The organism is Pseudomonas sp. B10(2017), from assembly GCF_002113295.1.
Classification (GTDB): domain Bacteria; phylum Pseudomonadota; class Gammaproteobacteria; order Pseudomonadales; family Pseudomonadaceae; genus Aquipseudomonas; species Aquipseudomonas pudica.
Genome location: NZ_NEJU01000021.1, coordinates 55,171 through 105,448 on the forward strand (window position 1 = coordinate 55,171; position 50,278 = coordinate 105,448).

Genomic DNA, 50,278 nt, shown 5'->3' on the forward strand with positions numbered 1-50,278 from the left:
GGTGGGTGAAGTGCGGGGTGACGGCATGCTTTGCGCAGTCGAGTTCATGGCCGATCGCGATGCGCGCACGGCGTTCGACCCGGCGTTGAAAGTCGGGCCACAGGTGTCGGCAGCGTGCCTTGAGCGTGGGATGATCGCCCGGGCCATGCCGCATGGTGACATTCTCGGCTTTGCACCGCCGTTGGTGCTGAACCAGGAGGATGCCGAAAAGATCGTCGCCATCACCAAGGCGGCGGTCGATGAGGTGGCTGGCAAGGTGCTCGGCTGAGTATTGCAGGGGCCGCCATGCGGCCCCATCGCCGGCCTCGGCAGGCGAACCGACTGACGGTCCCATCCACCTTTCATCCTTGCCTACGCTGATATTCCCAACCCGCTAAAGCAAGGAAACCCGTCATGGCCTTCCAATACAAGCGTCTGGACAAGAACAACGCCGCCGTGCTGCTGGTCGATCACCAGACCGGCCTGCTCTCGCTGGTAAGGGACATAGACCCCGACCGCTTCAAGAACAATGTCCTGGCCCTGTCGGACCTGGCCAAGTACTTCAAGCTGCCGACCATTCTCACCACCAGTTTCGAGACGGGCCCCAACGGCCCGCTGGTGCCCGAACTGAAAGAGCAGTTCCCCGACGCCCCGTACATCGCCCGGCCTGGCAACATCAACGCATGGGACAACGAGGACTTCGTCAAGGCCGTCAAGGCCACCGGCAAGAAGCAGTTGCTGATCGCCGGCGTGGTGACCGAAGTGTGCGTGGCCTTCCCGGCACTGTCGGCGCTGGAGGAGGGCTTCGAGGTATTCGTCGTCACCGATGCCTCCGGCACCTTCAACGAACTGACTCGTGACTCGGCCTGGCGGCGCATGGAGGCCGCCGGGGCGCAACTGATGACCTGGTTCGGCGTGGCCTGCGAGCTGCATCGTGACTGGCGCAACGATATCGAAGGGCTGGGAACCCTTTTCTCCAACCATATTCCGGACTACCGCAACCTGATGACCAGCTACAACAAACTGGCCAAGTAATCTGGCCACGAAGGCATCGCATACCCTGTGGGAGCGGGTTCACCCGCGAATGCGTCGGTAGCTTCAATGACGCATTCGCGGGTAAACCCGCTCCCACACCCTCCCTGGAACACCCATAAGCACCCGCAGAATCAATGAGATAGAAGCAAGCCAGCGAAATCCACAAGCGAAGCGGCAAACTGCCATGGATCGACCATACTGACTCTTCATTCGCCCTCAGGAGAGTGCCATGTCGAAGTCGTCCAGGAAGAAAGACCCCAAGGACCAGCCGGAGAAACTGGGCGGCAAGGCGTACGAGAAGGAACTCAAGCAGCTGCATGTGGAACTGGTGAAGCTGCAGGAGTGGGTGGTGGCCAAGGGCCTGAAGGTGTGCATTGTCTTCGAGGGCCGCGATGGCGCCGGCAAGGGCGGTACCATAAAGGCCATTACCGAGCGCGTCAGCCCGCGAGTATTCCGCGTGGTGGCGCTGCCGGCACCGACCGAGCGGGAAAAGACCCAGATGTATGTGCAACGCTACCTGGGCCACCTGCCTGCCGCAGGCGAGGTAGTGATCTTCGACCGCAGCTGGTACAACCGCGCCGGTGTCGAGCGGGTGATGGGCTTCTGCAGCGAAGAACAGAGCAGCAAGTTTCTCACCGTGGTGCCGCTGTTCGAAAAGATGATGGTCGAGTCGGGGATCATCCTCATCAAGTACTGGCTGGAGGTCAGCGCCGAAGAGCAGACCCGCCGCCTGCAGGACCGCATCAACGATGGCCGCAAGCTGTGGAAGCTGTCGCCGATGGACCTCAAGTCGTACACCCGCTGGGATGAATACACCCGGGCCCGCGACGACATGTTCGCCGCCTCCGATTCGTCCTGGGCGCCGTGGTTCATGGCCCATTCCAACGACAAGCGCCGTGCCCGGCTGAACATCATCAGCCATCTGCTGACGCGCATCCCCTACAAGGACATCACCCGCGACGGGCAGGTGAAATTGCCCAAGCGCGGCAAGATCGGCAAATACAAGGCGGTCAACTACCCATTCAAAGTCGTCGAAGAGCGTTTCTGATCTTTCCCCGCGGGGATCAGCGAGGGTGCGAGCCTATGCCACATGACGGCAGCCTGTTGCAGGCGACGGTGGTGTTCCTGCTGGCCGTGGTGCTTCTTGTACCGCTGGCGCAGCGTTTGAAAATGGGGGCGGTGCCCGGCTATCTGCTGGCGGGCATCCTGATAGGGCCATCGGTATTTGGCTTGCTGAACAACCCGGATAACGTGGCACGCCTGTCGGAGATGGGTGTGGTGATGCTGCTGTTCGTCATCGGCCTGGAGCTGTCGCCACGGCGTTTGTGGAGCATGCGCCGGGCGCTGTTTGGCGTCGGCTCGCTACAAGTGGGCCTGAGCGCTGTGGTGCTTGGCCTGCTGGCGTACTGGCTGTTCGGCCAGTCGAAGCCGGCTGCCATCGTGCTGGGCCTGGGCCTCGCGCTGTCGTCCACCGCGTTTGGCCTGCAGGTACTGGCCGAGCGCAAGGACCTGGGCAAGCCACACGGCCGCCTGGCCGTGGCGATCCTGCTGTTCCAGGACATTGCCGCGATCCCGTTGATTGCCGTGGTGCCGCTGCTCGGCGGTGATGTCAGCACCGCCGACGAAGGTGCCTGGCCGGTGCTGGCGGTGGTGGTTGGCATAGGTGTGCTGATCATCTTTGGCCGCTACCTGTTGACTCCTGTCTTCAAGTGGACAGTCGGTTCGGGCCTGCCCGAGCTGTCGACCGCTACCGCCTTGCTGGTGGTGCTGGGCACCGCCTGGGTGATGGAGCACGTGGGTGTGTCGATGGCGCTGGGGGCATTTCTGGCGGGTGTATTGATGGCCGAGTCGCCTTTCCGCCACGAACTGGAAACCCAGATCGAGCCCATCAAGGGTTTGCTGCTGGGGCTCTTCTTCGTTGGCGTGGGGATGAGCGCCGACCTGCGCCTGCTGTTCGGTATGCCGTTGGTGGTGCTGGGGCTGACCCTGCTGCTGGTGGTCATCAAGTTGCCGCTGCTATATGGCCTGGGCCGCATGGCGGGTGGGCTCAACCAGGCCCAGGCGTTGTGCCTGGGTGTGGTGCTGGCGTCTGGTGGCGAGTTTGCCTTCGTGGTGTTCAAGCTGGCGCTGGACCATCAGGTGCTGGCGCAGCAGGTGCATGACCTGCTGGTGCTGGCCATCACCTTGTCGATGGCGGTAGTGCCATTGGTAATGATGGCGCTGGCGCGGCAGTTGCGTGACGACAGCCCCTCGCAGGCAACCCCTGAAGCGGGCCACTGAATCGCGCCACATGGCGCACCTGGAGTTCGGAGGTGAAGCATGCAACCGGGTATCAAGCTGGACAGCCGCCTGTCGCGGGGCTTGCTCGATGTGCTCATCAAAGCCGGCCTGGTGGCTGCGCTGGTGGTTTTCGCCTTCCAGACGTTCCAGCCGTTTCTGGAGCTGATGCTGTGGTCGGTGATCCTGGCGGTGACCTTGTACCCGTTATATTGCCGCATCCAGCGCCGCACAGGGCTCAAGGACGGGCTTTCGGCGACGCTGGTCGTTCTGCTGGTACTGGTCGTGCTGCTGGTGCCGATCTACCTGGTTGTGATGTCCATCGGCGAGTCGGTAGACAGCCTGGTGACGCTGCTCAAGAGCGGAGCCTGGACCGTGCCGGCCCCCCCCGATTCGGTGGCTGCCTGGCCGCTGATCGGGCCGAAGGTGCATGCCCTGTGGCTGGCAGCCTCGGAAAACATGGCCGGCGTGCTGAACCAGTGGATGCCCCAGCTCAAGGGTGCCGGGCGCACGGTGCTGGGGGCGGCGGCCAGCGCGGGCGGCGCGTTCCTGTTGTTCATTGCGGCGATCATCGTCTCGGGCATCATCATGGCGTTCGGTGACCGCGGCGAAATCGCGGCGCAGCGTATAGCCATGCGGGTGTCGGGCGAGGAGCGCGGCAAGCCACTGGCCAAACTGTGCACCGCCACCATTCGCGCGGTGGCTCAGGGTGTGATCGGCATCGCATTCATCCAGATGCTGCTGATCGGTGTCGGCTTTGTCATCAAAGGGGTGCCGGGGGCCGGGATGCTGGCCATCGTCATCCTCATGCTGGGGATTGCCCAGGCACCGGCCACGTTGATCACGGTGCCGGTGATAATCTACGTATTCAATGTCGAAGGTTTTACCGTGGCGACCATCATCTTCGCCATCTATACCTTCGTCGCCGGGCTTGCCGACAACGTGCTCAAGCCGCTGCTGCTGGGGCGCGGGGTGGACGTGCCGATGCCGGTGGTGCTGATCGGGGCGCTGGGCGGCATGGTGGTCAAAGGCATCATCGGCCTGTTCCTCGGCCCGGTTATCCTTGGCGTTACCTATGTGCTGTTCTGGCAATGGGTGGCGCTGCAGGTGCCGGAAAACCCCGTCGAGCCGTCGGCGTGAGCCAGGGCCTGCCATGCCCGGACGCCTCTGTGGTTGTGCACTGAGCCTGGCTGCCACGTTGGTGGGCTGTACCCAGGTCGGTCCCGATTTCCAGCCGCCCCAAGACCCGTGGCTGAGCACCTGGAACACCCCGCTGCTGGAGCAGGCCGGGCAGCAGGCCACGGCGCCCGACCTGCGCCAGTGGTGGGCCGTGTTCGCCGACCCGGCCCTGGACGCCTTGATCACCGAGGCCGATGCCAACAACAGCAACCTGCGCGTGGCCGGCTTGCGCATTGCCGAAGCCCGCGCCCAGTTGGCCATCGTGCAGACCGGGCGTTATCCACAGCTGCAGCAGCTGCGCGCCCAGAGCCTGTACCTGAAACAGGACCAGTCCGGCACTTCCACCGCCCGCGATTCGGTGTTCTGGCAATCCAGCGCGGGCTTCGACATCGGCTGGGAAATCGACTTCTGGGGGCGCTTCAGCCGCGCCATCGAAAGCGCCGACGCCGCCTACTTCGCCTCACAGGCCAATTACGCCGATGCAATGCTGCTGTTGCGTGCGCAGGTGGCTGACACCTACTTTGCCCTGCGCACCGCCGAGGCGCGGCTGGATATCGCCGAAGAAAACGCCCGCCGCCAGGCGCGTAGCCTGGAGATAACCGAGCGGCTGTTCCGTCATGGCGAAAACGACGAACTCGACTGGCAACAGGCGCGCACCCAGTACCTGGCTACTCAGGCCACCATCCCCGAGTTCCAGAACCAGCTCAATGCCCTGCGCAATGTGCTGTGCTCGCTATTGGGCCGGCCGCCCGGGCCGCTGCCACAGCTGGATGCCGGCCACGGCCAGTTGCCGTTGCCGGACCGTGCCGTGCTGCAGGGCGTGCCCGCCAGCCTGCTGCAGCGTCGCCCGGACATCCGCGCCGCCGAGCAGGCGGTGGCGGCGCAGTCGGCGCTGGTCGGGGTGGCCGAGGCCGACCTTTATCCACAGCTGAGCCTGCTGGGCAGCATCGGCTGGAGCTTCGTCACGGCCAATCACCTGCCCGACACATTCGACATCGCCGCCGGGCCCAGCCTGATCTGGAACCCGTTCGACTACGGCCGGCGCAAGAACGCCGTGCGCGTGGAAGATGCCCGCTTGCAGCAGCTGATCGAGCTGTATCACCAGGGCGTGCGCGAAGCCGCCCGCGAGGCCGACGATGCCGCCAGCGGGCTGGTGCGTTCGTTGCAGAGCGCAAGCATCCGCGACCAGGCCTCGCAGGCCGCGCAGCGCTCGCTGAACCTGGCCCGCTCGCAGTACCGCGAAGGCTTTGCCGACTTCCAGCGCGTGCTCGACGCCCAGCAACTGCTGTTGCAGCAACAGGACGGCTACCTGGTCAGCCGGGGCAATGCCGTCAGCAGCCTGGTGACGTTGTACAAGGCGCTCGGCGGCGGCTGGGACGCCAGTCGCGCACCGATCGACCCGGCCACCCGCAAGCAGATGCAGCAACGCACCGACTGGGGCGAACTGCTCGACGAGCCACCCCCCAGCGCACATGCACAAGGTGAAACGAAATGAGCGACGCCATGCCGACGCCCCCCCCGCCAGCCGCCGATCGCGGCATGCGCTGGGTGCTGCTGCTGATTGCCGTGAGCCTGCTGTGGTACCTGCTGGCCGACCGTTTCACGCCTTATACCCAGCAGGCCCGCCTGCAGGCTTACGTGGTGCCGGTGAGTGCCGAGGTGGCCGGGCAGGTGAAGCGTGTGGCGGTAGGCAACAACCAGGAAGTACGCAAGGGCGATGTGCTGTTCGAACTGGACCAGGAACAGTACCGCATCGCCCTGGCCCGCGCCGAAGCCGACCTGGACGCGGTACGCCGGCAGATCGGCGCCCACACCGCTGGCATCGACTCGGCCCAGGCGGCGCTGGTGGCGGCCCAGGCCAACGAGCGCAAGGCGCGGCAGGACGCCGAGCGGCTCAAGCGCCTGATCGATGAGGACCCGGGCACGGTTTCGGTGCGCCGCCTTGAGGGCGCCCAGGCCAGCCGCGACCAGGCCATCAGCCAGGTGGCGGCAGCCCGTGCCGAAGTGGAGCGGGCCCGTGAGCAGCAGGGCGGGGCGCAGGACGACAACGCCCAACTGCGCAGTGCGGCGGCCAATGTGGAAAAAGCCCGGCTGGACCTGGCGCGCACCGTTGTACGCGCCGATGCAAACGGGCTGATCACGGACCTGCGCACTGACGTTGGCCACTACGTCGGCGCCGGCAGCCCGATGATGACCCTGATCGCCATCCATGACGTGTGGATAAGTGCCGACATGACCGAGAACAACCTCGGTCGGCTGCGCCCTGAAACCCCGGTGCTGGTAGTGCTCGATGCGCTGCCCGGCACGGTGTTGAAGGGGCGCATTCGCAGCATCGGCTACGGCGTGAGCGTGGGCCAGAGTACCCCGCCGGGCACGTTGCCGACAGTGCAGAACAGCCGCGAGTGGCTGCGCTCTGCGCAGCGCTTCCCGGTGATCGTCGAACTGGAGCGTGACCAGTTGCAGGACAAGAGCGGATTGCGGGTCGGCGGCCAGGCCGAAGTCATGGCCCTGCCAAGCGAGGGCAACCCATTGAACCTGCTGGGCCGGCTGTTCATGTGGCTGATGAGCTGGCTGTCGTATGCCTATTGAGCTGCGCCGCCTGCGCGCCCTGCGCCTGGCCTGGGGCGTGGCGCTGTGCGTGGCGGTGAGTTTCGGCATCGGCCTGCCGGTGCCGATTCTGGCGCCGGTGTTCGCGGTGCTGTTGCTGGCCATGCGCAGCCAGCCTTTGCCCCTGCGTGCGGCACCGGCTCTGGCGGTGCTGGTGCTGCTTGCTTGCGGCAGCGGGCTGCTGCTGATTCCGCTGCTGCGCCATGCCCCGGTGAGTGGAGTGTTGCTGGTAGGGGTAGGGGTCTTCCTGACCTTGCGTTATGCGCTGAAAGGGGGCAACGGCCTGCTGGCCAATTTGCTGGTGATCGGCCTGACCATGATCGCTGCCGCCGGCACCAGCGACTTCAGCCTGGCACTATCTGTGGTCGAAGCGCTGGCCAAAGGCATGCTGCTGGCGGTGCTGGGTACCGCGGCAGCGCATGTGCTGTTTCCAGAGCCGGCTGATGCGCTGGCGCAACCGGCACCGCCTCTGCTCGACAGTGATCAGGTGAGCTGGGTCGCCTTGCGTGCCACGCTGATCGTCATGCCGGCCTTTTTGCTAGCGCTGATTGCCCCGGACCAGTACATGCCGCTGATCATGAAGGCAGTGAGCCTGGGGCAGCAGGCCGGCGAGACCCGCGCGCGGCATGCCAGCCGCGAGCTGATCGGCTCGACCTTGCTGGCCGGGTTGCTGGCGATACTGACGTGGGGCGCGTTGAGCCTGTTCGTGCACCTGTGGATGTTTTTCCTGTGGGTGCTGCTTTTCGTCCTTTGGCAGGGGCGCAGGCTCTACCGTGCGGTTGATACCAGGCAAAGCCCGGCTTATTGGGTGAGTTGCCTGACGACCATGCTGATCTTGCTGGGGCAGTCGGTGCAGGACAGCGCGGGCGGGCAGGATGTGTACCGCGCCTTTGCCGTGCGCATGGCGCTGTTTCTGGCGGTGTCGGTGTACGCTAGCGCCATGCTCATATGGATTGATCGGCGGCGGGTTCGGACTGTTTAGCTCTTCTGTACTGGCCTCTTCGCGGGCACGCCCGCTCCCACAGGGATCGCACAAACTTCAAGGTTGTCGTTGTACCTGTGGGAGCGGGCGTGCCCGCGAAGAGGCCAGCAGGGAAAACCTAGGGCTTCCAGTCAACCCCACTCTCTTCCAGGTAGGCATCCACCGCTGCCCCAACAGTGGGATGAAACGCCGACTCTCCCATATGCTCGAACAACTCGAACTGCCGCATCTTGTCCTTTACCGGGTCCTTCATTTCGGCAAACTGCAACTCCACCCCCCGGGCCTCCAGTGCCCGGTCCAGTTCGGCGAGCATGTCCGCCGAGGTGATATCGATGCTGGTCACCGGCTCTGCCGCGATCACCAGCCGTTGTACCGGGGTAGGCGATGCATCTACCGCCGCCATCACCGTGCCCTGGAACTGCTCGGCATTGGCAAAGAACAGCGGCGCATCCCAACGCAGCAGCACCAGCCCCGGAATGCGTCGGGCCTGTGGATAACGCTGCACATCATGGTAACCGCGGGTGCCATCCACCCGTCCCAGCACTGCATGATGCGGCCGCCAGCCGTCCCACAGGAACTCGATCACCGATATCGCCACGGCAATGCAGATACCGGGAATGGCCCCGAATACCGCTACACCGACGAAGCAGGTGAACGACAGCCAGAACTCCCATTGCTGCATGCGGAAGATGCGCTTGAGGTCGGCGAACTCGAACAGGCCCAACGCTGCGGCAATCACCACCGCCGCCAGGGCGCTGTTGGGCAGGTGTTGCATCAGGTTGGGCGCCACCAGCAGCAACACCGTCACCGCCAGCGCGCCGATGATGCCGGTGAGCTGGGTCTGCGAGCCGGCCGCTTCGGCCACGGGGGTGCGTGACGAGCTGCTGCTGATGGGGATGCCCTGGAACAGCCCCGAGGCCAGGTTGGCCACGCCCAGGCCGAACATTTCCTGGTTGGGGTTGACCGGGGTCTTCATGCGCGCGGCGTAGGAACGTGACAGCACGCTGGTATCGGCGAACGACACCAGTGCCACCGCGATGCCGCCGAGCAGCACCTCCACCAGGTCGATATCGCTGACCCAGGGGAACACGAAGCTGGGCAGCCCCTGGGGCAGTTCGCCGAGTACTTTAACGCCTTGCTGGTCGAGCCCCAGCAGGCTCACCGCCAGCGTGGCCAGCACCACAGCAATGAGAATGCCCGGCAGGCGCTTGAACGGCTTGAGCAGCAGGATCAGCGCCAGGCTACCGCCGCCGACCACGAAGCTTGGCCAATGGCCCTGGCCAGCGAGCAAGGCCTGGATCAGGTTCCAGGTATCTCGCAGCGGGCCCTGGCTGTCGACCGACAGGCCGAACAGTTTGCGCAACTGGCTGATCAGCACCGTGAGGGCGATGCCGTTCATGTAGCCATAGCGGATCGGCTTGGACAGCAACTCTGTGATGAAGCCCAGGCGCAGCAAACCGGCGATCACGCAGAACGCCCCGGCCACCAGGGCCATCATGCTGGCGATGGCGATTGCCCGTTGCGGGTCGCTGGCGGCGTACTGCACCACCACCGCCAGGATCGGCGCGGCCAGCGCCGAATCCGGGCCTAGCACCAGGATGCGGCTGGGGCCGAACAGTGCATAGGCCAGCAGCGGGATGATGGTGGCGTACAGGCCGTAGATGCCGGGTACGCCAGACGCTTCGGCATAGGCGATGCCCACCGGCACCAGCATGGTGGTGAGCACCAGGCCTGCGGCGATGTCTTTGGGCAGCCAGGCGGGTTGGTAATGAAGCAGGGTGACCAGGCCGGGTAACCAGCGTTGCCAGTCGAGGCGAGGTTTTTCAGGCATGGGCGTGCGTCCAGGGGAGGGTGCTGAATCACAGCTTAGATGCTGAATTTCGGGGCCGCTTTGCGGCCCTATCGCGACACAAGGCCGCTCCTGCAGGTTTGATGCGATGTCCAGAAAATGCGCGGTACCTGTAGGAGCGGGCATGCCCGCGAGCACCGGCGCAGCCGGTGCCATCCACTGCGTTGGATTCTTCGCGGCTAAAGCCGCTCCCACAGGGGGCGCGTGCCGCTTGCCAGATGCCAGAAAAAACAAAACCCCTTGAGGCGTTGGCCTCAAGGGGTTTGCGGGTACTGCAGTCTGGCGCTTAGACGTTGAAGCGGAAGTGCATCACGTCACCGTCCTTGACGATGTAGTCCTTGCCTTCCAAACGCCATTTACCGGCTTCCTTGGCACCGCTCTCACCCTTGAACTGGATGAAGTCGTCATAGGCCACCACTTCAGCGCGGATGAAGCCTTTTTCGAAGTCGGTGTGGATCACGCCAGCGGCTTGTGGTGCAGTGGCACCGACGCGCACGGTCCAGGCGCGTACTTCCTGCACGCCGGCAGTGAAGTAGGTCTGCAGGTTCAGCAGCTCGTAACCAGCGCGGATAACGCGGTTCAGGCCAGGCTCTTCCAGGCCCAGGGCCTCGAGGAACATGTCCTTCTCTTCGCCATCTTCCAGCTCGGCGATTTCCGCTTCGATCTTGTTGCACACCGGCACAACCACCGCGCCTTCTTCCTCGGCGATGGCCTTGACCACGTCCAGGTGCGGGTTGTTGTCGAAGCCGTCTTCGGCCACGTTGGCGATGTACATGACCGGCTTGCTGGTCAGCAGGTGGAAGCCGCGGATGACCGCCTTGTCTTCGGCGCTCATGTTCTTCATCAGGCTGCGCGCAGGCTTGCCTTCGGTGAAATGCGGGATCAATTGCTCGAGGATGGCCTTCTGCGCCAGGGCTTCCTTGTCGCCGCCCTTGGCGTTGCGGGCAACCTTCTGCAGCTGCTTCTCGCAGCTGTCGAGGTCAGCGAAGATCAGTTCGAGGTCGATGATCTCGATGTCACGCTTGGGGTCGACGCTGTTGGAAACGTGGATCACGTTCTCGTCTTCGAAGCAGCGCACCACGTGGGCAATGGCGTCGGTCTCGCGGATGTTGGCGAGGAACTTGTTGCCCAGGCCTTCGCCTTTCGAGGCACCAGCCACCAGGCCGGCGATGTCGACGAACTCCATGGTGGTCGGCAGGATGCGGTTTGGCTTGACGATCTCAGCCAAGGCATTCAAGCGCGCATCGGGCATCGGCACGATGCCGCTGTTTGGCTCGATGGTGCAGAAGGGAAAGTTCTCCGCCGCGATGCCAGACTTGGTCAGGGCGTTGAACAGGGTGGACTTGCCGACGTTGGGCAGGCCGACGATGCCGCAATTGAAACCCATGGGTATTCCCCTCTCTAAAGGAAATCAGGCCTTCTGGCTGTGCAGCTCGCGCATCGCCTTGGCGAAGTCGCCGGCAAGCACGTCCGGCAGCACGCCGAGGGCAAAATCGATGCTGGCGTCGAGCTTCTCCTGCTCGGCGCGCGGCGCGCGGCCCAGGACGAAGTTGGAGACCAGTTTGGCGTCGCCCGGGTGGCCGATGCCAAGCCGCAGGCGGTGGAAGTCGTTCTGGTTGCCGAGCTGCGCGATGATGTCGCGCAGGCCGTTGTGCCCACCATGGCCACCGCCGCGCTTGAGCTTGGCGACGCCTGGGGGCAGGTCGAGTTCGTCATGCGCCACCAGGATCGCTTCCGGCTTGATGCGGAAGAAATTGGCCAAGGCCGCCACGGACTGGCCGCTACGGTTCATGTAGGTGGTGGGGATGAGCAGACGAACGTCGTTGCCCTGATGGCTGAACTTAGCCGTCAGGCCGAAATACTTGCGGTCAGCGGTCAACGAGACGCGCTGGGCGCTGGCAATGCGTTCAACGAAAAGAGCCCCTGCGTTATGCCGGGTCTGTTCGTATTCGGGGCCGGGGTTACCCAGGCCGACGATCAACTGGATGGCGGTCACGTCAGGGGCTCTTCCTTGGAGTTGGTGGGTTACAGGGCGCGCGGCACTGTAACCCGATCAACGCCGGCGTGCGAGTGGATTACTCGGCAGCGCCTTCTGCTTCTGGAGCAACGCGTGGAGCGTGAACGTTGGCAACAGCTTTGTCATCACCGTGGGCCAGAGCTACGAACTCTACGCCTTTCGGAGCTTTCAGGTCCGACAGGTGGATGATGGTGCCGATTTCAGCGTTGGCCAGGTCGACTTCGATGAACTCAGGCAGGTCTTTGGCTTCGCAGGAAACTTCGATCTCGGCTTCTACGTGGGAGATCTCGCCGCCTTTCTTGACCGGGGCTTCTTCGTTGATGAAGTGAACCGGTACCTTGGCGGTCAGTTTCTGGCCAGCAACGACGCGAACGAAGTCGGCGTGCATGATGAAACCTTTTGCCGGGTGGCGCTGCAGAGCCTTGACCACGACGTTTTGCTTGGCGCCGTCGACGTTCAGTTCCAGAACGTGGCTGAAGGCAGCCTCGTTTTCGAACAGTTTGGTGATTTCCTTGGCCAGGATGGTCAGGGACTGGGCGTCCTGGTTACCACCGTAGACAACGGCTGGGATGTTCGCGGAGTGACGCAGGCGGCGGCTCGCACCTTTCCCCAGGTCAGTACGCGCTTGGGCGTTCAGAGTGAATTCGGTCATTTTGTTTCTCCAAAATAGCCCCCCGAGGGCGTTTGCGACCAGCGCCAACGGGGATGGCAAAAAAGCCCCGCCCCAACAACCAGTGTTGGGGCGGGGCGCTTTTCGTCAGCGTGTGTTCCGCTTAGCGGAACATCGCGCTGATCGATTCTTCGTTGCTGATGCGGCGGACCGCTTCAGCGACAACCGGTGCGATATCCAGCTGGCGGATACGGTCACAGGCTTGAGCAGCGGCGGACAGCGGAACGGTGTTGGTCACCACCAGCTCGTCCAGTACCGACTTCTCGATGTTCTCGATCGCGCGGCCCGACAGGACAGGGTGCGTGCAGTAGGCGTAAACCTTTGCAGCGCCGTGTTCTTTCAGGGCTTTGGCCGCGTGGCACAGGGTGCCGGCGGTGTCGACCATGTCGTCTACCAGGATGCAGGTGCGCCCTTCGACGTCGCCGATGATATGCATGACCTCGGAGTGGTTAGCCTTCTCGCGGCGCTTGTCGATGATACCCAGGTCGACGCCCAGGGACTTGGCGACGGCACGTGCGCGCACGACACCACCGATGTCCGGGGAGACGATCATCAGGTTCTCGAAACGCTGGTCCTCGATATCGTCGACCAGTACGGGCGAGCCGTAGATGTTGTCGACCGGGATATCGAAGAAACCCTGGATCTGGTCAGCGTGCAGGTCGACGGTGAGTACACGGTCGATACCTACGACAGTGAGCATGTCAGCGACGACTTTGGCGCTGATGGCTACACGTGCCGAACGCGGACGGCGGTCCTGGCGGGCGTATCCGAAGTAAGGAATCACGGCGGTGATTCGGGATGCTGAGGAGCGGCGGAAGGCGTCGGCCATCACTACCAGTTCCATCAGGTTATCGTTGGTCGGGGCGCAGGTCGGCTGAATAATGAAGACGTCTTTACCGCGGACATTCTCATTGATCTCAGTGCTGATCTCGCCGTCGGAGAATTTACCGACAGAGACGTCACCGAGAGGGATATGCAGCTGACGTACGACACGCCGAGCCAGATCGGGGTTGGCATTCCCCGTAAAGACCATCATCTTGGACACGCGCAGTACCTGAAGGCTGAGGGTAACCTGGATGAGTATAAGGAAAATGGCAGGGGCGGCTGGATTCGAACCAACGCATGGCAGGATCAAAACCTGCTGCCTTACCGCTTGGCGACGCCCCTGTATCTGTTGCTGCGAACGCTTATGCGCTCGACTTCTTGACCAGACTTTGCAGCTTGCGATGCAACATCGAAACGTTGCTTCCTTTCGCCACAAACCCTGTTTGGGTCGCTGAAAGAAGGGCCAGAACTTTATCAGCTTCGGCTTTGCTTGGGAAGGCCCCAAACACACAACTTCCAGTACCGGTCAGTCGAGCCTCAGTGAATTTACCCAGTGAATTCAACGCATTGCGAACTTCCGGGTAACTCTGCTCTACCACCGGTTGGCAGTCATTTCGACTGTTTCCCTCGGGAACGGGGCGCATCTTAAGGGGGAGTGAATCACGTGTCAACTGTGGATGTGAAAAAATTTCTACTGTGCTGACAGACACTTGCGGCACCAGCACGACATACCACGGCTCGTCCGGGTCGACCGGGGTCAGTTGTTCACCCACGCCCTGGGCGAACGCCGCGTGGCCGCGCACGAATACCGGTACGTCGGCGCCCAGGCTCAGGCCCAGTGTGGCCAGGCGGTCTTCGTCCCAGTCCAGTTGCCACAGGTGGGCGAGGGCCAACAGGGTAGTGGCGGCATCCGAACTGCCACCGCCGATGCCGCCGCCCATGGGTAGCACCTTGCTCAGCCAGATGTCGGCGCCCATCGTCGTGCCGGATTGTTCCTGCAGCTTGCGCGCGGCACGCACGATCAGGTTGCTGTCGTGCGGCACCGCCTCGACCTCGGTATGCAGGCGGATCACACCGTCGTCACGCACGGCAAAGCTCAGTTCGTCGCCGTGATCGAGAAACTGGAACACGGTTTCCAGCTCGTGATAGCCGTCCGCGCGGCGGCCGATGATGTGCAGCCACAGGTTGAGCTTGGCCGGGGCGGGCAGGGTAAGGGTTTGCATGTATCAGTGCCCCAGCTGGCGCGGCTGCCAGTCCTTGACCACCAGGGTCACGTCGAGGTCCTTGCCGTGCAGCTTCAGCCGCTCGGGCAGCCAGTAGCCGTTCTGTTCGGTGTAGCTCAGGTACTGCACCTGCCAGCCATCCTGGTCGAGGCTAGCCAGGCGGCTATCGCCGTCCAGGGTCAGCTTGCTCTTGCTGTCGGGGGCGGGCAGGCCGCGTACCCACCAGACCAGGTGCGAGACCGGCAACTGCCAGCCCAGCTGTTCTTCCAGCAGTGCTTCGGGGCTGGGGGCCTCGTAGCGGCCCTGGTTGGCCACTTCCAGTACCACGCCGCCGGGGCGGCCGGTCAGGCGTGCGGCGCCACGGCCCAACGGGCCGGCCAGGCGAATGTCGTAGTAGTCCTGGCGTTGCAGCCAGAACAGTGTGCCGCTGCCGGAGTCGCGCGGGGCGCGGATACCGACCTTGCCGTTGATCTGCCAGCCATCGAGGCTGCTCAGCTGCTCTTTATGGGCGCGCCACTGCTGCGGGTCGCCGTGGCCCTGCAGGGCCTCGCGGCTACCGAAGCCGGCGCAGCCGGCCAGCAGGGCGATCAGGGTGAAGGTAATGCAATGGCGCAGGAACATGGCGTTAGAGAGTCTCGGATCCGGTCAGGCGCAGGATGGTCTTGCGCAGGATGGGGCTGTCGGCCTGGGCTTCGAAGCCCTTGGCCCAGACCTGGCGGGCTTCGCGGCGCTTGCCGTTGGCCCATAGCACTTCGCCCAGATGGGCGGCTACTTCGTGGTCGGGGAAGCTGGCAAAGGCCTTGCGCAGGTAGGTTTCAGCCTCGTCGAGCTTGCCCTGGCGGTAATTGACCCAGCCCATGCTGTCGAGCACCGCCGGGTCGTCCGGGGTCAGCTGATGAGCCTTTTCGATCAGCGCCCTGGCTTCGCTGTAACGGGTGGTGCGGTCGGCCAGGGTGTAGCCGAGCGCGTTCAGGGCCATTGCGTTTTCCGGTTCGCGCGCGATGATGGCACGCAGGTCTTTTTCCATCTGCGGCAGGTCATCACGCTTTTCGGCCAGCATGGCGCGGGTGTACAGCAGGTTGAGGTCGTCCGGGTAGCGCTGGATGGCTTGCTGCAGCACCTGGCTGGCCTGGGCGTCCTTGTTGTTGTTGCTGTAGCTTTCCGATTCGATCAGGAACAGCTGGATGGCGTAGTCCGGCTGGGCTTCGCGGGCATCGGCGAGCAGGCGTGAGGCTTCGGTACCACGGCCGTTGGCGATCAGGATGTCGGCCTGGCGCAGTTGCGCCGGCAGGTAGTCGGGGCCCGGGCCGACCAGGGCGTATTCACGCAGGGCGCCTGCGGGGTCGTGGCGCTCCTCGCGGATGCGGCCCAGGTTCAGGTGCGCGGCGTCGACGTTGCTGTCGCGTTCGATCAGCTCCTGCAGGTAGCCCTCGGCTTCATCCCAGTCCTTGTTTTCAAGGCACACCAAGGCCAGCGAATAGCGCAGTTCGTCGTCCTCGGGGTATTGCTGGACCAGGCTGAGGAACTCGCCCTTGGCATCGGCGATGCGGTCCTGTTCGACCAGGGTGCGGGCGTAGGTCAGACGCAGGCGCTTGTCGTCCGGGTTGTCGCGAATCGCCCCGCGCAGCAGTGGAAGGGCCTCCGGGCCACGGTTCAGGGCTTGCAGCAGGCGCGCGCGCAGCAGGATCGGGGCGACTTCGCCGTTTTGTGGTGGGTGCGACTCGAGCAGTTCCAAGGCTTCTTCGGCCTTGCCGTCCTGGTTCAGCAGCAGGGCCTTGCCGAACACCAGCTGGTTGTTGTCCGGGTACTTCACCAGCAGGCGTTCGAAGCTTTGGAGCAGGCCGTCGCGGGTGCTCTGGTCGGTTTCTGCGGCGGACAGGGCGAGGAAATCGAAATGGGTGTCGCCCTGGCCCTGCAGTACCTTTTCCATGTATGTCATGGAGTCGTCATAGCGGCCGGCGCGGGCAAGCTGGATGGCGGCGGCGCGCTGGGCGTCGAGGTTCTGCGGGTCGTTGCGGGCCCAGACCAGGGCGTTGTCCAGTGCCGGTTCGTCGGCACCGAGGTATTCGGCAATGCGGTAGGCGCGTTCGGAAACCCCCGGGTCCTGGGTTTTCGCAGCCTGGTCGGTGTAGTTGGCCAAGGCGATGTCGAAGCGGTTGCGCTGGCCGGCCAGCTCCGCCACCAGCAGGCTATAGAGCGTGTCCTGCTTGAACGAGCCATACACCACGGGCTTTTCCGCCTCGCTCTTGCCGGCCTCGGCGACGGGAGGCTCGGCCTTTTGCGGGGCCAGGCTCTGGCAGCCCTGGAGCAGGGCGAAGGCAAGCAGCAATGCGTATGGTTTGTTCATAGAAGGCTTTAAGAGGACTCACCGGCGGTCGGAGCATGATGACACAAGCGCGTGGGCAAACCCACCTGCGAAGGTATGAAGCTGCGCTTCGCTTATGCAGACCGCGCTGTGCCCGCGCGGTTCGCCGCAGAGCCTGCCACGGCGCCCATAACACAGAATTATCGCTATTGCTCTTGCTCTTGCTTCTAAGCGCGCGAAGATCAAGATCAAGATCAAAAGCCAGATCAAAAGCGGGAGTGTGAGCTGAAGTTGCCGCTGATGCTGGCCTGGAGCCGGCGATAGCCGCACGACTATCAGCGCAATAGCGAACGGTGGTTGTCCTGAAACCTGCGAAAGAGGACAATTATCGGCTTCCCGTCACAACCAGCGACCTTGCATGGCCTTTCTTGCACTTGGTATCAACCATAAGACTGCCTCGGTAGACGTACGCGAGCGCGTGGCGTTTACCCCAGAGCAGCTGGTAGACGCCCTGCAGCAGCTCTGCCGACTGACATCCAGCCGCGAAGCGGCGATTCTGTCGACCTGCAACCGTAGCGAGCTCTACATCGAGCAGGACCACCTGTCCGCCGATGTCGTGCTGCAATGGCTCGCCGACTACCACCGCCTCAGCCTGGACGAGCTGCGCGCCAGCGCCTACGTGCACGAAGAGCACGAGGCGGTGAAGCACATGATGCGGGTGGCCTCCGGCCTGGACTCGCTGGTGCTCGGCGAGCCGCAGATCCTCGGCCAGATGAAGTCCGCCTACGCGGTGGCGCGCGAGGCCGGCACCGTCGGCCCGTTGCTCGGGCGCCTGTTCCAGGCCACTTTCAGCGCCGCCAAGCAGGTGCGCACCGACACGGCCATCGGTGAAAACCCGGTGTCGGTGGCGTTTGCCGCAGTCAGCCTGGCCAAGCAGATCTTCAGCGACCTGGGCCGCAGCCAGGCCCTGCTGATCGGTGCCGGCGAAACCATCACCCTGGTCGCGCGCCACCTGCATGAGCAGGGCGTGCGCCGCATCGTCGTGGCCAACCGTACCCTGGAGCGGGCCAGCATCCTGGCCGAGCAGTTCGGTGCGCACGCCGTTCTGCTGGCCGACATCCCTCAGGAACTGGCCAACAGCGACATCGTCATCAGCTCCACCGCCAGCCAGTTGCCGATCCTTGGCAAGGGTGCGGTCGAGAGCGCGCTGAAGCAGCGCCGGCACAAGCCGATTTTCATGGTCGACATTGCCGTACCGCGCGATATAGAAACCGAAGTCGGCGAACTGGACGACGTCTACCTGTACACTGTCGATGACCTGCACGATGTGGTGGCAGAAAACCTCAAAAGTCGCCAGGGCGCGGCCCAGGCCGCCGAAGAGCTGGTGTCGGTGGGGGCTGAAGACTTCATGCTGCGCCTGCGAGAGCTGGCCGCGGTGGATGTGCTCAAGGCCTATCGCCAGCAAAGCGAGCGCCTGCGCGACGAAGAACTGCAAAAGGCCCAGCGGCTGCTGGCCAACGGCGGCAACCCCGAAGAGGTACTGGCCCAACTGGCCCGGGGGCTGACCAACAAACTCCTGCACGCGCCCAGCGTGCAATTGAAAAGGCTCTCGGCCGAGGGCCGCCTCGATGCGCTGGCCATGGCCCAGGAACTCTTTGCCCTCAACGAGGGCTCGACGGACAAATCCCCGCAATGAAAGCGTCGCTGCTGAACAAACTGGAAATCCTCCAGGACCGCTTCGAAGAACTCACCGCACTGCTCGGTGATGCCGAGGTCATTTCCGACCAGACGCGCTTTCGCGCCTATTCCCGTGAGTACGCCGAAGTCGAGCCGGTCTACGCTGCTTATAAAGAGTGGCGCAAAGTCCAGGACGACCTCGAAGGTGCCCAGGCGCTGCTCAAGGATAGTGACCCGGACCTGCGTGAAATGGCCGTGGAAGAAGTGCGTGAAGCCAAGGAACAACTGCTGACGCTGGAGTCGCAACTGCAACGCATGCTGTTGCCCAAGGACCTCAACGACGGCCGCAACGTGTTCCTCGAAATCCGTGCCGGCACCGGTGGCGACGAGGCGGCAATCTTCTCCGGCGACCTGTTTCGCATGTATTCGCGCTACGCCGAAAAGCGTGGCTGGCGCCTGGAAATTCTATCCGAGAACGAAGGCGAGCACGGCGGCTACAAGGAAATCATCGCCCGCGTCGAAGGTGAGAGCGTGTACGGCAAGCTCAAGTTCGAGTCCGGCGCGCACCGCGTACAGCGCGTGCCCGAGACCGAATCCCAGGGCCGTATCCACACCTCCGCGTGCACCGTGGCAGTACTGCCCGAGCCGGACGAACAGGCGGCCATCGAGATCAACCCGGCCGACCTGCGCGTGGACACCTACCGCGCATCCGGTGCTGGCGGCCAGCACGTCAACAAGACCGATTCGGCGATCCGTATCACCCACTTGCCCACCGGTATCGTGGTCGAGTGCCAGGAAGAGCGCTCGCAGCACAAGAACCGTGCCCGCGCCATGTCCTGGCTGTCGGCCAAGCTCAACGACATGCAGACCAGCGCCGCGCAGAACGCCATCGCCACCGAGCGCAAGCTGCTGGTCGGCTCGGGTGACCGTTCCGAGCGCATCCGTACGTACAATTATCCACAGGGCCGGGTGACCGACCACCGCATCAACCTGACCCTGTACTCGCTGGACGACATCCTCGCCGGCGGCGTGGAGGCTGTGATCGAACCGCTGCTGGCCGAATACCAGGCCGATCAACTGGCCGCCCTGGGGGACTGATGACCATCATCGCCAGCCTGCTGCGCAACGCGCAGTTGCCAGAATCGCCCACCGAACGGCTGGATGCCGAGCTGCTGTTGGCTGCGGCCATCGGCAAGTCGCGCAGCTACCTGCACACCTGGCCCGAGCGAATCGTCAGCAGCGAAGATGCCGAGACCTATGCCGGCTACCTGCAGCGCCGCCGTGGCGGCGAGCCGGTCGCCTACATTCTCGGGCTGCAGGGCTTCTGGAAGATCGACCTGGAGGTGGCGCCGCATACCCTGATCCCGCGGCCGGATACCGAGCTGCTGGTCGAAGCCGCGCTTGAACTGCAACCTGCCACACCGGCCAAGATCCTTGACCTGGGCACCGGCACCGGCGCGATTGCCCTGGCCCTGGCCAGCGATCGCCCGGCCTGGCAGGTAACTGCAGTGGACCGGGTGGAGGAGGCCGCCGCCCTGGCCGAACGCAACCGCCAGCGCCTGGGCCTGGCGAACGCCCAGGTACGGCTCAGCCACTGGTTCGACAGCCTGGCCGGCGAGCGCTTCGACCTGATTGTCAGCAATCCGCCCTACATCGCCGCCGCAGACCCGCACTTGGTCGCCGGTGATGTACGTTTCGAACCCAGCAGCGCGCTGGTGGCCGGTGCCGATGGCCTGGACGACCTGCGGGTAATCGCTGCCCAGGCCCCGGAGCACCTGGTGCCGGGCGGCTGGTTACTGCTGGAACACGGCTACGATCAGGCAGCGGCGGTGCGTGCCTTGCTGGCTGAACAAGGCTTCATCGAGGTTGCCAGCCGCACGGACCTGGGCGGCCATGAACGCATTACCCTGGGGCGCCTGCCATGCTGAGTGATCAGGAACTGCTGCGGTACAGCCGGCAGGTATTGCTGGCCCAGATCGACATCGATGGCCAGTTGCGGCTCAAGCAGAGCAAGGCGCTGATCGTCGGGCTCGGTGGCCTTGGCTCGCCAGTCGCCTTGTACCTGGCCGCTGCCGGGGTGGGTGAGCTGCACCTGGCCGACTTCGACACCGTCGACCTGACCAACCTGCAACGCCAGGTGATCCACGACAGTTCCAGCGTCGGCATGAGCAAGGTCGATTCGGCCTTGCAGCGCTTGCAGGCGATCAACCCGGAAATCAGCCTGGTTGCCCATCGCCAGGCTCTGGACGAGGACTCGCTGGCGGCCGCTGTGGCAGCGGTCGACCTGGTGCTGGACTGCTCTGACAATTTTGGTACCCGCGAGGCGGTCAACGCCGCCTGTGTCGCGGCTGGCAAGCCGCTGGTCAGCGGTGCGGCGATCCGCCTGGAAGGGCAGTTGTCAGTATTCGACCCACGGCGTGATTACAGCCCTTGCTACCACTGCCTGTACGGCCATGGCAGCGAAGCCGAACTGACCTGCAGCGAAGCCGGCGTGATCGGCCCGCTGGTGGGCCTGGTGGGCAGCCTGCAGGCGCTGGAGGCGATGAAGCTGCTGGCCGGGTTCGGCGAGCCGCTGGTTGGCCGCCTGCTGCTGATCGATGCTTTGGGCACTCGTATCCGCGAACTGCGGGTCAAGCGCGACCCGGCCTGTGCAGTCTGTGGCAAGCGCGATGGCTGAGCGTTCGGCGCCGGTCGGCGTGATGGACTCCGGGGTCGGCGGCTTGTCGGTACTCGCCGAGATCCAGCGCCTGCTGCCCAACGAGACGCTGCTTTACGTGGCCGATTGCGGCCACATACCTTACGGCGAAAAGTCGCCAGACTATATCCGTGAGCGTCTCCGACGCATTGCTGCGTTCTTCCATGAACAGGGCGCAAAGGCCATGGTACTGGCCTGCAATACCGCCACAGTGGCGGCGGTGGCCGACCTGCGCGAGTTGTACCCGACCTGGCCGCTGGTGGGCATGGAGCCGGCAGTAAAGCCCGCTGCCGCCGCCACGCGCTCGGGCGTGGTCGGTGTGCTGGCCACCACCGGTACCCTGCAGAGCGCCAAGTTCGCCGCCTTGCTCGACCGCTTTGCCAATGACGTGCAGGTCATCACCCAACCTTGCCCGGGGCTGGTCGAGCTGATCGAGACCGGCGACCTTACCAGCCCGGCGCTGCGCCAGTTGCTGCAAGGTTATGTGCAGCCGTTGCTGGCCGCTGGCTGCGACACGCTGATCCTTGGATGCACCCATTACCCCTTCCTGCGCCCGTTGCTGGCCGAAATGGTGCCAGCCGACGTTGCCATCATCGACACCGGTGCCGCAGTGGCGCGCCAACTGCAGCGGCTGCTGGGCGCGGATGACCTGCTGGCCGACGGGCCGGCCCGGGAGACCCGCTTCTGGACCAGTGCCGATCCGCAATCTCTTAGAAAGATCCTACCTTTGCTGTGGCATAAGTCGGAAAGTGTGCATAGCTTTTCATTGTGAAAAAAACGTGAAAATAAGCTGAACTATCGTACCACTACCGTTTTCTATCGCTTTGCCTGACATGAGGCGGATACCAAAAACAGCAAAGAAGGATGTTGCTCATGAAGAAGCTGCTCGGCTTGGCGGCGGTTGCCGTCTTCACCCTGGGGCACTCACTGGCGGCGCAGGCTGCCGACGTTTCGTTTTCGGTGGGGCAGACCGGGGACTCGACCATGGTCTACCGGTTGGGGCTGCAATCGAATTGGGACGCGAGCTGGTGGCAAACCAGCGTCGGTCGCCTGACAGGGTACTGGGATGGGGCCTACACCTATTGGGATGGTGACGAGACTGCGAGCAACCATAGCCTCTCGTTCGCGCCGGTGTTCGTCTACGAGTTTGCCGGAGAATCGGTGAAACCATACATCGAGGCGGGGATTGGCGTGGCGGCGTTTTCCAGCACCGAGTTGGAAGACAACGAATTGGGTTCGGCATTCCAGTTCGAGGACCGTATCGGCTTTGGATTGCGCTTTGCCGGTGGCCACGAGATTGGCGTGCGGGCGATTCACTATTCCAACGCAGGCATCAAGCAGCCCAACGATGGGGTGGAGAGCTATACCCTGCATTATCGCATGGCGCTCTGAGCTCTCCTGTGCCGGCCTCTTCGCGGGTGAATCCGCTCCCACAGGGGGCTTACATAGCTTGAGATCTATGAGGTACCTGGGGGAGCAACTGTCTTGCTCCGTTACTCAGGCTACCTCGTCACCTTGTAGGAGCAGCCTTGTGCTGCGAAGAAGCCATTACTGCAGAAGAACATCTGCTGCCCTACTGTCCTCTTCGCAGCACAAGGCTGCTCCTACAGGTTATGCGCATGACTTCAAGCCGATGCGGTCGAGGCGGGAGCCGGCTTGCCGGCGATAAGGCCGCTACGGTCACCACATCAATTACTTGTGTGACAAAGGCCACAGGCCATTGAGATCCAGAGCTTCCAGTACAAGCTCGGGCTCCCTCTGCGGCCACCGCCGCAGCAGCTCTTCTGCCGCACTCTGCGGCGTCCATGCCTCCGGTATCGCGTGCGCCGGTGTTACAGGTGTTTTCAAAGACTGCGGTCCCACCACGGTCAGCTCAACCCCTTGCGCCTTCAACGCCTGACGCTGCTCGCGCATCCATTGCGGCATGTTGTTCCAGCCCGCAGGCACCTGCGTCGGTGCATGCAATTGCAGCGCCGAATAACGGTTGAATACCGCCATCACCTGCGGCGAGTCACCCTTCGCCAGCAAAGGCAGCGCACTGGCCAGGCAATGCTCGCCGGCCAATTGGTTGTCAGTGACGATAGCCTCGAACAACTCGCTGTCCGCCACATCGTCCGCCAGGTAATCGCTGGTACCCGCATTGATGATCAAGCCGTCCAGTGCGCACCAGGCATGGCATATCTGCTGGCCGGCCTGGGCCGCCTGATGCTCTTCGTGCAGCTGCCACGGCACGCGCAGCAGCTGGCTGCCATAGCGCTCAGCCAAGGCATCCAGTGCCTCGCCATGCTTGGCGCTTGCAGCTACCCGATGTCCTTGCTCGAGCAACTCTTCCACTAACGCCAGGCCTAGTCCGTTGCCTGCTCCCGTCACCCAGATACTGCGTGCGTTGTTCAAGATGCTGCCCTCTGATACTGCCGGCGCGGGAGGTTCTTGAATGCCTCCAGTGCGCGCTGACGACTTCTGTCGAGATCGACAATTGGACTGTGGTAGGAATATCTAGCAAAAAGATCGGCCGACTTCATGGGGAAATGAATGGCTTTTTCATCCAGCCCCTGCAATTCCGGTAGCCAGTGCCGAATGAAACGCCCCTGCGGGTCGAAACGCTGCGACTGTGAAACCGGGTTGAAGATGCGGAAGTAGGGCACTGCGTCGGTGCCAGTGGATGCGCTCCACTGCCAGCCGCCGTTGTTGGCGGCCAGGTCGCCGTCTATCAGGTGGCGCATGAAATGCCGCTCGCCCTTGCGCCAGTCGATCAACAGGTTCTTGCTGAGGAACATGGCCACGATCATGCGCAGGCGGTTGTGCATCCACCCTGTATCCAGCATTTGGCGCATGGCGGCGTCGATGATCGGGAACCCGGTTCGGCCCTGTTCCCAGGCTTCGAGGTCGTCCGGTGCGTCGCGCCAGGGCAGCGCTTCGGTCTGGGCGCGGAAGGCGCGGTGACGCGAGACCTGTGGATAACCAGTCAGGATATGTTTGTAGAATTCACGCCAGAGCAGTTCGTTGATCCAGGTTTGCACACCGCTGCTGCCGCTGTCGAACTCGCCGCGGTTGCTGGCCAGGGCACCGTGCAGGCACTGGCGCGGCGAGATCACGCCTGCGGCGAGGTAGGCCGAGAGCTGGCTGGTGCCGGGCTTGGCAGGCAAGTCACGCAGCTGTTGGTAGTCGTCGATGGTTTCGTCGAGAAAACGGGTCAGCCGCGCCTGCGCTTCGGCTTCGCCGGCCGGCCAGTGGTCGCGCAGTGCTTGCGCAGGTTTTTCGAAGCCGTCCACATGCTGAGGGATCGGGTCGCTGCTGACCTGCAACGGTGCCTGACGTTTCACCCGGTGAGCCAAGGCGGGGAGGCTGTGGTGCAGGTGCTCCAGGCAGTTCTTCCTGAACTGGCTGAACACCTGGAAATAGTCGCCGCTGCGGGTAAGGATGGTGTCAGGGCGGAACAACAGCTGGTCGAGGTGGCTGTGGGCCTGGATGGACGACTTTTCCAGCAGCATGCGGGTGGCGTCGTCGCGACGTTGCTCGTTGATGCCGTACTCTTCGTTCCAGTGCACGCTTTGCACCTGATGTTGGCGACAGACATCGAGTACGGCCTGTGGCGCCTGGTCCCAGGTGTCGATCTTGCGGATCAGCAGGGGGATGTTCAGTCGCTCCAGCGACTGGCGTAGGTCGCGCAGGTTGCGCAGCCAGAAGTCGACTTTGCAGGCGGCGTCGTCGTGGGCCAGCCATTGCCCGGGGCTCACCAGCCACAGGGCGAGGGTCGGGCCGCGTTCGCTGGCGGCGCTGAGCGCGGTGTTGTCATCGATGCGCAGGTCGCTGCGCAGCCAGGTCAGGTGCATGGTGCGATCATCTCTCCAGGCTGGCGGCCGTGGGCTTGCAGCAAACGCAATGCCGCCTGTGGGGTATCGAACAGGGCAAGGTTGGGTAGCCTGAGGGCACGCAGGCGGGCTTCATGCAGTGCCAGCGTCGGTCCGCCGACCAAGGTCGGCACGAGCAGGTTGGACAGGGTACGTTGCAGCGCCTTGTCATCGATGCGTGGCCCCAGGTGCAGCAGCACGGCTCGCGGCTTGAGCATGGTGACGGCGCGTTGCAGATGCGCGCCGGTGATGGTGTGCTCCAGCACTTCGACCGGCAGGCCGTTGCTGGTGAACAGCCAGGCGCACAACCACAAATCGGGGCTGAAGGTGTGTTCGCTGTCTTCGGCCAGCAAGATGGCAGGGCCTTGCAGCAACTGGTTGTCGTGGTAGACCCGGGCGCCCAGCTTGCTGCGCAGCCAGCTGTGGAAAAACACCTGCTCCAGCCGTGCATTGAAATAGTTGCGCCAGCGCAGGTCGAGGAGATCGAGCAGTGGCAACAGCAATTGTTCGCACAGCGTGACGGCCGGATACAGGGCCATGGCCTGGTTGAGCTGCTGGTCGAGGGCGCGCTGCGACAGCGTTGCGATGGCTTCGATCAGCTGGAGCTGCCGGGCTTGCCAGTCGCCTTTCGGTGGCGAGCTGGCCGGCTTGTCGAGCAGCTCGCGTACCTGGCCGACGGAGGCGCCGCGTTGCAGCCAGGCCAGGATCGCCTCGACGCGTTCGACCTGCTCCAGCGGATACAGGCGATGGCCCTTGGCGGTACGCTGGGGCTTGAGCAGGCCGTAGCGGCGCTCCCAGGCGCGCAGGGTGACGGGATTGACGCCGGTGCGGCGAGCCAGTTCGCCGATGGGCAACAGGATTTCAGACGGCATTGCGCAAGCCCAGGCGCTCGGGATGCGGCTGCAGGTAGGCCTGCTGCTGCAGATACGGATCGGGGTGCTTGCGCAAATGGTGCTTGAGCAGGGTCAACGGCACTATCAGAGGCACAACGCCTTGCTGGTACTGGCCGATGATGGCTTGCAGCTCGGCTTTGTCCTGCTGTGTGAGGGTATCTTTGAAGTAGCCGCTCAGATGCTGCAGCACGTTGCAATGAGTGCCACGGCTGGCACAGCGACGCAGAGCTTGCATCAACTGGCTGAAATAGCGCGGGCCGAAGCTTTGCGGGTCATCGTCCTTGCTCATGCTGCCGAGCATGCGCCCGAGGCTGCGGTAGGCCTGCGGGTTGTTAGCCATCAGCAGGTACTTGTAGCGCGAATGGAACCGTACCAGGGCGCCACGGCTCAGGCCTTCGGCCAGCAGGCGCTGCCAGTCGGCGTAGGCGTACACGCGGCTGATGAAGTTCTCGCGCAGCACAGGGTCGTGCAGGCGGCCTTCTTCTTCCACCGGCAGGTCCGGGCGCCGTGCGCAGAACGCCTGGGCGTATACGCCCCGCCCACCGTGCAAGGCCGGGTGGCCATTTTCCTGGTACACCTTGACCCGTTCCAGGCCACAGGAAGGCGATTTCTGCATGAAGATGTAGCCGCAGATATCGTCGAGTTCGACTGCCATTTGCTCGCCGTAGCTGCGCAGAGGGCCGGTCAGGTCCATGCCGGGGTTGCGGGTACCTACCACTTCCGGCCGGTCGGGGTTGCCGACCAGGCGGATCGGGTCGCGCGGTACGCCCAGGCCGATGGCCACCTCCGGGCACACCGGTAACCAGTCGAAATGTTCCTCGAGTTGCATACGGCACAGGTCGGAGGCCTTGTGGCCGCCGTTATAGCGCACGCTGTGCCCGGTCAGGCAGGCGCTGATGGCGATGCGCGGCTTGCTGTGGGCGGATGGGTCGTGCATGGGCTGTCTCCAAGAAACCTGTACGAGACTAAAAATTTGTACAGGTTCATTCCAGCACAGCCCGGAAGTTATGCAAACCAGTTTTTTTGTATAACCCTACATCACTCGAGGTGTTCGAGCAGCCGACGCGCTGCTTCCTGGCCGCTGAGCCAGGCGCCTTCGACACGGCCGGACAGGCACCAGTCGCCGCACGCGTACAAGCCCTGGTCAGCATCGGCCAGCGCGCCCCATTCATGGTTGCTGCTCGGGCGGGCATACAGCCAGCGGTGGGCCAAGGCAAACGTAGGGGCCGGCACCACGCAGCCAACCAGTTCGGCGAACTCTCCCCACAGCTGTTCGATCACTTCTTCCTTGGGCAGGTCGATGTGTTGCCGGCTCCAGTCCGGGGTGGCGTGCAGTACCCAGGTGTCGAGGTGCTCGTCGCGCCCGGGCTTGCTGCGGTTGCGCGCCAGCCAGTCGAGCGGGTTGTCCTGCACGAAGCAGCCTTGCATCGGGGTGTCCAGCGGGGTCTGGAAGGCCAGGGCGACGGCCCAGGTGGGTTCCATCTGTACGCCGGCGGCAACCGCAGCGAGCTTCGGGGTAGAGGCCAGCAGCGGCGTGGCCTGCGGTGCCGGCACGGCGATCACCACGCGGCTGTAGGGGCCGTGGCTGCAGCCTTCGGTGTCCTGCAGGTGCCAGTACTGCTTGCCGCGGAACACTTCGGCGATGCGGCAACCGAAGTTGACCGTCACGTCCTTGAGAAGGCCGCGGGTGATTGCACTCATGCGCGGCACCCCCACCCAGCGCGTCTGCTCGTCGGGGGAGGGGCTGAGTTCACCATCGCGGTAATTGTACAGCTGTGGCTTCCATTGCTCGGCCCAACCAGCGGCAACCCACTGCTGTACCTGCTCGACAAAGCGCCGGTCACGGGCGGTGAAATACTGGGCGCCGAGGTCCAGCGCGCCAGCTTCGCTGCGCTTGCTGGCCATGCGCCCGCCACTGCCGTGGCCTTTGTCGAACAAATGCACGGATTGCCCGGCCTTCTGCAAGGCCTGGGCGGCTGACAGACCGGCGATACCGGCCCCGATGATGGCAATAGGTACTGTCATGATGGCCTCTTCAAACCTTGCTGTAAGCAGACTACGCTGTCAGGCAAACCTGTACAATGCTCAAATGTTGTATAAGGTTATTCCGTGTTGCAGGCAGGTTGGCCTATGTTTATCCGAGAGCGTCGGGTCAAAAAAGTGCCTTGATGTTAAAAATAGACCACCGCCGCATTCTGCGAGGACACAGCCATGCATATATTGCTGACAGGCGGCACCGGGTTGATTGGCAAGCACCTGTGCCAGTACTGGCTCGGCCAGGGTCATCGCTTGACGGTATGGAGCCGGCGACCCGAGCAGGTGCCGAAAATCTGTGGGGCCGGCGTGCGTGGCATTGCCCGCCTTGAGGAACTGGAGGCGGATGATCACCTGGACGCAGTGATCAACCTGGCCGGCGCGCCGATTGCCGATCGGCCTTGGACGGCGGCCCGGCGCAACCTGCTGTGGGCCAGCCGCGTCACCCTCACCGAGCAGCTGCTGGCCTGGCTGGGCAGCCGCGAACAGCGCCCGGAAGTGCTGATCTCCGGCTCTGCGGTGGGCTGGTACGGAGACGGTGGCGAACGCGAGCTGACCGAGGCTTCGCCGCCGGTGCGAGAAGATTTTGCCAGCCAGCTGTGCATCGCCTGGGAAGAGACGGCGCTGCGTTCCCAGGCCCAGGGCATTCGCGTGGTGCTGGTGCGTACCGGCTTGGTGCTGGCCAGTGACGGCGGCTTTTTGTCGCGCCTGCGGCTGCCCTTCAAACTGGGGCTGGGCGGGCCTTTGGGCGACGGGCGGCAGTGGATGCCTTGGGTTCATATAGAAGACCAGGTCGCCCTGATTGATTTTCTCTTGCAGCACAAGGATGCCAGCGGTCCTTATAATGCCTGCGCCCCGGAGCCGGTGCGCAACCGCGAGTTTGCCAGGCGCCTGGGCCGCACCTTGCACCGGCCGGCGTTGCTGCCAGTGCCGGCACTGCTGCTCAGGGCCGGGCTGGGTGAACTGTCGACCCTGCTGCTCGGCGGCCAGCGCGCCCGCCCGGTACGCTTGCTGGCGGCAGGCTTCAACTTCCGCTTCAACGATTTGCAATCGGCCCTGGACAACCTGTCCAGCCGCCTCTGACATAGGATGCTGCATGACCGATCACGCCCTGCTGCTGGTCAACCTGGGTTCCCCGGCCTCCACCTCGGTGGCTGATGTGCGCCGCTACCTCAACCAGTTCCTCATGGACCCGTACGTGATCGACCTGCCTTGGCCGGTGCGGCGCCTGCTGGTGTCGCTGATCCTGATCAAGCGCCCTGAGCAATCGGCCCACGCCTATGGCTCGATCTGGTGGGAGGAGGGCTCGCCGCTTGTGGTGCTGACCCGTCGCCTGCAGGCGGCAATGGTCGAGCACTGGCCCCATGGCCCGGTGGAGATTGCCATGCGCTATGGCCAGCCGGCCTTGCCCGAGGTGCTGGAGCGTCTGGTCGCACAGGGGGTGCGCAAGGTGACCCTGGCACCGCTTTACCCACAGTTCGCCGACAGCACGGTGACCACTGTGGTGGAGCTGGCCAGGCAGACAGTCAGTGAACGCCAATTGCCGTTGCAACTGCGCGTGCTGCAGCCGTTCTACGAGCACCCGGACTACATCGAGGCACTGGCGGCCAGCGCCAGGCCTTATCTGGAGCAGGATTACGACCACCTGTTGCTGAGCTTCCATGGTTTGCCGGAGCGGCACCTGAAGAAGCTCTACCCGGCCGGCAAGCATGACCTGCGCGCGGCGGATTGTTGCGAAGGTGCCAGTGCCGAGGTGCGTGCGGTGTGTTATCGCGGGCAGTGTCTGGCCACGGCCAAGGCTTTTGCGCAGAAGCTGGGCATACCGGACGGCAAGTGGTCGGTATCGTTCCAGTCGCGGCTCGGGCGCGACAAGTGGATCGAGCCCTACACCGAAACCCGGCTGGATGAACTGGCCAAGGCTGGGGTGAAGCGCTTGTTGGTGATGTGCCCCGCGTTCGTTGCCGATTGCATCGAGACGCTGGAGGAGATCGGCATGCGCGGCAGCGAGCAGTTCGTCGAGGCCGGTGGGCGGGAGCTGGTGCTGGTGCCGTGCCTGAATGAACACCCGGAGTGGGTGAAAGCGCTGGCGGGGTTGTGCGAAAAAGCCTGACTTCCAGGTTGCCTGTACCGGCCCTATCGCCGGCAAGCCAGCTCCCACAGGATGCTCACAGTTCTCCAAACCTGTGGGATACCTTTGGGAGCTGGCTTGCCGGCGATAGGGCCAGATCAGGCTAAAGCCGGATCAAGGCAACTGATCATCCAGCTTCTTGTGCTTCCACCCATCATTGCCCGGCAAGATCAGGTTCAGGGCGATAGCCACGATGGCGCACAGGGCGATGCCTTTCAGGCCCCAGTCATCCGGGCCGTCACCGCTGCCGATCAGCACGCCGCCTATACCGAACACCAGGGTCACCGACACGATCACCAGGTTGCGTGCTTCGGCCAGGTCGATCTTGTGGCGGATCATGGTATTCATGCCCACCGCCGCGATCGAGCCGAACAGCAGGCACAGGATGCCACCCATCACCGGTACCGGGATGCTTTGCAGCAGGGCGCCGAACTTACCGATGAAGGCCAGGGTGATGGCGAACACCGCCGCCCAGGTCATGATCTTCGGGTTGTAGTTCTTGGTCAGCATCACCGCGCCAGTCACTTCGGCATAGGTGGTGTTGGGCGGGCCGCCGAACAGGCCGGCTGCGGTGGTGGCCAGGCCGTCACCCAGCAGGGTGCGGTGCAGGCCGGGCTTCTTCAGGTAGTCGCGGCCGGTCACGCTGCCGACTGCGATCACCCCGCCGATGTGCTCGATCGCCGGTGCCAGGGCAACCGGGACGATGAACAGGATGGCCTGCCAGTTGAACGCTGGCGCGGTGAAGTTGGGCAGCTCCAGCCACGGTGCGGCGGCGATCCTGGCAGTGTCGACCACGCCAAAGGCGAACGACAGGGCAAAGCCTACCAGCACGCCGGCAATGATCGGCACCAGACGGAAGATGCCCTTGCCGAACACGGCGACGATCAGCGTTGTCAGCAGGGCCGGCATCGAGATCATCATGGCGGTCTTGTAGGGCAGCAGCACGCTGCCGTCACCGGCCTTGCCCATCGCCATGTTGGCGGCGATCGGCGCCATGGCCAGGCCGATGGAGATGATCACCGGGCCGATCACCACCGGTGGCAGCATGCGGTCGATGAAACCGGTGCCTTTGATTTTCACCATCAGGCCCATGAAGGTGTACACGAAACCTGCGGCCATCACGCCGCCCATGGTCTCGGCCAGGCCGAACTGGCCCTTGGCGAGGATTATCGGGGTGATGAAGGCAAAGCTCGAGGCCAGGAACACGGGTACCTGGCGGCCGGTGACCAGCTGGAACAGCAGGGTGCCGATACCCGCGGTGAACAGCGCGACGTTCGGATCAAGGCCAGTGATCAGTGGCATCAGCACCAGTGCGCCGAATGCCACGAAGAGCATCTGCGCGCCTGAAACGACCTGGCGCCAGAGCGGGTCGTTGAAGCCGTCCTGCATGGTCAGGCGTCCTTTTGCTTGGTGCCGAAGATCTTGTCACCTGCATCGCCCAGGCCCGGCACGATGTAGCCGTGTTCGTTCAGGCGCTGGTCGATCGAGGCGGTGTAGATCTGCACATCCGGGTGGGCTTTTTCCACCACTTCGATGCCTTCTGGCGCGGCGACCAGGACCATGGCGCGGATCTCTTTGCAGCCGGCTTTCTTCAGCAGGTCGATGGTGGCGACCATCGAACCGCCGGTGGCCAGCATCGGGTCGATGATCAGGGCCAGGCGCTGGTTGATGTCGGGAGCGAGCTTTTCCAGGTAGGTGTGGGCTTCGAGGGTTTCCTCGTTGCGGGCAACGCCGACGGCGCTGACCTTGGCACCCGGGATCAGGCTGAGCACGCCGTCGAGCATGCCGATGCCGGCACGCAGGATCGGTACCACGGTAATCTTCTTGCCGGCGATTTTCTCAACTTGTACCTTACCGCACCAGCCATCGATCTCGTAGGTTTCGAGCGGCAGGTCCTGGGTGGCTTCGTAGGTCAGGAGCGCGCCGACTTCCTGGGCAAGTTCGCGAAAATTCTTGGTGCTGATATCGGCACGGCGCATCAGGCCGAGCTTGTGGCGGATCAGCGGATGGCGGATCTCACGAGTGGGCATAGGGGGGCTCCGAAAGGCGGGCAAAAAAACCGCGCTAGATTAATCTATTCAGCCTGTGCTGTCGTCTGGTCATTCTGGACGTTAGTCCATAAATGCTTGATCTGTGACGAGCGGATGCGTACCTTTGCCCGCTTTTCCAAAATGCACCCCCCGGAGAGCGCCATGTCCGCCGATCTCGAGCATATCCGTCAAGTCATGCGTGAAGCTGACTGCCTGTACACCGAAGCCGAAGTCGAAGCGGCCATCGCCAAAGTCGGCGAGCAGATCTGCAAGGACCTGCACGACAAGAACCCGGTGGTGTTCTGCGTGATGAACGGCGGCCTGATCTTCTCCGGCAAACTGCTGACCCACCTGCAGTTCCCGCTGGAAGCCAGCTACCTGCACGCCACCCGCTACCGCAACCAGACCAGCGGCGGCGAGCTGTTCTGGAAGGCCAAGCCCGAAGTGTCGTTCATCGACCGTGACGTATTGATCGTCGACGACATTCTCGATGAAGGCCACACCCTCAGCGCCATCATCGAGTTCTGCAAGCATGCCGGTGCGCGCTCGGTGCACACGGCGGTACTGATCGACAAGGACCATGACCGCAAGGCCAGCCCGGATCTCAAGGCCAACTATGTGGGCCTACCCTGTGTCGACCGCTACATTTTCGGTTACGGCATGGACTACAAAGGCTACTGGCGCAACGCCAACGGCATCTTCGCCGTCAAGGGGTTGTGATCATGCGCCAGCCTGCGTTCATCGACCAATCGCTGTTCGCCGGGCTGGCTGCACAGGCTGCCGCCAACCCGCGCGGGCGGCAGCATCACACCTTCCATGAGATGGAAGACCCCTGCCATCGCATGGCGGTCGGGCTGCAACCGAGCACCTATATCCCGCCGCATCGCCACCTGAGCGCCGACAAGGCTGAAACGCTGATTGCGCTCAAGGGGCGCTTCGGCCTGTTGCTCTTCGATGAGCAAGGGGCGGTGACCGACAAGCGAGTGCTGCAGGCGGGCGGCGACTGCCTGGGTGTGGATCTGGCTCCAGGTATTTACCATGGGCTGGTGGTGCTGGAGCCGGACAGCATCCTGTTCGAGTGCAAGGCCGGGCCGTATCGGCCAGTGGGTGAAGGCGAACATGCGCACTGGGCGCCGCGCGAAGGTGAAGAAGGCGTGGCCGAGTACCAGGCCTGGATGCGCGCGCAGTTCGATTGATGTTGCCTGCACCGGCTTCGTTGCCCTGTAGGAGCAGCCTTGTGCTGCGAAGGGGCCGGTATGACTAAAGATGATCTGTGGTACTGCTGGCCTCTTCGCAGCACAAGGCTGCTCCTACAGGGCGATAGGGTCATACGCCCCAGGCACTACATGCTAGAGTGCTCCTTCATTCAAGGAGCCTCACATGCGTGCGTTTCTTCCCCTCCTGCTGGCGGTCAGCCTGCCACTCGCCGCCGCACCGCTGCACAGCCAGTTCCTGCCACCTGACGACCAGTCCCTGCGCCAGGAAGCGCCGACCGGCCAGCAATTGCTGCAAGTGACCGACTACTCGGTGGTAGTGGGTACCCAGCGCCAATCCGACCAGCAGCCGATCCCGATCACTTCGTCGTTGCAGGTGCGCCTCAAGGGCAAGCCGCTGAGCAAGGGCGCCACCATCGCCCAGGTGCTGCTGACCTTTGACGGTGAAGCGGCCAAGAGCCTGAAGAAACCCGTGTACGACGACAAGACCCGCACCCTGAGCCTGAATTACCCGCTCAGCGACTACCGCGTGATCATGGACCTGCTGCGCAACGAGACGCTGTATGTGCAGTTTCTAACGTACGGTAACGGACACGTCTGGGCCGACCTGCACACCGGTACCGTACGTACGCGTTGAGGCGCCCGGCCTGCGGGGGGTACACTGCCGGCCTTCGAAATTTCGTGATGGTCCAGTTGGAGTCGGCAATGCGTAAAGACAAGAAACAGGTAATCGGTGACGAGATCAGCGACGACTACATCAAGACGTTCCTTCAGTTCGAACCGGCCGATGGCGTGACTTCGCCGTCGCTGCACAAGCTGGTCAAGGCCTACCGCGGCCTGCGCATCGACGATTTCGAGCGTTTTGTCGGCTTCTTCGTCGACGCTGGGCTGGACCTGGATGGCAAGGACGAGCACGGCAAGACCTTTGTCGAGCAGATTGCCGACCAGCGCAATGCGGCGGAGTACATCGAGATCATCGCCAAGGCCCGTGGCTGATTTTTAACCTGTGACGGCCCTTTCGCGGGCACGCCCGCTCCCACAGGGATGGTGCAGAGCCTGAGGGCGACGCCAAAACCTGTGGGAGCGGGCATGCCCGCGAAGAGGCCGGCACAGGTCAATGAACAACCAGGCACAAAAAAACGCCCCGAGGGGCGTTTTTCGCTACCGGTCGAATCAGGCGTAATGCTTGGCCGCCGGGCTGCTTTCCACCAGGTCCAGCGCCACATCGTTGTCGGCACTGATCTTGTGGTACAGGGCAGCATCGGTCGCCAGAGTCTTCTCGCGAGCCGGGAAGATCTCCTTGAGCTTGGCAGCCCAGGCGCCCTTGGCCTGCTCGGGGAAGCAGCGCTCGATCAGTTCCAGCATGATCGACACGGTTACCGAGGCACCCGGCGATGCGCCGAGCAGTGCAGCCAGGCTGCCGTCCTGCGCCGAGACAAGCTCGGTACCGAACTGCAGCACACCGCCTTTCTTCGGGTCTTTCTTGATGATCTGCACGCGCTGACCAGCCACTTCCAGGCGCCAGTCTTCGGCCTTGGCCTGAGGATAGAAGCGACGCAGGGCTTCCAGGCGCTGCTCCATCGACTGCATCACTTCGCTGACCAGGTACTTGGTCAGGTCCATGTTGTCACGGGCCACTGCCAGCATCGGGCCGATGTTGCCCATGCGCACCGACAGCGGCAGGTCCATCAGCGAACCGTGCTTGAGGAACTTGGTGGTGAACCCGGCATATGGGCCGAACAGCAGCGATTTCTTGCCATCGACCACGCGGGTATCCAGGTGCGGTACCGACATCGGCGGAGCGCCGACTGCGGCCTGGCTGTAGACCTTGGCCTGGTGCTGCTTGACGATTTCCGGGTTGTCGCAACGCAGCCACTGGCCGCTGACCGGGAAGCCGCCGAAGCCTTTGCTTTCCGGAATGCCCGACAGCTGCAGCAACGGCAGGGCCGCGCCACCTGCGCCGAGGAAGACGAAGCGGGCGTCCACTTCACGGCTGCCACCGCTGTTGACGTCCTTGATGCTCACGGTCCAGCCCTTGCCATTACGGCGCAGGCCGACGACCTTCTTGCTGTACTTGACCTGGGCATCCTGCGAGTCGCCCAGCAGCTTCAGCAGCTTGTTGGTCAGGGCGCCGAAGTTGACGTCGGTACCCTTCAGTACGCGGGTGGCGGCGATGTGCTGGTCGGCTGGGCGGCCTGGCATCATCAGCGGCATCCAGTCTTTCATCACGGCTTTGTCTTCGGTGTATTCCATTTCCGCGAAGGCATGGTGCTGCTTGAGCAACTCATAGCGCTTCTTGAGGAAGGAAACACCCTTGTCACCCTCGACGTAGCTCAGGTGCGGGACAGGGTTGATGAAGGCACGTGCCGAGCCGAAGTTGCCCTTCTTGCTCAAGTAGGCCCAGAACTGGCGCGAAACCTCGAACTGGGTGTTGATGTGCACGGCCTTCTTGATGTCGATGCTGCCATCGGCGGCCTGGGGCGTGTAGTTAAGCTCGCACAGGCCGGCGTGCCCGGTGCCTGCGTTGTTCCAGGGGTTGGAGCTTTCCGCGGCTCCGGAGTCCATCGCCTCCACGACCTCAAGCTTCAGGGTCGGGTCGAGCTCCTTGAGCAGTACGGCCAGGGTGGCACTCATGATGCCCGCGCCTACCAGTACCACATCAACCGATTCGTTCTGCGCCATTTAACGCGTCTCCACAATCTACAGCTACCTAATTGACAGCATAGGACCCGGGTTCGCCAGGGTCGCCATGTCCGACTTTTCGCAGTTCTTGCAACTTCCGCGGACACCGCCAATCAGTCTTCGGGTTCGCGTATTGAACGCGGTTTGCCACGGGTGCGGCAATTCGACTTATGGTCAAGGTGTCGTGCGTGCGTTATGGAACGGCTCAGACACTCATACGAAATGAGCGCATTTGCCGCCTGTTCAGGGCTGTTCGGGACACATCTGCCGCTTTTGCACATGCCAGACTGTTCATTTGCTCGCCACACTCTTGTGAAGTTGTGAAAACCGTTTTTTCACGCTCTTTTGGAGACGTGAACCTCAAAAGGGGACTGCGCGATGGCAACCCGCAGGTTCATGCAGTGTGAAGGGCCGGAAAAGCAGGCACGACAGCCGATGCAAGACCTGAGTGGAAGGCTCTCTGTGGGCGAAGCGTGAAGTTGCCGGGGTCAATCGGCGAGTGCGGGGCCCGATCAGGAGACGTCCTTATAATCGGGGGGAGATTATAGCGATGTCGCGGGCAGAAATGTCGCCATTCGTGGTTTTTATTGCAGCGTTTGTCAGGCCGCGAGGATGCGCTGGTGCCAGCGGCGGCTTGCGCGGGCGCAAACCCGGGCACTGGCGGGCAATTCGCGGCCCAGCCAGGCGAGCTGGATTTCGCTGATCTGGACCCAGCCGCTGCCGCTGGGCGCCTGGCTGCATTGCTTGAGGGCCAGGCATTTGCCGTCGGCATCAAGGCGGGCATAGGCATTGTAGTGCGGGCGTTGGAAGAGCAGAGTCCAGAGCGAGGCCATGGCAGCGAGTCCTGTGCGTTAGGGCTTGGCGCAAGGATAGCGGCGCGGCGATGAAACGATTGTGACAAGCGGGCCGGGCCGATGACTGGCCGAGGCGTGGCTGGGTATACTGTGGGCCTTCGCCGCATTTTCTGGAGTAACGCGCATGTTGCAACGTCTGTTGTTCGGTTTGATCGCCGTGGCCAGCCTCAGCCTGGTCGGTTGTGCCCACAGCCCGCAACAACTCAATCCGCAACCCACGCTCAAGGCCCAGCTCGCCCCGGTCGGCCATGGCCAGCCGGTAGTGGTCCGGGTGGTTGACGGCCGGGCCTCGCAGTCCCTGGGCACTCGCGGTGGCATGTACCCCGAGACCAGCACCATCAGCGTCAGCGGTAACGACATCGTGCCCAAGCTGCAGGCCCAGGCCGAAGCCGCCGTGCGCCTGCTCGGCTTCACCCCGACGCCGAACGCCTATAACGCGCCGCAGCTGACCGTGACCCTGGCCGAACTGAAGTACCAGTCGCCAAAAGACAACCTGTACGTGACCGAGGCTACCATCGGTGCCACCTTCCGTGCCGACGTGTCCAATGGCGGCCGCCGCTACAGCGGCCGTTACGGCGCTTCGCTGGACCAGCGTTTCGGCATGGCGCCGAACCAGGAAACCAACACCCAGCTGGTGGGCGATGTGCTGAGCGATGCCCTGACCCGCATGTTCAAGGACCCGACCATCGGTCAGGTACTGGGGCAGTAAGGCTTCAGCTGTAAAACAAGGCCCGCTGCCTGTGTTCCAGGCAGCGGGTTTTTTGTTGTCTGTGCCGGCCTCTTGGCGGGCATGCCCGCTAAGAGGCCGGCAAGTCTTCATGCCAGGACAGATGAAATTTAATGACACTTTGTCGCCTGGACCGGGCGTGAGAGGGCGACTTGGGTAGAATGCCGGCCTTTGCCGTCGCTCATACCGAGGTTGCGTGATGTCCTTGCAAGTGCTCTGGGGGTTCCTGGCCGCCCACCCGACCAAGCTGATCAATCTGCTTGCGCTGCTGCTGACCTGCCCGGGCGGGTTGCTGCTGCACAGTGCCCGGCGGCGCGAGGCCGAGACCCGCGAATACATGGCGGTGGACGACGGGGTAGTGGACGCATTCGACCTTCGAGTGCCGCGCTATTTCTACATCCTCGGCTTTTCGTGCCTGGCGATGGCGTTGCTGTTGTCCTGGTTCAGTACCTGGGTCTGAGATTTCGGGGCCGCAAAGCGGCCCCGGCATTCGCTCAGGCAACCGGTGCCTGCTGCCTGACCTGGTACTGGTTGCGCACCGGCGTCGCATACTGCAACACCAGGTACGGCCGCTGCTCCTCGGGGCAGGCATCCAGGCGGCGTTGCCATTCTTCCTTGGCCCGGGCCAGTTCATCAGCGGGGAACACTTTCTCGGCGCTCGGCACCTGCAGCGCCTCATCTTTGCCATCCCACATCGCATAGGCCAGATAGTGCACCGGGAACAGCCGGTAGCCACCTAGGATCTGCCGGTCGATTTCCGCTGCCAGCTGCTTGGTGTCCTCGTGATACTCGGTCACCGGCGGTGCGAAGTTGATGTGCACCCGGCCCTTGTAGCCGGTGATGCCCTTGGCGATGCTGTTGTCGTCCTCCCCCGGCGCCTTCTTGTAGGTGCCGGTAGTGGCGCGGATGTACAGTTCGCGAGCCTTGGCCTGGTCGCACGGGTCATATTCGTAGCTGATCGAAACCGGTGTCAGGTTCAGGCTCTGGATCACCGCGCCGAACGGCTCGTCCTTGCGACTCATGTGGAACATCTTGAGGATCGCCGAATCGGTGCGGTCGTCACCGTCCTTGGCCCGGCCTTCGGCCTGGGCGATCCAGATCGATGTGGCGTCGTTGCGGATCGAGTGGTTGATGTAGGCCGAGAGCAGCTGGTAGGCCGCCAGCTTCTCGCGGCGCCCACTGATCGAGCGGTGCACGATGAAGCTCTTGTTCAGGCGCATCATGTCGCTGACAAACGGTTTTTGCAGCAGGTTGTCGCCAATGGCGATGCGCGGCGTGGGCAGGCCGGCGTGGTACACCGCATAGTTGACGAAGGCCGGGTCCATGACGATGTCACGGTGGTTGGCCAGGAACAGGTAGGCGGTACCGGCCTTGAGCTGCTCCACGCCCGAATAGGTGACGCCGTCGGTGGCGCGGTCGATGGTCTGGTCGACGTAGTACTCGACTTTGTCCTGCAAGGTCGAGACACAGGTGACGCCGGCGAATTCCTTGCGCAGGCGGCGGGCGATCAGCGGTTTGAGCAACCAGCCGAGAGCGCCGGCCGCACGCGGGAAGCGGAAGTGGGTGAGGATATCGAGGAATGCCGGATCGCTGAGCAGGCGTGCCAGAACGGCAGGGACCTCAGCGTCGTCGTACGGTCGGATGGCATCGAATTCGCCCATCATGCTCTCTTGTTGGAAACGGCTAGGGTAATAAGGTAGGGACGGGCTCCGAAAAACGGCTCGGACACACACAGGCCCTGTAAACAGACCGGCAATTATACGCATAAGTCACCCCGGAGGCCGCGATGCTGGAAACTGCTATCTACGATTGCCCTTATTGTGGCGAAGAAGTCGAAACCACGGTGGACCTGTCCGGTGGCGATCAGGAGTACATCGAGGACTGCCAGGTGTGCTGCAAGCCTATCCGCTTCGTGCTGCAAGTTCATGGCGAGGAGTGGATGCTGGATGTATTCGGTGAGAATGACTGATGCAGCGCATCTACGAACCGGAAAGCCTGCTCGAGGCTGAAATGCTGGCGGGGATGCTCGCCAGCGAAGGGATCGAGGCGCACCTGGTTGGCCGTGACCTGGTGGGTGCTGCCGGTGAACTGCCGATGCAGGGTTTGCTGGGGCTGGCCGTGGCAGATGAGCAGGCTGAGTACGCACGGCAGCTGATCGATGCGTACAATGGTGCCCAGCCATTGGTTGGCGACGAACCGGAGAGTTTCCCCGGTACCTTGATCTGCTAGGTTTTGAATTCGCCCATGTGTGGACGTTACGCCCTGTTTCGATGGCCCCAGGCTCTTGCCGGTCTGCCGGGCTTTCCCGTTGGCCAGCCAGCCCAATGGAACATTTCGCCCGGGGCTTCGGTGCTGATCCAGCGCCAGCTCGACGGCCAGCTGCAACTGGCCAGGGCGCGCTGGGGGTTGACTCCGGCCTGGCTCACCGACCTGTCCCGTACCCCCGCCCATGCACGCGCCGAAACCCTGGCCGAGCAGCCGATGTTTCGCGACGCGTTTCGCCAGCGCCGCTGCCTGATGCCAGCCAACGGCTTCTACGAATGGCGCGGTAGCGTGCGCAAGCGCCCCTACTGGCTGACCCCAGGGGAGGGCGCGTCTCTGTATTTCGCGGCTGTGTGGGAGGCTTACCCGGTGCAGGACCAGGTTTGGCTGAGTTGTGCGGTAGTGACCCAGGCGGCGATGAGTCAGCGTCGGCCACTGATAATGGACGATGCGGGGCAGGCGGCCTGGCTTGACCCGGGCACGCCGCTGGCCCGCCTGCATGAGTTGCTGGCCAGCCCGCCGGCGACCTTGCGCGAGCGGGCCCTGGCGCATTTTGTCAATGACCCGAAGCTGGATGCGCCGGAGTGCCTGACCCCGGCCTGATGTATGCCTGTGCCGGCCTCTTCGCCGGTGAAGCCACTCCTGCAACGATCGCATTGTCCCTGTAGGAGCGGGTTCACCCGCGAAGGGGCCGGCACAGGCGACGAAAATCTTCCCTGCGGCTATAGCGGCCCCAAGCGACTCGGCCTACGATACGGCGCATGTAAAAAGGGAGTGTTTTCATGCGTAAGTCTTTTGTCGTCAGCCTGTTGAGTGCTGGCATCCTGCTAGCCGGCTGCCAGGCGGTGAATACCACCAGTGGCGGTGCTGTCGGCGTCGAGCGCCAGCAGTACATGTTCAGCATGCTCTCGACCGATGAGGTCAACCAGATGTACGCCCAGTCGTACCAGCAGACCCTGGGTGAAGCATCGAGCAAAGGCGTGCTCGACAAGTCCAGCGCTGTTGCCAAGCGTGTGCAGGTAATTGCCAACCGCCTGATCGCCCAGACCCCCAAGTTCCGCCCGGATGCCGCGCAATGGAACTGGGAAGTGAACGTGATCAAGAGCGACGAGCTCAACGCCAACTGCGGCCCGGGCGGCAAGATCATCGTCTACACCGGGCTGATCGATCAGCTCAAGCTCAACGATGCGGAAATTGCTGCGGTGGTGGGGCACGAGATCGCCCACGCTCTGCGTGAGCACAGCCGCGAGGCGATGTCCAAGGCGTACGGTGTGGAAATGGCGCGCCAGGGCGCCGGCGCCCTCTTTGGCCTCGGCCAGGGTAGCATGGCCATGGCCGATACCGTGGTGAACTATGCCATGACCCTGCCCAACAGCCGGGCCAACGAGAACGAAGCCGACCTGATCGGCCTGGAGCTCTCGGCGCGTGCCGGTTACGACCCGAATGCCGCGATCACCTTGTGGAACAAGATGAGCCAGGCTTCCGAAGGCGCACCGCCTGAGTTCATGAGCACTCACCCGGCGTCCCAGAGCCGCATTGCTTCGTTGCAGGCGGCCATTCCGAAGGTGATGCCGCTGTATCAGGCGGCCAAGAAGTAAGCCTCGACTTCAAGATGCTTACCCCTTGTAGGAGCGGCCTTGTGCTGCGAAAGGGCCGGTAAGAGCACCACATTTCCTGGTGCCTGTACCGGCCTCTTCGCAGCGCGAGGCTGCTCCTACAGGTTCGGCGTCAGCCTGTCGCCTTTCGGGTTAGCCCACCCAGCCACTGGCTTTCATCGCCGTGTACACGGCCACGATCGCCAGCACGAAGAACGCCGTGGCCGCCAGGCGACGGATCAGCGTCAGCGGCAGTTTGTCCGCTGCGAAGTTACCCGCCAGTACCACCGGCACGTTGGCAATCAGCATGCCCAGGGTGGTACCGATAATGACCATGATCAGGTGCGGATACTGTGCTGCCAGCATCACCGTGGCGACCTGGGTCTTGTCACCGATTTCAGCCAGGAAGAACGCGATCAGCGTGGTCAGGAACGGCCCGAAGCGGCGCGCCGGGTTCTCGTCGTCATCCATCTTGTCCGGAACCAGGGTCCACAGGGCAGTAGCGGTGAAGCTTGCAGCCAGGATCCAGTGCAGTGCCGAGTCGCTGAAGAAGCTGCCGACCCACGCGCCCACGGCCCCAGCCGCGGCATGGTTTGCCAGAGTGGCGGCGATGATGCCGGCGATGATCGGCCAGGGCTTGCGGAAGCGGGCGGCGAGTATGAGCGCGAGCAGTTGCGTCTTGTCGCCGATTTCGGCGAGCGCAACGATGGCGGTGGGGACCAGCAGAGATTCCAGCATCAGGATTCCTACGGGGGCGGGTCGACACGGCTATGACACGTACAGCCTCCCCGCCCCGGGTAAGGTGTGCGTGTCATAGGTCTTGTCAAACCCTGGATCCGTCTATGCGGATCTCGCCATGCAGGCTGGCATGGTGGGTCGCACGCGCCATGGTCTGTGGACCAAGTATGTTGACGCGTACCGGGCGAGCTGGGCGCTCGCGGGAGACTACTCCCCTAGGACGGTGCGGATTCTGCCTAGGCAAAACGCTTTCGGCAAGCGCTGTTTTTATCCGTGTGTTGCCCGGTAGATGCGGAAACCGTCCGCCTCGTCGCGTATCTGGCAGTTGCCCAGTGCCCCTTCGATCAGTGGCTGGTAGCGCAGGAAGCTGTTGGCAACCAGGCGCATTTCGCCACCTTTTCGCAGATGAACGGCTGATTTTTTCAGCAAGTTTTCCGATGCCTGGTAGTTGGTGTGTACCCCGGTGTGGAACGGCGGGTTGCTCAGGATCAGGCTCAGCTCTGTCGGCGCCGCGTCGATGCCGTCGCCGCTGATCACCTCGCCTTCCAGACCATTGGCGGCCAAGGTCAGGCGGCTGGCGGCCACGGCGAAGGCATCCACGTCCAGCAGGGTTACACGGCTTTGTGGATAACGGCGTTTGACTGTGGCGCCCAGCACCCCGGCACCGCAGCCGAAGTCCAGCACATGTCCGCTCGGTAGGCCGTCGAGGTGCTTGAGCAGCAGGGCGGTACCGCGATCGAGGCGGCCATGGCTGAACACGCCGGGCAGGCTGACCACTTGCAGTGGGCCGTCTTCCAGGCTGAGTTCGAAGCGTTCGGCCAGGCTTTCCAGGGGCTTGGCTTCTGGCGCGCGCTCGATGGTCACCTGCCACAGCTGGCAATGGCGGGCGCTGTCGAGCTTGCGTGGCTTGCCAAAGGCCTGCAGCTGCTTGGCCGCGCCCTCGATGCCACCGCGTTTCTCGCCGACCAGGTACAGCTCGCGGCCAGCCAGGCGCGAGGCCAGGGCGTTGAGCAGGTAGGCAGCCAGTTCGCGGGACTTGGGCAGGAACAGCACGGCGTTGTCGAAAGCCACTTCCGGTGGCTCGACCCCATAGTGGCTGCGCCCGGCGAAGCGGCTTTCGAGCATGGCATGATCGCCCGCATGCCAGGTCCAGCCCCGGGCCTGGGGCAACTGGCCGAGCAGGCCGTCGGCGGGGGCGCCGGCGAGCAGCAGCGGGCCCTGGAACAGCTCTGCCTGGCGGAGCAACACTTCACTGCGCGGGTCCATGGACGACGCCTCCTGGAAAAAAGTGGCGCAGTTTATCAGAGCTGGGCGCCGGGCTCAGCTGACCACGCGGCGTGGCTGACCGGCGAAGAAAGCCTGGGCATTCTCGCTGAGCTGGCCGACGATGCGCTGGCGCGATTCCACCGCGCCCCAGGCGCTGTGCGGGGTGATGATCAGGCGCGGGATGCCGGGTTCGAGCAGCGGGTTGCCATTGACCGGCGGCTCCACGCTCAGCACGTCGGTGGCAGCGCCGCCCAGGTGGCCATTGCGCAGGGCGTCGGCCAGCGCTTGTTCGTCGATCAGGCCGCCACGGGCGGTGTTGACCACCAGCGCGTTGGGCTTGAGCAGGGCCAGTTCGCGGGCCCCGAGCATGTGTCGGGTGTGCTCGTTCAGCGGGCAGTGCAGGGTCAGGGCGTCGACTTGCGGCAGCAACTCGTCCAGTGGCAAGCGGTCGGCGCGTTCCGGACGACCGGGGATCTGCCCGCTGAGCACGCGCATGCCGAAGGCTTCGGCCAACCTCGCCACCGCACCGCCCAGTTCGCCGTGGCCGAGCAGGCCAAGGGTCTTGCCCTCCAGTTCGACGATGGGGAAGTCCAGCAGGCAGAACTGGCTGGCCTTGGCCCACTGGCCGTCGGCTACCGCCTGGTTGTAATCGCACAGGCGGGTGGCCAGGGCCAGCAGCAGGGCGAGGGTGTGCTGGGCGACGGACGGTGTGCCGTAGCCTTGGCAGTTGCACACGGTGATGCCTTGGGCGCGCGCGGCCGCCAGGTCGACGTTGTTGGTGCCGGTGGCGGCCACCAGGATCAGCTTCAGTTGCGGGTTGGCTGCCAGGGTCGCGGCGTCGAGCATGACCTTGTTGCTGACTACCGCCACCGCGCCCTGCAGGCGTTCGGCGACCTGCTCCGGGCGGGTGGCGGCGAACAATTCGAACTCGTCGAATTGCTGCTTCAGGGGTGAGAGGTCGAGATCGCCCAGGTCCAGGGACTGGTGATCGAGAAACACGGCGCGACGCGGGCTGGGCATGAAGTTCTCCGAGGCTGGGCGGGATTTCGGTGTCGTGGCCATTTGCGGGTATTGCACCATTGAGAAGGCTGATGCAGTACCTGTGGGAGCGGGTTTACCCGCGAACAGGCCCTCAGCTTCACCACATGACCTGAAGCTGCCGCCGCAGTGTCTAGCTCAACCTTGCTGCCCGTCAACGCCCGCCACTCATACCCTCATCATGCAAATCATTCCTTCGGCTGATTTAGCCGTCACATTGGCGAACTACAGTAGTTCCCAGACTTGTCCGGCCCGCTTTTCAGAAAAGGGATACCCATGTTGCAGACCCGCATCATCAAGCCCGCCGAGGGCGCCTACGCCTACCCCCTGCTCATCAAGCGCCTGCTGATGTCTGGCAGCCGCTATGAAAAGACCCGCGAAATCGTCTACCGCGACCAGTTGCGGCTGACCTACCCACAACTGAACGAGCGCATCGCGCGCTTGGCCAACGTGCTGACCGAAGCCGGAGTAAAGGCCGGTGACACCGTGGCGGTGATGGATTGGGACAGCCACCGCTACCTGGAGTGCATGTTCGCCATCCCGATGATCGGCGCGGTGGTGCACACCATCAACGTACGCCTGTCGCCCGAGCAGATTCTGTACACCATGAACCACGCCGAAGACCGCGTGGTGCTGGTCAACAGCGACTTCGTCGGCCTGTACCAGGCCATCGCGGGGCAACTGACTACCGTCGACAAGACCCTTCTGCTGACTGACGGCCCAGACAAGACAGCCGAGCTGCCCAACCTGGTGGGTGAGTACGAGCAACTGCTGGCCGCTGCCAGCCCGCACTACGACTTCCCGGACTTCGACGAGAACTCGGTGGCCACTACCTTCTACACCACCGGCACCACCGGCAACCCCAAGGGGGTGTACTTCACCCACCGGCAGCTGGTGCTGCATACCCTGGCTGAAGCTTCGGTGACCGGTAGCATCGACAGCGTGCGCCTACTGGGCAGCAACGATGTGTACATGCCCATCACGCCGATGTTCCACGTGCACGCCTGGGGCATTCCCTACGCAGCCACCATGCTCGGCATGAAACAGGTGTATCCGGGGCGCTATGAGCCGGACATGCTGATCAAGCTGTGGCGCGAAGAGAAAGTCACCTTCTCCCATTGCGTGCCGACCATCCTGCAGATGCTGCTCAACTGCCCAAACTCTCAAGGCCAGGACTTCGGCGGCTGGAAGATCATCATCGGCGGCAGCGCACTCAACCGCTCGTTGTACCAGGCCGCCCTGGCACGCGGCATCCAGCTGACCGCCGCGTATGGCATGTCCGAGACCTGCCCGCTGATTTCCGCCGCCCACCTGAACGATGAGCTGCAGGCCGGCAGCGAGGATGAGCGCGTTACCTACCGCATCAAGGCCGGCGTGCCGGTGCCGCTGGTCGAGGCGGCCATCGTCGACGGCGACGGCAACTTCCTCCCCGCCGATGGTGAAACCCAGGGCGAGCTGGTGCTACGGGCGCCGTGGCTGACAATGGGCTACTTCAAGGAGGCGCAGAAGAGCGAGGAGCTGTGGCAGGGCGGCTGGTTGCACACCGGTGATGTCGCCACGCTCGATGGCATGGGCTACATCGACATCCGCGACCGCATCAAGGATGTGATCAAGACTGGTGGCGAGTGGATTTCCTCGCTCGACCTCGAAGACCTGATCAGCCGCCACCCGGCCGTGCGCGAAGTGGCGGTGGTAGGGGTTGCCGACCCGCAGTGGGGCGAACGCCCGTTTGCCCTGCTGGTGGTGCGCGAAGGCCAGGCCATCGACGCCAAGGCGCTGAAGGAACACCTCAAGCCCTTTGTCGAGCAAGGGCACATCAACAAGTGGGCGATTCCAAGCCAGATCGCCGTTGTTACTGAAATTCCCAAGACCAGTGTCGGCAAGCTCGACAAGAAACGCATCCGCCAGGACATCGTCCAGTGGCAGGCCAGCAACAGCGCGTTCCTCTCCACGCTGTAACCGCCATGCGGGTCGCGTATCGCAGCACGCGACCCGCATGCTAGAGGGGTGGAACCTTGCCAAACGGCAGAAATACGCCATCCTTTAGCACTGCCAGCACGCAGCCGGGGCAACATGGCAGCGAGTTGGCCGCACGGAGCGCAAATCACACTTTAGAGGGATCAAGCGCCTGTGCCTTGCTGGCTATAGTCGGGGCCAGGGGATTTTCAGGAATGGGGGAGGCGACATGCGCAAGCCGTGTCGCCGCAGGCGCAAGTCTGCAAACCGGTCGCTCGGGCCGTTCTTGAAAGGACTCACTGCCATAACAAAAAAAGTACATGGAGTAGCGTCGATGAAATCTGCAAACCTGTTCTGGCGCCGGGCCAAGTTGCCCCTGGCTGTCAGCCTTGCTTCCACGCTCGCAAGTCCTGCTTTCGCTGTCAGTTTCAACATTGGTGAAATCGAAGGCCAGTTCGACTCGTCGCTCTCCATCGGCGCCAGCTGGTCGACGGCCAACCCCAACAAGAACCTGATCGGGGTGAACAACGGCGGCAAGGGCCTGTCGCAGACATCCGACGATGGCCACCTGAACTTCAAGAAGGGCGAAACCTTCTCCAAGATCTTCAAGGGCATCCATGACCTGGAGCTCAAGTACGGCGACACCGGCGTGTTTGTCCGCGGCAAGTACTGGTACGACTTCGAACTGAAGGACGAAGGCCGCGAGTTCAAGGACATCAGCGACTCCAACCGCAAGGAAGGCGCCAAATCGTCCGGTGCCGAGCTGCTCGACGCTTTCGTCTACCACAACTACTCCATCGGCGATCAGCCAGGCTCGGTGCGCCTGGGCAAGCAGGTGGTGAGCTGGGGTGAAAGTACCTTCATCGGTGGCGGCATCAACTCGATCAACCCTATCGACGTGTCGGCGTTTCGCCGCCCGGGGGCCGAGATCAAGGAAGGCCTGATCCCGGTCAACATGTTCTACATCTCGCAAAGCCTGACCGACAACCTGTCGGCCGAGGCCTTCTATCAGATCGAATGGGACCAGACGGTCGTCGACAACTGCGGCACCTTCTTCTCCCAGCCGGACATCATTGCCGACGGCTGTACCGACAACCTGCGCGTGCTCAACAGCAGTCGCACAGTGCCGGGGGCGGCGCAGCAATTCCTTGCCACCCGTGGCGTGAACATCAACGAAGAAGGGGTGATGGTGCGCCGCGGCGCCGACCGCGATGCGCGTGACAGCGGCCAGTTTGGCGTGGCAATGCGCTACATGTTCGAGCCGCTGGACACCGAGTTTGGCGCCTACTTCATGAACTACCACAGCCGTGCGCCAATCTTCAGTGCCACCGGGGCCGCGCCTTCAGTGTTCGCCGGGCTGAGCGCCCTGCCTGCACAGCTGCGCGCATTGGCACCGCTGATCGTGGCAGGTAACTCCGAATACTTCGTCGAATACCCCGAGGACATCCGCCTCTATGGCTTGAGCTTCTCTACCACGTTGCCCACCGGGACCGCCTGGAGCGGCGAACTCAGCTACCGCCCCAACGCACCGGTGCAACTGAATACCACGGATATCCTGTTCGCCGGGGTCCGCCCCATTGGCGGCGCCTTGAGCAACGCTTCGCTACTGACCGGTACGCCGGGGCAGGACTTGCACGGGTATCGCCGCAAGGAGATCACTCAGTTCCAGACCACCCTCACGCATTTCTTCGACCAGGTAATGGGGGCCAGCCGCATGACCGTGGTGGGCGAGCTGGGTGTCACCCATGTGGGCGGCCTGGAGAGTGCCCACGATACTCGCTACGGTCGCGACCCGGTGTTCGGTCCAGGCCCGCTGCCATCCACCGGTGGGGCAAACACCTGTCAGGCTCTGAATGCCAGCACCATCGCAGGCGCTGGTGCTGGTGCCTCCACCGCCAACCTGAGCCGCAACTGCGAGAACGATGGCTTTACCACCAGCACTTCCTGGGGTTACCGCGCCCGAGTCATCTGGGACTACAACGACGTCTTTGCCGGGGTCAACCTGAAGCCAAGCGTGGCCTGGTCGCATGATGTTTCCGGCTATTCGCCTGGCCCTGGCGCCAACTTCGAGGAGGGCCGCAAGGCTGTCAGCCTGGGCCTGGACGCCGAGTACCAGAACACCTACACGGCAAGCCTGTCGTACACCAACTTCTTCGATGGCGAGTACACCACCGTGGATGACCGCGACTTCGTCGCGCTCAGCTTCGGCGTGAACTTCTAAGCATTCAGATCCAGGACGACACGACATGAACAAGACCAGAAGTCTGCTGCAAGCCGGTGTGCTGGGCCTGTCCCTGCTGGCGACCAGCGTCATGGCTGCAGTATCCGCCGACGAGGCGGCCAAGCTGGGCAGTACCCTGACCCCGATGGGCGCCGAAAAGGCTGGCAACGCCGATGGCTCGATCGGGCCGTGGGAGCCACTGTCCAAGAGCTCGGGCAGCGTCGACGGCAAGGGCTTCCTGTCCGACCCGTACGGCAGTGACAAGCCGCTGTTCACCATCACCGCGCAGAACGCCGACCAGTACAAGGACAAGCTCTCGCCGGGCCAGCTGGCCATGCTCAAGCGCTATCCGGATACCTTCAAGATCCCGGTATTCAAGACCCATCGCGGTTCCACGGTGCCGGCCGATGTGTTCGCTGCCATCAAGGAAAACGCTACCAAGACCACCCTGGTCGAAGGCGGCAACGGTCTGAACAACTTCCGCACGGCTGTACCGTTCCCGATCCCGAAAAGCGGCCTGGAGGTGATCTGGAACCACATCACCCGCTACCGGGGCGGTAGCGTCAGCCGTCTGGTGACCCAGGCAACGCCGCAGCAGAACGGCTCTTTCAACCCGGTGTACTTCTCCGACCAGTTCGTCTTCCGCGAAAGAATGAAGGATTACGATCCGAGCAACCCGGGCAACATCCTGTTCTACTTCAAGCAGGAAGTGACCGCGCCTGCGCGTCTGGCCGGTACCGTGCTGCTGGTACACGAAACCCTCGACCAGGTGAAGGAACCGCGCAAGGCGTGGATCTACAACGCCGGTCAGCGCCGCGTGCGCCAGGCACCACAAGTGTCGTACGACGGCCCGGGTACCGCCGCCGACGGTTTGCGCACCTCCGACAACCTGGACATGTTCAACGGTGCGCCAGACCGCTATGACTGGAAGCTGGAAGGCAAGAAGGAGATGTACATCGCATCCAACGCCTTCAAGCTCGACGACCCCAAGCTCAAGTACACCGATATCATCAAGGCCGGGCACATCAATCAGGACCTGGCCCGTTACGAGCTGCGCCGTGTATGGCACGTGGTCGCCACCCTCAAGCCGGGCCAGCGGCACATCTATGCCAAGCGTGACTTCTACATCGACGAGGACACCTGGCAGGCTGCGGTGATTGACCAGTACGACGGCCGTGGCCAACTGTGGCGCGTGTCCGAGGCACATGCCCAGCCGTACTACAACGTGGAAGTGCCGTGGTACACCCTGGAGGCCATCTATGACCTGCAGTCTGGCCGTTACCTGGCCCTGGGCATGAAGAACGAAGAGAAGCGCGCCTACGACTTCGGCTTCAGCGCCAGCAAGGCGGACTTCCAGCCTGCGGCACTGCGCCAGTCGGGTATTCGCTAAGTATCGCGCAACCTCGGAGCGCCCCGGCTTGCCCGGGGCGTTTCATTTTCCTGTACCGGCCCCTTCGCGGGTGAACCCG

50 protein-coding genes, 1 tRNA gene and 1 riboswitch (1 of these 52 cut by a window edge) are annotated in these 50,278 nt (G+C 63.4%); of the genes, 29 read left to right on the forward strand and 22 right to left on the reverse strand.

What is annotated here, in order from left to right:
* The 8 genes from CAF92_RS21700 to CAF92_RS21735 all read left to right on the forward strand — a co-directional run.
* On the forward strand, window positions 1–268 hold the final stretch of the coding sequence (locus CAF92_RS21700) for an aspartate aminotransferase family protein (RefSeq protein ID WP_085601902.1). The gene continues 1,118 nt to the left of window position 1, outside the view; only the last 268 of its 1,386 coding nucleotides appear in the window; its start codon lies beyond the left edge, outside the window; the stop codon is at window positions 266–268.
* A 125-nt stretch (window positions 269–393) separates the two neighbouring features.
* Complete coding sequence (gene ycaC, locus CAF92_RS21705) at window positions 394–1,014, forward strand: isochorismate family cysteine hydrolase YcaC (RefSeq protein ID WP_010951959.1); 621 nt, start codon at window positions 394–396, stop codon at window positions 1,012–1,014.
* Between the two features lie 229 nt (window positions 1,015–1,243).
* Entirely contained in the window at window positions 1,244–2,062 is an 819-nt protein-coding gene (ppk2, locus tag CAF92_RS21710; protein WP_085601903.1) for a polyphosphate kinase 2, read from the forward strand.
* A 35-nt stretch (window positions 2,063–2,097) separates the two neighbouring features.
* The gene (locus CAF92_RS21715; RefSeq protein ID WP_085601904.1) at window positions 2,098–3,294 is read left to right on the forward strand and encodes a monovalent cation:proton antiporter-2 (CPA2) family protein; all 1,197 of its coding nucleotides are present in this window, start codon (window positions 2,098–2,100) and stop codon (window positions 3,292–3,294) included.
* A 39-nt stretch (window positions 3,295–3,333) separates the two neighbouring features.
* Window positions 3,334–4,431, forward strand: coding sequence for an AI-2E family transporter (locus CAF92_RS21720; RefSeq protein ID WP_046616004.1), 1,098 nt, complete (start codon window positions 3,334–3,336; stop codon window positions 4,429–4,431).
* A 13-nt stretch (window positions 4,432–4,444) separates the two neighbouring features.
* Window positions 4,445–5,965 (forward strand): efflux transporter outer membrane subunit, encoded by a 1,521-nt coding sequence (locus CAF92_RS21725; RefSeq protein WP_085601905.1) that lies wholly within the window; start codon window positions 4,445–4,447, stop codon window positions 5,963–5,965.
* Window positions 5,962–7,059 carry an HlyD family secretion protein gene (locus tag CAF92_RS21730; protein ID WP_085601906.1) on the forward strand — a complete coding sequence of 366 codons (1,098 nt, stop codon included), beginning with the start codon at window positions 5,962–5,964 and terminating at the stop codon, window positions 7,057–7,059. The genes CAF92_RS21725 and CAF92_RS21730 overlap by 4 nt, the downstream gene beginning before the upstream one ends.
* Window positions 7,049–8,059, forward strand: a complete 1,011-nt coding sequence (locus tag CAF92_RS21735) for a DUF2955 domain-containing protein (RefSeq protein ID WP_085601907.1) — start codon at window positions 7,049–7,051, stop codon at window positions 8,057–8,059. The genes CAF92_RS21730 and CAF92_RS21735 overlap by 11 nt, the downstream gene beginning before the upstream one ends.
* 118 nt (window positions 8,060–8,177) lie before the next feature.
* Here the strand turns inward: CAF92_RS21735 and CAF92_RS21740 are convergent, their stop codons facing one another.
* From CAF92_RS21740 to CAF92_RS21780, 9 genes are all read right to left on the reverse strand, one after another.
* On the reverse strand, window positions 8,178–9,890 hold the full coding sequence (locus CAF92_RS21740) for a SulP family inorganic anion transporter (protein ID WP_085601908.1): 1,713 nt from the start codon (window positions 9,888–9,890) through the stop codon (window positions 8,178–8,180).
* A 304-nt stretch (window positions 9,891–10,194) separates the two neighbouring features.
* Window positions 10,195–11,295, reverse strand: a complete 1,101-nt coding sequence (gene ychF, locus CAF92_RS21745) for a redox-regulated ATPase YchF (protein WP_013970895.1) — start codon at window positions 11,293–11,295, stop codon at window positions 10,195–10,197.
* Window positions 11,296–11,319: 24 nt separating this feature from the next.
* Window positions 11,320–11,904, reverse strand: coding sequence for an aminoacyl-tRNA hydrolase (gene pth, locus CAF92_RS21750; RefSeq protein ID WP_008099045.1), 585 nt, complete (start codon window positions 11,902–11,904; stop codon window positions 11,320–11,322).
* A 79-nt stretch (window positions 11,905–11,983) separates the two neighbouring features.
* Window positions 11,984–12,577, reverse strand: a complete 594-nt coding sequence (locus CAF92_RS21755; RefSeq protein WP_013970896.1) for a 50S ribosomal protein L25/general stress protein Ctc — start codon at window positions 12,575–12,577, stop codon at window positions 11,984–11,986.
* Window positions 12,578–12,698: 121 nt separating this feature from the next.
* Window positions 12,699–13,640, reverse strand: a complete 942-nt coding sequence (locus CAF92_RS21760; RefSeq protein ID WP_003247410.1) for a ribose-phosphate pyrophosphokinase — start codon at window positions 13,638–13,640, stop codon at window positions 12,699–12,701.
* Window positions 13,641–13,687: 47 nt separating this feature from the next.
* A tRNA-Gln gene (locus CAF92_RS21765) sits at window positions 13,688–13,762 on the reverse strand.
* 20 nt (window positions 13,763–13,782) lie between these two features.
* Window positions 13,783–14,643, reverse strand: coding sequence for a 4-(cytidine 5'-diphospho)-2-C-methyl-D-erythritol kinase (ispE, locus tag CAF92_RS21770; protein ID WP_085601909.1), 861 nt, complete (start codon window positions 14,641–14,643; stop codon window positions 13,783–13,785).
* 3 nt (window positions 14,644–14,646) lie between these two features.
* Window positions 14,647–15,264, reverse strand: coding sequence for a lipoprotein insertase outer membrane protein LolB (lolB, locus tag CAF92_RS21775; protein WP_046616010.1), 618 nt, complete (start codon window positions 15,262–15,264; stop codon window positions 14,647–14,649).
* Window positions 15,265–15,268: 4 nt separating this feature from the next.
* Window positions 15,269–16,990, reverse strand: a complete 1,722-nt coding sequence (locus tag CAF92_RS21780; protein ID WP_085601910.1) for a tetratricopeptide repeat protein — start codon at window positions 16,988–16,990, stop codon at window positions 15,269–15,271.
* Window positions 16,991–17,366: 376 nt separating this feature from the next.
* On the opposite strand from CAF92_RS21780, the gene hemA reads away from it, so the two are divergent.
* From hemA to CAF92_RS21810, 6 genes are all read left to right on the forward strand, one after another.
* Window positions 17,367–18,644, forward strand: coding sequence for a glutamyl-tRNA reductase (hemA, locus tag CAF92_RS21785; protein WP_085587332.1), 1,278 nt, complete (start codon window positions 17,367–17,369; stop codon window positions 18,642–18,644).
* A complete protein-coding gene (gene prfA / locus CAF92_RS21790; RefSeq protein ID WP_085601911.1) occupies window positions 18,641–19,723 on the forward strand; it encodes a peptide chain release factor 1 in 1,083 nt (360 codons plus the stop codon). Before hemA ends, prfA begins: the two co-directional genes overlap by 4 nt.
* Window positions 19,723–20,553, forward strand: a complete 831-nt coding sequence (gene prmC, locus CAF92_RS21795; protein ID WP_085601912.1) for a peptide chain release factor N(5)-glutamine methyltransferase — start codon at window positions 19,723–19,725, stop codon at window positions 20,551–20,553. Before prfA ends, prmC begins: the two co-directional genes overlap by 1 nt.
* Window positions 20,547–21,302, forward strand: coding sequence for a molybdopterin-synthase adenylyltransferase MoeB (locus CAF92_RS21800; protein WP_085601913.1), 756 nt, complete (start codon window positions 20,547–20,549; stop codon window positions 21,300–21,302). Before prmC ends, CAF92_RS21800 begins: the two co-directional genes overlap by 7 nt.
* Window positions 21,295–22,092 (forward strand): glutamate racemase, encoded by a 798-nt coding sequence (gene murI / locus CAF92_RS21805; RefSeq protein WP_085601914.1) that lies wholly within the window; start codon window positions 21,295–21,297, stop codon window positions 22,090–22,092. The genes CAF92_RS21800 and murI overlap by 8 nt, the downstream gene beginning before the upstream one ends.
* A 101-nt stretch (window positions 22,093–22,193) precedes the next feature.
* Window positions 22,194–22,712 carry an acyloxyacyl hydrolase gene (locus CAF92_RS21810; RefSeq protein WP_046616015.1) on the forward strand — a complete coding sequence of 173 codons (519 nt, stop codon included), beginning with the start codon at window positions 22,194–22,196 and terminating at the stop codon, window positions 22,710–22,712.
* A 300-nt stretch (window positions 22,713–23,012) separates the two neighbouring features.
* On the opposite strand, the gene CAF92_RS21815 is transcribed toward CAF92_RS21810, so the two are convergent.
* The 5 genes from CAF92_RS21815 to CAF92_RS21835 form a co-directional block, all read right to left on the reverse strand.
* Entirely contained in the window at window positions 23,013–23,714 is a 702-nt protein-coding gene (locus CAF92_RS21815; RefSeq protein ID WP_046616016.1) for an SDR family oxidoreductase, read from the reverse strand.
* Window positions 23,711–25,153 (reverse strand): deoxyribodipyrimidine photo-lyase, encoded by a 1,443-nt coding sequence (gene phrB, locus CAF92_RS21820; protein ID WP_085601915.1) that lies wholly within the window; start codon window positions 25,151–25,153, stop codon window positions 23,711–23,713. The genes CAF92_RS21815 and phrB overlap by 4 nt, the downstream gene beginning before the upstream one ends.
* Window positions 25,144–26,043: a MerR family transcriptional regulator gene (locus CAF92_RS21825; protein WP_046616018.1), complete on the reverse strand. Its 900-nt coding sequence runs from the start codon at window positions 26,041–26,043 to the stop codon at window positions 25,144–25,146. The genes phrB and CAF92_RS21825 overlap by 10 nt, the downstream gene beginning before the upstream one ends.
* A complete protein-coding gene (locus tag CAF92_RS21830) occupies window positions 26,033–27,001 on the reverse strand; it encodes a DUF523 and DUF1722 domain-containing protein (protein WP_085601916.1) in 969 nt (322 codons plus the stop codon). Before CAF92_RS21830 ends, CAF92_RS21825 begins: the two co-directional genes overlap by 11 nt.
* Before the next feature lie 101 nt (window positions 27,002–27,102).
* Window positions 27,103–28,089 carry an NAD(P)/FAD-dependent oxidoreductase gene (locus CAF92_RS21835; protein WP_046616020.1) on the reverse strand — a complete coding sequence of 329 codons (987 nt, stop codon included), beginning with the start codon at window positions 28,087–28,089 and terminating at the stop codon, window positions 27,103–27,105.
* Window positions 28,090–28,275: 186 nt separating this feature from the next.
* Between CAF92_RS21835 and CAF92_RS21840 the strand changes: the two genes are divergently transcribed.
* Together CAF92_RS21840 and hemH are read left to right on the forward strand one after the other, a co-directional pair.
* Window positions 28,276–29,181 carry a TIGR01777 family oxidoreductase gene (locus tag CAF92_RS21840; protein ID WP_085601917.1) on the forward strand — a complete coding sequence of 302 codons (906 nt, stop codon included), beginning with the start codon at window positions 28,276–28,278 and terminating at the stop codon, window positions 29,179–29,181.
* A gap of 13 nt (window positions 29,182–29,194) precedes the next feature.
* Window positions 29,195–30,208 carry a ferrochelatase gene (hemH, locus tag CAF92_RS21845; protein WP_046616022.1) on the forward strand — a complete coding sequence of 338 codons (1,014 nt, stop codon included), beginning with the start codon at window positions 29,195–29,197 and terminating at the stop codon, window positions 30,206–30,208.
* A gap of 132 nt (window positions 30,209–30,340) precedes the next feature.
* Here the strand turns inward: hemH and CAF92_RS21850 are convergent, their stop codons facing one another.
* On the reverse strand, window positions 30,341–31,615 hold the full coding sequence (locus tag CAF92_RS21850; RefSeq protein WP_046616023.1) for a uracil-xanthine permease family protein: 1,275 nt from the start codon (window positions 31,613–31,615) through the stop codon (window positions 30,341–30,343).
* Between the two features lie 2 nt (window positions 31,616–31,617).
* Entirely contained in the window at window positions 31,618–32,256 is a 639-nt protein-coding gene (gene upp / locus CAF92_RS21855) for a uracil phosphoribosyltransferase (protein ID WP_011532223.1), read from the reverse strand.
* Between the two features lie 162 nt (window positions 32,257–32,418).
* On the opposite strand from upp, the gene CAF92_RS21860 reads away from it, so the two are divergent.
* From CAF92_RS21860 to CAF92_RS21875, 4 genes are all read left to right on the forward strand, one after another.
* Window positions 32,419–32,976, forward strand: coding sequence for a hypoxanthine-guanine phosphoribosyltransferase (locus tag CAF92_RS21860; protein ID WP_016501490.1), 558 nt, complete (start codon window positions 32,419–32,421; stop codon window positions 32,974–32,976).
* Between the two features lie 2 nt (window positions 32,977–32,978).
* Window positions 32,979–33,452, forward strand: a complete 474-nt coding sequence (locus tag CAF92_RS21865) for a WbuC family cupin fold metalloprotein (protein WP_046616024.1) — start codon at window positions 32,979–32,981, stop codon at window positions 33,450–33,452.
* A 184-nt stretch (window positions 33,453–33,636) separates the two neighbouring features.
* A complete protein-coding gene (locus CAF92_RS21870) occupies window positions 33,637–34,107 on the forward strand; it encodes a hypothetical protein (RefSeq protein ID WP_025337696.1) in 471 nt (156 codons plus the stop codon).
* A gap of 68 nt (window positions 34,108–34,175) precedes the next feature.
* The gene (locus tag CAF92_RS21875) at window positions 34,176–34,466 is read left to right on the forward strand and encodes a PA4642 family protein (protein ID WP_085601918.1); all 291 of its coding nucleotides are present in this window, start codon (window positions 34,176–34,178) and stop codon (window positions 34,464–34,466) included.
* Window positions 34,467–34,643: 177 nt separating this feature from the next.
* Here CAF92_RS21875 and mqo read toward each other — a convergent pair whose 3' ends face one another.
* Together mqo and CAF92_RS21885 are read right to left on the reverse strand one after the other, a co-directional pair.
* Complete coding sequence (mqo, locus tag CAF92_RS21880; protein ID WP_046616026.1) at window positions 34,644–36,152, reverse strand: malate dehydrogenase (quinone); 1,509 nt, start codon at window positions 36,150–36,152, stop codon at window positions 34,644–34,646.
* 599 nt (window positions 36,153–36,751) lie between these two features.
* The gene (locus tag CAF92_RS21885) at window positions 36,752–36,985 is read right to left on the reverse strand and encodes a hypothetical protein (protein ID WP_046616027.1); all 234 of its coding nucleotides are present in this window, start codon (window positions 36,983–36,985) and stop codon (window positions 36,752–36,754) included.
* Window positions 36,986–37,130: 145 nt separating this feature from the next.
* Here CAF92_RS21885 and CAF92_RS21890 point away from each other — a divergent pair, with 145 nt between their 5' ends.
* Together CAF92_RS21890 and CAF92_RS21895 are read left to right on the forward strand one after the other, a co-directional pair.
* Entirely contained in the window at window positions 37,131–37,715 is a 585-nt protein-coding gene (locus CAF92_RS21890; protein WP_013970929.1) for a YajG family lipoprotein, read from the forward strand.
* A gap of 217 nt (window positions 37,716–37,932) precedes the next feature.
* Window positions 37,933–38,193 (forward strand): hypothetical protein, encoded by a 261-nt coding sequence (locus CAF92_RS21895; protein ID WP_046616028.1) that lies wholly within the window; start codon window positions 37,933–37,935, stop codon window positions 38,191–38,193.
* Between the two features lie 34 nt (window positions 38,194–38,227).
* On the opposite strand, the gene CAF92_RS21900 is transcribed toward CAF92_RS21895, so the two are convergent.
* Window positions 38,228–39,394, reverse strand: a complete 1,167-nt coding sequence (locus CAF92_RS21900) for a 1-acyl-sn-glycerol-3-phosphate acyltransferase (RefSeq protein ID WP_024086266.1) — start codon at window positions 39,392–39,394, stop codon at window positions 38,228–38,230.
* Window positions 39,395–39,519: 125 nt separating this feature from the next.
* Between CAF92_RS21900 and CAF92_RS21905 the strand changes: the two genes are divergently transcribed.
* The 4 genes from CAF92_RS21905 to CAF92_RS21920 all read left to right on the forward strand — a co-directional run bounded on the left by CAF92_RS21905 (window position 39,520) and on the right by CAF92_RS21920 (window position 41,593).
* Window positions 39,520–39,702 (forward strand): CPXCG motif-containing cysteine-rich protein, encoded by a 183-nt coding sequence (locus CAF92_RS21905; RefSeq protein WP_012270508.1) that lies wholly within the window; start codon window positions 39,520–39,522, stop codon window positions 39,700–39,702.
* The gene (locus tag CAF92_RS21910) at window positions 39,702–39,962 is read left to right on the forward strand and encodes a putative signal transducing protein (protein WP_046616029.1); all 261 of its coding nucleotides are present in this window, start codon (window positions 39,702–39,704) and stop codon (window positions 39,960–39,962) included. Before CAF92_RS21905 ends, CAF92_RS21910 begins: the two co-directional genes overlap by 1 nt.
* Window positions 39,963–39,977: 15 nt before the next feature.
* Entirely contained in the window at window positions 39,978–40,598 is a 621-nt protein-coding gene (locus CAF92_RS21915; protein WP_085601919.1) for an SOS response-associated peptidase, read from the forward strand.
* A gap of 179 nt (window positions 40,599–40,777) precedes the next feature.
* Window positions 40,778–41,593, forward strand: coding sequence for a M48 family metallopeptidase (locus CAF92_RS21920; protein ID WP_046616031.1), 816 nt, complete (start codon window positions 40,778–40,780; stop codon window positions 41,591–41,593).
* A 150-nt stretch (window positions 41,594–41,743) separates the two neighbouring features.
* Here the strand turns inward: CAF92_RS21920 and CAF92_RS21925 are convergent, their stop codons facing one another.
* The 3 genes from CAF92_RS21925 to CAF92_RS21935 all read right to left on the reverse strand — a co-directional run bounded on the left by CAF92_RS21925 (window position 41,744) and on the right by CAF92_RS21935 (window position 44,614).
* Window positions 41,744–42,328 (reverse strand): TMEM165/GDT1 family protein, encoded by a 585-nt coding sequence (locus tag CAF92_RS21925; protein ID WP_046616032.1) that lies wholly within the window; start codon window positions 42,326–42,328, stop codon window positions 41,744–41,746.
* Window positions 42,329–42,416: 88 nt separating this feature from the next.
* A riboswitch (yybP-ykoY riboswitch) is annotated at window positions 42,417–42,556 on the reverse strand.
* Between the two features lie 39 nt (window positions 42,557–42,595).
* Window positions 42,596–43,594, reverse strand: coding sequence for a class I SAM-dependent methyltransferase (locus tag CAF92_RS21930; protein ID WP_085601920.1), 999 nt, complete (start codon window positions 43,592–43,594; stop codon window positions 42,596–42,598).
* Window positions 43,595–43,648: 54 nt separating this feature from the next.
* Window positions 43,649–44,614, reverse strand: a complete 966-nt coding sequence (locus tag CAF92_RS21935) for a 2-hydroxyacid dehydrogenase (RefSeq protein ID WP_046616034.1) — start codon at window positions 44,612–44,614, stop codon at window positions 43,649–43,651.
* Between the two features lie 294 nt (window positions 44,615–44,908).
* Here CAF92_RS21935 and CAF92_RS21940 point away from each other — a divergent pair, with 294 nt between their 5' ends.
* The 3 genes from CAF92_RS21940 (at window position 44,909) to CAF92_RS21950 (ending at window position 50,199) form a co-directional block, all read left to right on the forward strand.
* Entirely contained in the window at window positions 44,909–46,591 is a 1,683-nt protein-coding gene (locus CAF92_RS21940; RefSeq protein ID WP_085601921.1) for a fatty acid--CoA ligase, read from the forward strand.
* Between the two features lie 331 nt (window positions 46,592–46,922).
* Complete coding sequence (locus tag CAF92_RS21945; protein ID WP_046616036.1) at window positions 46,923–48,809, forward strand: DUF1302 domain-containing protein; 1,887 nt, start codon at window positions 46,923–46,925, stop codon at window positions 48,807–48,809.
* 25 nt (window positions 48,810–48,834) lie between these two features.
* Window positions 48,835–50,199, forward strand: a complete 1,365-nt coding sequence (locus CAF92_RS21950; protein WP_046616037.1) for a DUF1329 domain-containing protein — start codon at window positions 48,835–48,837, stop codon at window positions 50,197–50,199.
* Window positions 50,200–50,278 lie beyond the last annotated feature (79 nt).

Bases quoted from the DNA above. Each gene is read 5' to 3' on its own strand.
- ycaC (WP_010951959.1), top strand. From the start codon at position 394: ATGGCCTTCCAATACAAGCGTCTGGACAAGAACAACGCCGCCGTGCTG.
- ppk2 (WP_085601903.1), top strand. From the start codon at position 1,244: ATGTCGAAGTCGTCCAGGAAGAAAGACCCCAAGGACCAGCCGGAGAAA.
- CAF92_RS21715 (WP_085601904.1), top strand. From the start codon at position 2,098: ATGCCACATGACGGCAGCCTGTTGCAGGCGACGGTGGTGTTCCTGCTG.
- CAF92_RS21720 (WP_046616004.1), top strand. From the start codon at position 3,334: ATGCAACCGGGTATCAAGCTGGACAGCCGCCTGTCGCGGGGCTTGCTC.
- CAF92_RS21725 (WP_085601905.1), top strand. From the start codon at position 4,445: ATGCCCGGACGCCTCTGTGGTTGTGCACTGAGCCTGGCTGCCACGTTG.
- CAF92_RS21730 (WP_085601906.1), top strand. From the start codon at position 5,962: ATGAGCGACGCCATGCCGACGCCCCCCCCGCCAGCCGCCGATCGCGGC.
- CAF92_RS21735 (WP_085601907.1), top strand. From the start codon at position 7,049: ATGCCTATTGAGCTGCGCCGCCTGCGCGCCCTGCGCCTGGCCTGGGGC.
- CAF92_RS21740 (WP_085601908.1), bottom strand. From the start codon at position 9,890: ATGCCTGAAAAACCTCGCCTCGACTGGCAACGCTGGTTACCCGGCCTG.
- ychF (WP_013970895.1), bottom strand. From the start codon at position 11,295: ATGGGTTTCAATTGCGGCATCGTCGGCCTGCCCAACGTCGGCAAGTCC.
- CAF92_RS21755 (WP_013970896.1), bottom strand. From the start codon at position 12,577: ATGACCGAATTCACTCTGAACGCCCAAGCGCGTACTGACCTGGGGAAA.
- ispE (WP_085601909.1), bottom strand. From the start codon at position 14,643: ATGCAAACCCTTACCCTGCCCGCCCCGGCCAAGCTCAACCTGTGGCTG.
- lolB (WP_046616010.1), bottom strand. From the start codon at position 15,264: ATGTTCCTGCGCCATTGCATTACCTTCACCCTGATCGCCCTGCTGGCC.
- CAF92_RS21780 (WP_085601910.1), bottom strand. From the start codon at position 16,990: ATGAACAAACCATACGCATTGCTGCTTGCCTTCGCCCTGCTCCAGGGC.
- hemA (WP_085587332.1), top strand. From the start codon at position 17,367: ATGGCCTTTCTTGCACTTGGTATCAACCATAAGACTGCCTCGGTAGAC.
- prfA (WP_085601911.1), top strand. From the start codon at position 18,641: ATGAAAGCGTCGCTGCTGAACAAACTGGAAATCCTCCAGGACCGCTTC.
- prmC (WP_085601912.1), top strand. From the start codon at position 19,723: ATGACCATCATCGCCAGCCTGCTGCGCAACGCGCAGTTGCCAGAATCG.
- CAF92_RS21800 (WP_085601913.1), top strand. From the start codon at position 20,547: ATGCTGAGTGATCAGGAACTGCTGCGGTACAGCCGGCAGGTATTGCTG.
- murI (WP_085601914.1), top strand. From the start codon at position 21,295: ATGGCTGAGCGTTCGGCGCCGGTCGGCGTGATGGACTCCGGGGTCGGC.
- CAF92_RS21810 (WP_046616015.1), top strand. From the start codon at position 22,194: ATGAAGAAGCTGCTCGGCTTGGCGGCGGTTGCCGTCTTCACCCTGGGG.
- phrB (WP_085601915.1), bottom strand. From the start codon at position 25,153: ATGCACCTGACCTGGCTGCGCAGCGACCTGCGCATCGATGACAACACC.
- CAF92_RS21825 (WP_046616018.1), bottom strand. From the start codon at position 26,043: ATGCCGTCTGAAATCCTGTTGCCCATCGGCGAACTGGCTCGCCGCACC.
- CAF92_RS21830 (WP_085601916.1), bottom strand. From the start codon at position 27,001: ATGCACGACCCATCCGCCCACAGCAAGCCGCGCATCGCCATCAGCGCC.
- CAF92_RS21835 (WP_046616020.1), bottom strand. From the start codon at position 28,089: ATGACAGTACCTATTGCCATCATCGGGGCCGGTATCGCCGGTCTGTCA.
- CAF92_RS21840 (WP_085601917.1), top strand. From the start codon at position 28,276: ATGCATATATTGCTGACAGGCGGCACCGGGTTGATTGGCAAGCACCTG.
- hemH (WP_046616022.1), top strand. From the start codon at position 29,195: ATGACCGATCACGCCCTGCTGCTGGTCAACCTGGGTTCCCCGGCCTCC.
- CAF92_RS21850 (WP_046616023.1), bottom strand. From the start codon at position 31,615: ATGCAGGACGGCTTCAACGACCCGCTCTGGCGCCAGGTCGTTTCAGGC.
- upp (WP_011532223.1), bottom strand. From the start codon at position 32,256: ATGCCCACTCGTGAGATCCGCCATCCGCTGATCCGCCACAAGCTCGGC.
- CAF92_RS21860 (WP_016501490.1), top strand. From the start codon at position 32,419: ATGTCCGCCGATCTCGAGCATATCCGTCAAGTCATGCGTGAAGCTGAC.
- CAF92_RS21865 (WP_046616024.1), top strand. From the start codon at position 32,979: ATGCGCCAGCCTGCGTTCATCGACCAATCGCTGTTCGCCGGGCTGGCT.
- CAF92_RS21870 (WP_025337696.1), top strand. From the start codon at position 33,637: ATGCGTGCGTTTCTTCCCCTCCTGCTGGCGGTCAGCCTGCCACTCGCC.
- CAF92_RS21875 (WP_085601918.1), top strand. From the start codon at position 34,176: ATGCGTAAAGACAAGAAACAGGTAATCGGTGACGAGATCAGCGACGAC.
- mqo (WP_046616026.1), bottom strand. From the start codon at position 36,152: ATGGCGCAGAACGAATCGGTTGATGTGGTACTGGTAGGCGCGGGCATC.
- CAF92_RS21885 (WP_046616027.1), bottom strand. From the start codon at position 36,985: ATGGCCTCGCTCTGGACTCTGCTCTTCCAACGCCCGCACTACAATGCC.
- CAF92_RS21890 (WP_013970929.1), top strand. From the start codon at position 37,131: ATGTTGCAACGTCTGTTGTTCGGTTTGATCGCCGTGGCCAGCCTCAGC.
- CAF92_RS21895 (WP_046616028.1), top strand. From the start codon at position 37,933: ATGTCCTTGCAAGTGCTCTGGGGGTTCCTGGCCGCCCACCCGACCAAG.
- CAF92_RS21900 (WP_024086266.1), bottom strand. From the start codon at position 39,394: ATGGGCGAATTCGATGCCATCCGACCGTACGACGACGCTGAGGTCCCT.
- CAF92_RS21905 (WP_012270508.1), top strand. From the start codon at position 39,520: ATGCTGGAAACTGCTATCTACGATTGCCCTTATTGTGGCGAAGAAGTC.
- CAF92_RS21910 (WP_046616029.1), top strand. From the start codon at position 39,702: ATGCAGCGCATCTACGAACCGGAAAGCCTGCTCGAGGCTGAAATGCTG.
- CAF92_RS21915 (WP_085601919.1), top strand. From the start codon at position 39,978: ATGTGTGGACGTTACGCCCTGTTTCGATGGCCCCAGGCTCTTGCCGGT.
- CAF92_RS21920 (WP_046616031.1), top strand. From the start codon at position 40,778: ATGCGTAAGTCTTTTGTCGTCAGCCTGTTGAGTGCTGGCATCCTGCTA.
- CAF92_RS21925 (WP_046616032.1), bottom strand. From the start codon at position 42,328: ATGCTGGAATCTCTGCTGGTCCCCACCGCCATCGTTGCGCTCGCCGAA.
- CAF92_RS21930 (WP_085601920.1), bottom strand. From the start codon at position 43,594: ATGGACCCGCGCAGTGAAGTGTTGCTCCGCCAGGCAGAGCTGTTCCAG.
- CAF92_RS21935 (WP_046616034.1), bottom strand. From the start codon at position 44,614: ATGCCCAGCCCGCGTCGCGCCGTGTTTCTCGATCACCAGTCCCTGGAC.
- CAF92_RS21940 (WP_085601921.1), top strand. From the start codon at position 44,909: ATGTTGCAGACCCGCATCATCAAGCCCGCCGAGGGCGCCTACGCCTAC.
- CAF92_RS21945 (WP_046616036.1), top strand. From the start codon at position 46,923: ATGAAATCTGCAAACCTGTTCTGGCGCCGGGCCAAGTTGCCCCTGGCT.
- CAF92_RS21950 (WP_046616037.1), top strand. From the start codon at position 48,835: ATGAACAAGACCAGAAGTCTGCTGCAAGCCGGTGTGCTGGGCCTGTCC.